Raw genomic sequence first — 56607 nt, 5'->3', positions numbered from 1 at the left:
AGTTGTCATTCGTAAACGGATACACAAGCTGCCCGCCGATCAGATGCTCCTGCATCAGCGTTCCCATCGTGTTCACCACCCGAAATCCGTTCTCGGGCGGCAGCGCGCCTCCGGCGGCCAGTGCGATATACCAGCCCATCGAGTTCCCGGTGACAGCAACAACCTCGATATCATCCGCCAAGGTTTGAGCATCGGCCAGCGACGCAGCATAGATCAGGGGCGAGGCCACATCGCCACGCGAATACTTGCTGACAGTATAGCGACTTGCAGCGTCCAGAGCCGTGACGACCTCTTGTCCGAACTCGGCGCGGATGGCGTCGAAACTGTGGAACATCTGCATCCGGTCCGCATGGTGGCGGTGTAGATACCCCAGCTCGGACTTGTTATAGGTGCCCCGGCCCGGGCAGATCACAACGGCGGTACGGGTCATGCGGCGCCTCCGGCCAGTTTGAGCGCGGCGGCGACAATGCCGTCTTTCGATGGCAGCGGCGCGGCATAGGCCGGGCCGGTTGCGATGAAACAATCCTCGGCCACCACGCGGGCGGTCGGGGTGGCGGGACTTTCTTCGTCGAAGAAAGTCATCAGCGCCTCGGACTGGCTGCCGGTGCGGCGGCATTCGTCGACAATCAAAACATGCGCGCATGTTTTGGTGGCTTCGCGCAGGGCCTCGACCGGCATCGGGGCCAGCCAGCGCAGGTCGATGATCCGCATCTTCAGCCCCGCGGCCTGCAACTCGGGCAGCGCCTGTTGTGACAGGTAATGCCCGTTGCCATAGGTCACGATGGCCAGATCGGTGCCGTCCCCATGCACGCCGACCTCGCCCAACGTAATGCGCTGATCCGGTGAAGGATAGCGGGTCATCCACCCCGCATCCTGCGACGCGTGCAGATCGCGCATGGGATAGAGCGCGATGGGTTCCAGAAACACCACGACCCGCTGCTCCTCACGCGCCAGCCGCGCACATTCGCGCAACATCTGCGCCGCATCCGATCCGGTAGACGGGCAGGCAATGATCACGCCGGGAATGTCCCGCAGGACGGCCAGAGAATTGTCGTTGTGGAAATGTCCGCCAAAGCCCTTCTGATATCCCAGCCCCGCGATCCGCAGCACCATCGGGTTGGTGAACTGGCCGTTCGAGAAGAAGGGTAAGGTCGCCGCTTCGCCCCGGATCTGGTCTTCGGCATTGTGCAGATAGGCGAGGAACTGGATCTCGGGGATCGGAATGAAGCCGTTATGACCCATTCCGATGGCAAGGCCGAGAATGGATTGCTCGTCCAGCAGGGTATCGATCACCCGGTCCGGGCCAAAGCGCTGTTGCAACTTCTGCGTCACGCCGTAGACGCCACCCTTACGTCCCACATCCTCGCCCATGCAGACGATCTCGCCATGTTCCAGCATCAGATCGGTCAGCGCCCAGTTGATCAGGCGGCTCATGGGCTGCGGCTCGTCCATCGCGCGCATATCGCCGCCAAAGGCTTTGGCCCGCGCCTCGGCGCTGGGGCCGTTGGTCGGGCGGCAGGCGCGTTTGGGCGGGATCAGGCTGGCCATAACCTCGGTCGCATTGGCCAAATGCGGGCGCGAGGCCGCCTCAGCCGCCACACGGTCGGTCCGCGCACAGGTTTCTTCGTAGATTTTCAACGCCTGATCCGGAGCCAGCGCCCCGGCCTGATCCAGCAGGCGCACGGAATGCAACAGGGGATCGTTGGCCTCATCCGCCTCGACCTCGGATTTCGGCAGATAGGTCGTGGGCACATCCGCCCCCGCATGCCCATAAAGGCGAACGGTTTTCAGATGCAGAAAGGCCGGTTTGCGGCGCGTGCGGACGTAATCGGCAGCCTGCTGCGCCACGGCAAACGTCTCATAGATATCCAGACCATTGGCCTGAAAATACTTGATCCCGGGCCGATGCTCCATCGAGGCCTGGATCCACCCTTTCGGCGTCTTGACCGAAATCCCGATCCCGTTGTCTTCGCAGACAAACAGCAGCGGCAGCGGCGTCGACTGCACGCTGGTCCAACCCGCCGTGTTGATCGCCCCCTGCGCGGTCGAATGGTTGGCCGAGGCGTCGCCGAAGGAACACATCGCGATTCCGTCCTCGGGCAATTCGCGATGTTCCGGATCATGCCGCCGCGCCGCGCCCAGACTATAGGCCGCGCCCACCGCCTTGGGCAGATGGCTGGCAATGGTCGAGGTTTGCGGCGGGATCATCAGCGCCTTTGAGCCCAGAACCTTGTGTCGCCCGCCCGAGGTCGGGTCCTCTTTCGAACAGGCAAAACTCAGCAGCATGTCCCAGGCGATCTGCTGGCCCGGCACCTGTTCCGCGCGGGCGATCTGGAACGCTGCATCGCGGTAATGCAGAAACGCGATATCCGTCGGGCGCAGCGCATGGGCAACAGCCGCCATCCCTTCATGCCCCGAGGAGCCAATCGTATAGAACCCCTGCCCCGCCTTCTGCATGGCGCGGCTGGTCCTGTCCAAGGCCCGGCTCAGCACCTGCGAGCGAAACAGCGACACCGCATCCGTATCGCTCAGCCCCGGACGCGGCGGCGCACCTTCGGGCAGGTCGCGGCGCGCTACGCGGGTCAGGAAGTTCTCATGTACGATCTGGGCGCGGTCCATGGGTCTTGCCTTATGTGGTCAGAGTCATTGGCCAATGACGGATTTGTCACGTGCCCCGCCGCGGATTTCAAGGTCGCCAGAGGCACGGGCACAGGGGCCATCTTGCACTCATGTCTCTGGTCGCTTGGAAAAACCAGTGCTATTGCATGTAAAAGGTATGAGGATTTGTTATATGATTGCGCCACGCCGCTTCCTGCCCTCGATCTCATCCTTGCTGGCGCTTGAAGCGGTGGACAGGCTCGGCAGCGCCTCGGCTGCGGCGGAGGAATTGTCTTTGACGCAAAGCGCAATCAGCCGCCAGCTGAAAACCATGGAGGATCAGCTCGGCGTACAGCTGATCGAGCGCAGCCAGATGCGGTTGCACCTGACACCGGCGGCCAAGGACTATGTGCAAATCGCAAGGTCTGCGGTGCAGGATCTTGCGCAGGCGGCGCTGAAGCTCAAGGCAAACCCGGCGGGTGGCTCGCTTGATTTGTCGATCCTGCCCGCCTTCGGGATGCACTGGCTGGCCCCCCGGCTGCAGGATTTCGCGCGCCGCCATCCCGAGGTCACGGTCAATCTGGGCACCCGGTTGAAACCATTCGATTTCGCGACGGAACCCTTCGATGCGGCTATCCACTTCGGCCAGAAAGACTGGGCCGGCGTCCACTACCTGCCGATCATGCGAGAACAGGTTCTGCCGGTTTGTGCGCCGGGGCTGAAAGAGGCCGTGCATGAAACGCTGGACACCTTGCGTGCCGCCCCCCTGCTGCATCTCGACTCGCGCCCGGACGCTTGGGAGAGATGGTTTGAAATGCAGGGCGCGCAGGTCTCGGGCCTGCGAGGAATGCTGTTTGACCAGTTTTCCACCATGATACAGGCGACCATCCACGGGCTGGGCGTGAGTTTGCTACCCTCGTATCTGGTGCTCGATGATCTGGAAACGGGGCGCCTGGTGACCGCCTGGCAGGGGCCGCTCGTCAGTCTGGGTGATTATTATCTGGTCTGGCCCACCGACCGTGCCATGCCCGAGCCGCTGAAATCCTTCAAAGATTGGCTGCAGGACCAACTGGCATCGGGATAGGTCAGAATTTCCCATTGTCGTTTTTCCAATCCTCGCGCGGGGCAATGGTCTCGACCGTGTCCCAATGCTCGACGACCTTGCCGTCCGCGACGCGGAACAGATCATAGAATGCGCTGTGCTTGCCCCGAAACGCGCCTTCGCAGACGGTTAAGACAAAATCACCCTCGGCCAGCACACGATGCAGACGCTGGTAGTTCACCGTATTGGCATCGGACAATGCGGCACGCAGGGTGCTGACGTCATCGGACAGGCGCGGGTTATGCTCGACATAGGTCTCCGCATCGATGCAGGCCGCGATCTGATCCAGATCACCCGCGATCAGAGCCGTTTCGACAAACGACCGCACGAAGGCGCGGTTTTGCTCGGTCAGGGCGAGGTCGCCCGCCTCCGTCACGCCATCAACCATGCTGTGGCCTGCGGCATTGGGGCCTTGGCGTGGCTGAATATTGTCCCAATGCTCCACCGCCTGCCCATCTTCGAACCGGAACACTTCAAACCCGATGTTGCGGCGCGAGAAGTCATACTCGGTATGGGCAAAGACAAAGGCGCCGTCTTCGAACGCCCGGACAATACTCACGCGCGGAGAGGTCTCGGACAGGCGTTTGAACAGCGCCGCCAAGCCTTCGCTGCCTTCATGGGTCTGTGGGTTATGCTGGATATACCGCGCCTCGTTTACCACCGAGACAGGGCCGGGATCACCAGTTTCAATGCTTTTGAGCAGCGCGCATATACGGGATTTGTTTGACGCAGCCATGAGCGGGGGCCTTTCTGCCGAACCAACCTGTCGCGATCATGGCAGGCGGATCACGCATCGGCAATATCAGCGCAGGTCAAAGACTGCCCGGCCCAACGGGAGGAGACGTTCCGCAAGGAATGTCGACGACGGGCGGGAGCGCTTTGCCTCAGACGTCCAGCGAACGGGCGATGAGCTCTTTCATCACCTCGTTGGTGCCGCCATAGATCATCTGCACCCGCGCATCCGCATAGAGACGTGCGATTGGGTATTCCATCATGAACCCATAGCCGCCAAAAAGCTGCAGACACTCGTGCATGATCTCATTCTGCACCTCGGACCCCCAGTATTTGACCATCGAGGCAGTGGCGGCATCCAACTCACCGGCCTCCAGCTTGCCGATGCAATCATTGACAAAGCTGCGCAGAACCTCGGCCTTGGTCTTGCATTCGGCCAGCTTGAACCGCGTGTTCTGGAAATCCATCACCCGCTGCCCGAAGGCCTTACGCTCCTGCACATATTTCACAGTCTCGGCGATGGCGAAGTCAATCGCGCCCAGCGCCATGATGCCGATGGTCAGCCTCTCCCACGGCAGTTGCTTCATCAGCTGATAGAACCCCTGCCCCTCGTCCGAACCCAGAAGGTTGGTCATCGGCACTTTGACGTCTTCAAAGAACAGCTCGGCTGTGTCGTTGGCCTTCATCCCCAGCTTGTCCAGATTGCGCCCGCGCCGGAACCCCTCGGCGCCTTCGGTCTCGACCGCGATCAGCGAGACGCCTTTGGCACCCAGCGATTTGTCGGTCTTGGCCGCAACGATCACCAGATCGGCGGACTGGCCGTTGGTGATGAATATCTTGGACCCGTTCAGCCGATAGGAATTGCCGTCCTTCTCGGCGCTTGTCTTGACCGCCTGCACATCCGATCCGGTCCCCGGCTCGGTCATGGCCAGCGCCCCGATCATCTCTCCCGAGGCAAGTTTCGGCAGCCAGCGTGCCTTTTGGTCTTCGCTGCCATAGGTGGTGATGTAGTGGGTCACGATGGACTGGATGCCATAGCCCCAACCGGCATCCCCGCGCGCAGTCTGTTCATACAGGGTCACGGAATCGAACCCCATGCCGCCGCCGACACCGCCATATTCCTCGGCAATCGAACCCGCCATCAGCCCCGCCTGCCCGGCCTGCAGCCAGAACGCGCGGTCCACGACGCCGTTTTCCGCCCAGGTTTCGGTATTGGGCACAAGCGCATCGTCCAGAAACCGGCCTGCCATCTCGGCAAACATGCGGTGTTCATCCGTAACCCAAGCGGCGGTGCTGGTAAAAAGCGACATCAAAAGCTCTCCAGATCAAGTGTTTGCCCAAGGCTAGCTGCGCAAACGCGCCCTGCCAATCCATGTGACGTGGCGTCTGCCGGTTGCGCTACGCCACGTCCCGGCCGGTTTGGGATCACATCTGCGTTGGGTGAGGTGACAGGCACGGCGACAGCGGCTTGTATCTCGGGGATTCTTTGCTGAAAGGACATCCAATGCCCCGCGCCTTTTCCGAGCTGACCTTCACGCCCACCGTTCGCGCCCATCAGGAACGTATGGGATCGGCCGAGACCTATGCGAAATTCATCGAATCCGGGCCGCAACAGGGCCATTTGATCGGCCCCTCCGAAAAGGCGTTCATCGAGGCGCGGGACGGGTTCTATCAGGCCACCACCTCGGAAACCGGCTGGCCTTACGTGCAGTTTCGCGGCGGGCCGGCGGGGTTTCTCCGGGTGCTGGACGAACGCACCATCGGATATGCGGATTTCTCAGGCAACCGGCAGTATATCTCGCGCGGGAATCTGGACGGCAATGACCGGGTTGCGCTGATCCTGATGGATTACGCGAACAGTCGACGCCTGAAGATACTCGGGCGGATGGCGTTCACCGAAGGGGCCGAGGCCGCCGCCGACCTGTTCCCCGACGGGGCCGAGGCCGCGGCTGAACGTGCGGCGATCCTGCATGTCGAGGCGCTGGACTGGAACTGCCCCCGCCACATCACCCCGCGCTTCACCGAGGCCGAGCTGCGCCCGCATCTGAACAAGCTGGGGCAGGAACTGGCGGTGCTGCAGGCAGAAAACGAGCGGCTGCAGCAGGAACTGGCCGCGCTGAAATCCGGTGCAAGCTAACCCGCGCCAAACCGACGCGGGGTCGGGAAAAACGCGGCTTTCTCCTTGACCTTCCCGTGACTGGAACCCCTATGTCAGGGGTGCAATTCACAACCGGGACGACTCGGATGGCCGAACCACAGCACATTCAGATCAAAGTTACAGGCATGGGCTGCGCCTCTTGCGTGGGCCGGGTCGAGGCGGCGCTGCGCGCGCTGCCCGGCATCCACGAGGCTGCGGTCAATTTCGCGACCGGAACGGCGGATGTGACCCATGACGCGGCCCTGCCCAACATCCTGGGCGCGCTGGATGCGGCAGGATACCCGGCGGCAACCGGTCAAGCGGCTTTGCAGATCGAGGGGATAAGCTGCGCCTCCTGCGTGGGTCGGATCGAACGGACCTTGCGCGCCGCGCCCGGTGTAACAGAGGCCGCGGTCAACCTCGCCACCGGCAGCGCGACGGTGACATATGTCGAGGGCGCGACCGATCCGGCGCTGCTGGCCCGGGCCGTGACCACGGCGGGATACCCCGCGCGGCCCTCGGCCCCGGATGTCGACGATCGGGACCGCAAGGCCGAAGACCTTGCCAAGCTGCGCCGTGCGACGTTGATCGCGGCGGCGCTGGCCTTGCCCGTCTTCGTGCTTGAAATGGGCGGGCACATGATCCCGGCCTTTCATCATTGGGTGATGGCGACGCTTGGCACGCAAACCAGCCATCTGATCCAGTTTGCCCTGACCTCGGTGCTTCTGATCGGGCCCGGGCGGGTGTTTTATGCCAAGGGCCTCCCCGCCCTGCTGCGCGGTGCGCCGGATATGAACGCGCTGGTGGCTCTGGGAACCGGCGCGGCCTATCTGTATTCAGTCCTCGCGACCTTTGCGCCGGGGCTGCTGCCGCAGGGCACCGCCAATGTCTATTTCGAGGCGGCCGCTGTGATCGTCGTTCTGATCCTGCTGGGCCGCCTGATGGAGGCCCGCGCCAAGGGCCGGACCGGGGCGGCCATCCGCAAACTGGTGGGCCTGCAGCCCAAAACCGCGCGGGTCGAGGACAATGGCACGCTGATCGACCGCCCCATCGCCGAGATCATGGTCGGCGACATCATACAAATCCGCCCCGGAGAGCGCGTGCCCGTGGATGGCGAAGTGCTGGATGGCAGCTCTTATGTCGACGAAAGCATGATCACGGGTGAGCCGGTGCCCGTCGGCAAGGCCATCGGCACGGCGGTGGTCGGCGGCACGGTGAACGGCACCGGGGCGCTGCGCATCAAGGCAACCCATGTGGGTGCCGATACGGTGCTGGCGCAGGTCATTGGCATGGTCGAACAGGCACAGGGGGCAAAGCTGCCCATTCAGGGACTTGTTGACCGCATCACCTATTATTTTGTCCCCGCGGTGATGGCGGTGGCTGTCCTGACGGTTGCCATATGGCTGATATTCGGCCCCGTCCCGGCTTTGCCACTGGCTCTGGTCGCGGGCGTGTCGGTGCTGATCATTGCCTGCCCCTGCGCCATGGGCCTGGCCACGCCGACCTCGATCATGGTCGGTACAGGCCGCGCGGCAGAGCTGGGCGTTCTGTTCCGCAAGGGCGATGCGCTGCAGCAGCTGCAGCAGGCCAAGGTCATCGCGCTGGACAAGACCGGCACACTGACTCTTGGACGGCCCGAACTGGACGAGGTCATCACCACAAACGGCTTTGACCGCGCCGAGGTGCTGCGCCTTGCCGCCGCCGCCGAGGCCCGATCCGAACACCCGATTGCCACCGCAATCACCCGCGCCGGGCCCGAGGTTCTGCCCGAGGTTGCGGCATTCGAGTCGCTGACAGGTCTTGGCCTGCGCGCAACAATTGAGGGGCGCGCCGTGCTGGTGGGCGCGGATCGGCTGATGGCGCAGAACGGAATTGACCTGAGCGATCTGCGCCCCGAGGCGCAGAAACGCGCCGCCGAAGGGGCGACACCGATCTATGTCGCGGTCGACGGTCGGGCTGCGGCGGCGCTCACGGTGTCTGACCCGATCAAACCCGGCACGCCCGAGGCTCTGGCCCGCTTGCATGATATGGGTGTGACGCTGGCGATGATCACAGGCGACAACGCGCGGACGGCGCAGGCCTTGGCCGACCGTCTGGGCATCGACCATGTCACAGCCGAGGTGTTACCCGATGGCAAGGTCGCCGCGATCTCGGCCCTGCAGCAGCAATTCGGTACGCTCGCCTTTGTGGGCGATGGGATCAACGACGCCCCGGCGCTGGCCACGGCGGATATTGGGGTCGCGATTGGTACCGGCACCGATGTCGCGATTGAAACCGCCGATGTGGTGCTGATGTCCGGTGATCTGCGCGGCGTGGCCAACGCTGTCGAGATCAGTCGCCGTACCATGCGCAACATCCGGCAGAACCTCGGCTGGGCGTTTGGCTATAATACGTTGCTGATCCCGGTTGCGGCGGGTGTACTCTATCCGTTTGGCGGACATCTTCTGTCGCCGGCTCTGGCCGCCGGAGCGATGGCGCTGTCCAGCGTCTTTGTCGTTTCAAACGCGCTGCGCCTGCGCCGCGTGCGCGCCAGCCTGCCAGAGGTGCAAACCAACACAACCCAGCAAGAGGTAGCGGCATGAATATCGGCGATGTCTCGACCCGCACCGGCCTGCCCGCCAAGACCATCCGGTATTACGAGGATATCAACCTGATCAAACCGCTGCGCGATGACAACGGATATCGGCGCTTTCGCGATCAGGACATTCACAAGCTGAACTTTCTGGGCCGTGCCCGTGCGCTGGGGTTCACGATCGAGGACTGCCGCACCCTGATGGCGCTTTACGAGGACGAATCCCGCGCCAGCGCCGATGTGAAACGCGTGGCGCGCGATCATCTGGCGCAGATCGACGCCAAGATCGCTGACCTGAAGGGGATGCGAGATACGCTGAGCCATCTTGTCGAAGCTTGCGCCGGGGATGACCGCCCGGATTGCCCGATACTAAAAGACCTCGGCAGCAAAGCGTGACACGGGGTTGCCCTTTGGGCTCAGCTTTGCTTTGTCTTCGCTGAACATTCCGGCGCGCTCTGCGCAGCCGGTCAGCGGAGGGGATTTCGGAAAATGGCAAAAGTCGCGTTTCTTGGCCTGGGCGTCATGGGCTATCCGATGGCGGGGCATCTGCAGGCCGCCGGGCATGAGGTGACGGTTTACAACCGCACCAGCGCCAAGGCCGAGGCTTGGGTTGCGCAACATGGCGGTGCCATGGCGGCAACCCCGCGCGCGGCGGCAGAGGGCGCGGATTTCGTGATGGCCTGCGTGGGCAATGACGATGATCTGCGCATGGTTTGTACCGGGGACGATGGTGCTTTTCACGGTATGGCCGAGGGTGCCGTTTTTGTGGATCACACCACCGTCTCGGCCAAGGTGACGCGCGAGTTGTACGAAGCGGGCGGGGCACGGGGTATTGCCTTCGTCGATGCTCCGATATCGGGCGGTCAGGCGGGGGCTGAGAACGGCGTGCTGTCGATTATGTGCGGCGGGGATCAGGCGGCGTATGATAGGGCCGAGCCCGTGATGCAGGTCTATTCGAAAATCTGCCGCCGCATTGGCGAGAGTGGTGCGGGTCAGATGACCAAGATGTGCAACCAGATCGCCATCGCCGGGCTGGTTCAGGGTCTCAGCGAGGCGTTGCATTTTGCCGAGACAGCCGGGCTGGATGGCCGCGCGGTGGTCGAGGTGATCAGCCAGGGCGCTGCGGGCAGCTGGCAGATGGCCAACCGCTATGAGACCATGCTGGACGATCATTTCGAGCATGGGTTCGCCGTGGACTGGATGCGTAAGGATCTGGGGATTTGTCTGGCGACGGCGGATGAAACCGGGGCCTCCCTGCCGGTGACGGCTTTGGTGGATCAGTTCTATAAGGACGTGCAGAAGCTGGGTGGCGGGCGTTGGGATACGTCCTCTCTGATCAAGCGGTTGCGCGCGTTGGGGTGAGCGCAAGGGGGGCTGTCTGCCCCCCATCGCGCCTGCGGGCGCGATTCCCCCCGAGGATATTTTTGGCCAGATGAAGAAGATCCCTTTTTTAGGGAGAGCTATGGGGTGTCGCATGGGCGATTTGAACGCGTATTGGGCTGGGAAGCTGCGTCAGCGCTGGGGGCAGGAGGCGCGGTTGACGCGGTTGGATGGGGAGTATGACCTCAACTTTCTGGTGCGGGCGACCAACGGTCAGGACTATGTGCTGAAGGTGATGCGGGCGGGGTGCTCGCCGGGGCTGGTCGATTTGCAGATCAGGGCACTGGAGCATATTGCCTCAGCCGCGCCCGGGCTGCCGTTTCCGAAGATCTTTGCTGATCTGTCGGGGGCGATGTTGCCCGTGATCCAGGATGATGATGGTGCCGAGCGGCTGGTCTGGTTGCTGGAGCGGTTGCCGGGAGAATGCTATGCCCGCAGCGCGCCCAAGACCGAGGATCTGATCCTGAAACTGGGCCGCGTGCTGGGCGCGACGGATCGGGCGTTGGAGGGGTTTGAGCATCCCGGTCTGCACCGTGAAGGGTTCAAATGGGACCTGATGCAGGCGGGTTGGATCGCCGATCATTTGGGCGTGATCGAGGACCCTGCGCGGCGGGCGCTGTTGCAGGAGGTTGTGACGGGGTTTGATGCCATTCGCAGTCCGTTGGATGATCTCCCCCAGCAGGCGATCCACAATGACGTCAACGACTATAACATTCTGGTCGAGGGTCAGCTGAGCGACCGCCGCAGCGTCTCGGGCCTGATCGATCTGGGCGATATGTGCGCCGCGCCGCGGATTTGTGATCTGGCAATTGCCGGGGCTTATGTGGTGCTGGACCACCCCAAGCCGGAACGGGCGCTGACAGCGCTGGTGTGCGGGTACCATGCGGCCAACCGGTTGCGGGCGGAAGAGGTCGATTTGATCTGGCCTCTGCTGCGGATGCGGTTGGCGGTGTCCGTGGTGAACTCGACCCTGATGGCGGCGGAGAATCCGGATGATCCGTATGTGACGATCAGTCAGGCCCCCGCGTGGCGGTTTCTTGAGAACGCCTCGGTCAATGGCGAGCTGATGGCGGCGCGGCTGCGCGCGGCCTGCAGTCTGCCGGTGGTCGATGGGGCGGAGCGTATCCACACCTATCTGGCTGATCATCGCGGGCAGTTCGCCCAGATGTTCGGGCAGGATCTGAGCGACGCACCGATGGGCTCGCTGTCAGTTGAAAACTCGACCTGGCCGCAGAACCCGTTTCATATGCCGCTGGACGAGGCCGCGCGGGTGGGTGAGGAATTCGGGGAAGGCCTTTGGTTAGGATATTACAACGAGCCCCGCCTGATCTATGCCGAACCGGGCTTCCGCAAAGGGCCGTGGAAGGCCTCGGACCGGCGGACAGTGCATCTGGCGGTGGATGTGTTTGCGCCTGCCGGGACAGTGTTGCACGCTCCACTCAGCGGTCGGGTCGAGGCGGTTGAGAACCGAGATGCGCATCTGGACTATGGTGGCATCGTGATCTTGCACCACGAGACGCCCGAGGGTGATGCGTTCTATACGCTTTATGGCCATCTTGACCCCGAGGTTTGCGACCGTCTGAAACCCGGTGATCCGGTGGCGCAGGGGGCGGCATTTGCGCGGCTGGGGGATGCGACGCAGAATGGTGGTTGGGTGCCGCATGTGCATTTCCAACTTGCGCTGACCACGCAAGGCATGCAGGCCGACTGGCCCGGCGTAGCTGATCCGGATGAGTTGGAATTGTGGAATGCCGTCTGCCCCAACCCCGCGGCCTTGCTGAACCTGCCGGATGACAAGGTGGCGTATCGGCCGACGGACAAGCAGGCGATTCTGCAGGGGCGGCGCGATCACTTTGGGGGCAACCTCAGCCTGACGTACGATGATCCGGTCATGCTGGTGCGGGGGTGGAAACACCACCTGTTCGACGAATGGGGCCGCCCCTATCTGGACGCTTATAACAACGTGCCTCATGTGGGCCACGCGCATCCGCGCATTCAGGCGGTTGCGGCGGATCAGTTGAAGCGGATGAATTCGAACACCCGCTATCTGCACCCGGCGCAGACGGCCTTTGCCGAGAAGGTTTTGTCGAAACTGCCCGATCATTTCGAGGTCTGCTTCTTCGTGAATTCCGGCACCGAGGCCAACGAGCTGGCGCTGCGTCTGGCGCGCGCGCATACCGGGGCGAAGGGGATCGTGACGCCGGATCACGGGTATCACGGCAACACCAACGCGGCGGTGGCGATTTCGGCCTATAAGTTCAACAAGCCGGGCGGTATCGGCAAGGCGGATTGGGTCGAGTTGGTTGAGGTCGCAGACGACTATCGCGGGTCGTTCAAGCGCGATGATCCCGACCGCGCCACAAAATTCGCGGATTTTGCGGATCCCGCGATTGCCGCTTTGCAGGACCGTGGCCATGGGGTTGCGGGGTTCATCGCCGAAACCTTCCCCTCGGTCGGGGGGCAAATCATCCCGCCCAAAGGCTATCTGCCGGCGGTTTATGAGAAAATCCGTGCTGCCGGCGGTGTTTGCATTGCTGATGAGGTGCAGACCGGGCTTGGTCGTCTGGGTGAGTACTATTTCGGCTTTGAGCATCAGGGAGCGCTGCCCGATATCGTAGTGATGGGCAAGCCGATCGGCAACGGGCATCCTCTGGGCGTGCTGGTCACCACCAAAGAGATCGCGCAGAGTTTCGACAACGGGATCGAATTCTTCTCGACCTTCGGCGGGTCCACGCTATCCTGCCGCATCGGCAAAGAGGTGCTGGATATCGTCGATCACGAAGGCCTACAGGACAATGCGCGGCTCATGGGTGCGCGCCTGATGGACGGGTTGCGGCGGATCGAGGCCGATTTCCCTCAGGTCGGAGATGTGCGGGGCATGGGGCTGTTTCTGGGGGTCGAGCTGATCAATCCCGATGGGTCCGAGGGCACCGAGATTTGCAACTATGTCAAAAACCGAATGCGAGATCATCGCATCCTGATCGGCAGCGAGGGGCCGAAGGACAACACTCTGAAAATCCGCCCGCCGCTGACGATTGAGGCCGAGGATGTGGATATGATCCTCTGGGCCCTGCGCGATGTGTTGTCCGAGGTGGGTGATTATGCCCCCGAACCCACCTGCGATCATCATCACACAGGCTGCGGCTGCTGCTGAGAAAACAAAACCCCGGCAAAATGGCCGGGGTTTTGCGTTTGCCGATCAGTGCAGCACCGAAGATGGGGGTTGGTGCCCGGTCGTCGGCAGGGGGATTGTTGCGGTCATACGGCGCAAGGCCAGCCCAAGTTCTTCTGACAATGATGCCAGCGCAGGGGCAAAATCGGGCCGCACGATCAGTGAGGCCATCATCATCGCATCCTCGCGCGCACCCTCAGAGGCGGCTGCGATCATCTGGGCAAAGCAGTTCTCATCCGCGCCCAGACAGGCGCAGCCAAGCCCGTGCCGCACCAGAGGCCGCCGGCCGTGATGCGCACAGAGTGAGCACAAACGATCCAGCGTCATCATCGCAGCGCGACCGTGATCCGCGCCCAACGCGATATCGAAATCGCTGGCCGCATTGGCTCGGCCACCGGCACCATCGCCCCAGAGACGCAGATACATCACTGCGCCCGCCTCAATCGGGGTCAGGTCGGACAGACGTCCGACTGCGGCACCGCCGCGCGATGCAGGCGCGCTCATTTCGTCAGGATCAATTTGCCCGCGCGGGTGATGCGCAGGGTATACAGCTGATCGCCCAGCTCGATATGGGCCAGGTTTCCGCCTGCGGTCAGGTCTTCGGCCTTGTGGGCGGGCAGCATCGAGACAGCATAGCTTTGGGTCGGGTGGGGGGTCTGCGCGTTCATCGGGGCATCTCCAGAGCGGTTTTGGCACATGGCCTTATCTGTTCGTGGTTCGCTTGATCTGGCTGACCCGGAATCGGGTTGGCTAAGTGTTCCTGAGCTTTAATCTGATAAAAATAGTAAGATATGTCAACCCTCGGTTTTTCCCTCCTAACTGTTGCGCGGATTGCAGTAGCGGCTTACGCCTTGGGCGACATAAAACACGGGTGGATTCGGGTATGGTTGCAGTTGTTGTCTTTGATCTGGACGGAACTTTGGTGGACAGCATTGCCGACATCGCAAATGCAGCGAACCGGATGCTGGAGGGTCAGGAGATCAGCCCCCTGCCCCATGACACCATCCGGCAATTTGTTGGCAACGGCCTGCCCAAACTGGTCGAGCGAGTGATGAGCCATTGCGGGATCGCCCCGGATCGCCATTCTGAACTGAGCCAGATCACGTTGACCTACTACAACGCTGCCGCCAGCGATCAAACCACCGCCTATCCCGGCGTGCCCGAGGCGCTCGATCAACTGCGCGCCATGGGCTGCGCCCTCGGCGTGTGCACCAACAAGCCGGAAGAGCCCGCGCGCCATGTGCTGGACGCACTGAACCTGTCACAGCATTTCGACATCGTCCTTGGCGGGGACACGCTGACCACCCGCAAACCCGACCCCGCGCATCTGTACGCCAGCTTTGACGCTCTGCCCGATACAGGCCCGCGGATCTTCGTCGGCGACAGCGAGGTGGATGCCGAGACCGCGCAACGGGCGCAGGTGCCGTTCCTGTTGTTCACCGAAGGCTATCGCAAATCCCCGGTGGCCCAGATGCACCATACACTCAGCTATAGCGACAGTCGGGACCTGCCCGGTCTGGTGCGGCAAATCCTGCAGGATACCGCGCCGCGATCCTGATACCCATAAAAAGGGGTTGAGGGGCCGGCCAAGGGGGTAAAGAGCCAGCCCCTCATCGGGGGAAATTTGTGAAAGTGGTATGGGCGCATCGGCCCGGTGGTTAATCAATAGTTAACGCAGACCTGCCGGGATCGAAATTGGGGGTTTCCCGTAGAAATGCACTTTTTCGCCAAAACCCCAGCAAAGTAAGGCCAAAACATGGCAATCAGGCCGACAGCTCTGCCGCTGACTGGGCGATCACAAGTTCTTCGTTGGTCGGCAGGACCATCACCCGCACGGCGGACGCATCGGTCGAAATCACGCGCGCGTTGCCGTCGTTGGCCTGCGTGTCCAGATCCACCCCCAACCACCCCATATCAGCGCAGATCTGCGCGCGCACCAAGCCCGAGTTCTCTCCGATCCCGCCGGTGAACACGATGGCATCCAGCCCCCCCAGCACAGCCGCAAGCGCGCCCAGCTCGCGGCGGGCGCGGAAGGTGAAATATTCAATGGCGCGGCGGGCGTCGGGTGTGTCAGACTGTTCAAGTGTCCGCATGTCGTTCGACAGTCCCGACAGCCCCAGCAAGCCCGATTTGCGATAGAGCAGGTCCGAGATTTCCCCGGCCCCCATGCCCTTCTGCTCCATCAGATACAGCATCACACCCGGATCAAGCTGACCACAGCGCGTGCCCATGGCCAGCCCGTCCAGCGCCGAAAAGCCCATGGTCGAACCCACCGACTGGCCGCCACGCATGGCACACATGGACGCGCCGTTGCCCAGATGGGCAACGATGACGCGCCCCGCATGGACCTCGGGCATGGTCCCGGCCAGATGTCCCGCGATATAGTCATAGCTGAGCCCGTGAAAGCCATAACGGCGGACGCCCATGTCGTAATACTCGGTGGGCAGCGCGAATGTGTCATTGACCCACGGGTGATGGCGGTGAAACGCGGTGTCGAAACAAGCGACCTGCGTGGCCTTGGGGAACCGGGCCATCGCGGCGCGCGCGCCCGCCAAATTGTATGGCTGGTGCAGCGGTGCGAAGGGTTCAAGCGCTTCAAGGCTACGCAGAACCTCGGGACTGATGACGACAGGGCGGTCGTTATCCGGCCCGCCATGTACGATCCGGTGCCCGACCGCAGCAATCCGGGCCGCCGGAAACCGGGCTTGCAGCAGGCCCAGAACCCGGTCCAGCGCGCTGTCATGATCGTGGATTGTGTCCGAGACCTCATCGGACAGTTTAACGCCATCCGCGCCGCGCAGGCTGACCGAGGCCCCGGCGCTGCCGATCCGGTCGACCAAGCCAGTGCAGACCGGGCTGGGCTCGGGCCCCTCAAGGGCGAACAGACCAAATTTCAGCGAGGAAGACCCGGCATTCAGCGTAACGATATGATCCATCAGACCTTTCCAGACAGCCGCGCCGCATGCAGCGCCGCAACGGCGCAAGAGGCAAGACGCGCCTTGTCATCATCCGCCCGGCTGTTCAGGATGATCGGCACCCGCGCCCCCAACACCACTCCGGCACCTTCGGCATGGGCAATATAGGTCAGCTGTTTGGCCAGCATATTGCCAGCGTCCAGATTGGGTACGACCAGAATATCAGCCCGCCCCGCGACTTCGGACACGATCCCCTTGGTCCGCGCCGCCGCCAGACTGACCGCGTTGTCCATGGCCAGAGGGCCATCGACCAGACCGCCCTTGATCTGACCACGCTCGGCCATTTTCGACAAAAGCGCCGCGTCGATGGACGAGCGGATTGCGGGGTTGACCGTTTCGACCGCCGACAGAACGCCCACCTTCGGCGCGCCGATCCCGATCGAGATCGCCAGATCGATGGCGTTCTGGGTGATGTCGATCTTGGTTTCCAGATTTGGCTCGATATTAATGGCCGCATCGGTGACCAGCAGCGGATGGGGCTGGCCCGGCACATCCATGACAAACACATGCGTAAAGCGCCGCCCGACCTTCAGGCCGCGATCCCGCCGCAGGGCTGCGCGCAGCAGATCGTCAGTGTGCAGGTGACCTTTCATCAGCGCCTCGGCATGGCCTTCGACAACCAGATCGACGGCTTTATTGGCAGCGTCAAAATGGCCCTCAACCGGAATGATCTCGGCATCCCCAAGGGAGATACCCGCCTCTTGCGCGGTGGCTGCAATCTTGTCCGGGTCGCCGATCAGGATCGGCCGGATGATGGTTTCGCGCGCCGCCAGCATGGCCCCGCCCAACGAGTTGGGGTCTTCCGGCGCAACAACGGCCGTGGGGATAGGCGGCAGGGGCCGCGACCGGGCAAGTAGCGCGTCGAAATGCCGGTGCCGCTGCACCACAAGGCCGGGAACCTCGATCTCGTGGAACGACAGCTCTTTTTCCGGCGCGATCACCACCGCCGTGCCCGACACGATCAGCGCATCATCAGCAGGCCGGGTCACCTGGGTTTCCAGCAACACCTCGCGGTTCTCGCGTTTTTCGATCACCGTAACCCGCGCCATCAGCTCCTCGCCGGCATGGGCACGATCACAGAATTCAAAGCTCTGCGATTTATAAAGCGTCCCCGCGCCGGGCAGGATGTTCCCCAGCACCGCCGAGATCAGCGCGCCGACAAACATCGCGGGCGCGATCGCCTCGTTGACGCTGTCGCCATCGCCGTCCTCGGTGGACAGATGCAGGGGATTGTGATTGCCCGAATTCGATGCGAAGGCAAAGAAATCATCCTCGGTACAAATCCGTGTCAGCTCGGCCGTATCGCCGACCTGAAGCTGATCATAGGTTTTGTTGTGATACTGCATGGGACCTCTCGGCGGCTGCTTTGGGCCGAGCCTTATGGGATTTGAGGTGAATATCCAATGCCGCCTGCGGGACTTTTCTAAGGTTTGAAATCCTCGGGCACACCAAAGGGCGGCGTGTCGAGCGTTGTGCCCGTCAGCGCGCCCATGAAGGCCACGAGATCCGCGATCTGGTCATCCGTCAGGTCCAGCGGTTGGATGTCGAGCTTGCGACGCTGGCGCGCCATCTCGAACCGGTCCTGCCAGACGATGAAATCCGCCTTTGCCAGCCACGGCACCTCCGGCAGCGCGGCCATATCGGGCGTCCACGCAGCAAGGCTTTGCGAGGGGTTCAGGTGGTGGCGGATGATGCTTTCGAGGTCGGGAAAGGCGCCGTTGTGACCATAGGGGGCCGTCTCGGTCACATTGCGCAGCATCGGGGTGCGAAAGCGATAGGCGTCCTCAAGCCGGTCGCTCTCGCCCATGCGGCCCACGTCGCGGGCGTAGGGGTCCCATTGGCGGGTCTTGCCGGGGCCAAAGGGCGGCAGGCCCAGCGCGTGGAATTTCTGATCCGACAGCAACGGACCGGAATGGCAGTTTGCGCATCCCCCATCCCCGAAGAACAGCGTCATGCCGTCTTTCTGTTGCGATGTCAGAGCCGCGTGATCGCCGGTCAAATACTGGTCGAACGGGCTGTCGGTACTGCGCCATTCCAGCGCCATGAACGCGGCCAGAGCGTTGGCAATCTGGGTGATCGTGATGTCCTCGGTCGTGTCGATGTCATCGAACGCCTGAACCATCGCGGGGCCATAGTGCGGATCGGTACGCACCCGCTTAGCGAGGATCGGCCAGCCCTTGTCGATCCGGTCATGCACCGCGCCGGTCACTTGATTTTCGGCCACATTCCCGGCCATTTCGAACTGCGAGGTCAGCGGGAACAGCGCCTGCGCCGCCAGCAGCGAGTTCAGACCTTCGGGCAGCCATTCCTGCGCAGGAGAGTTGAAGCCATTGCCATAGACGTCCGAAATACTCAGGCGGCCATCATGGAAAACAGTATGGATATCCTTGGCCCCAAGGTTCCAAAGCCCCGGAGAATTGCGGGGAATGCGCTTACGGATCATGTCCGCCCCGACCCCCGGCGTGCGGTCCGGCCCCAGCCCCTGCCCGCCCTCTCCGATGCCCAGCGACAGCCCGTCCGAGGTGCCAAAATCCGGGTGGTGGCAATGGGCGCAGGCGATGTTTTGGTTGCCCGACAGGATCGGGTCGTAAAACAGTTGATGACCGATGGCGGCCTGTTCCATATCAAAGGGGATAAAGTCATCATCGGTCAGCGGGCGCGGCAGGTCCTGCGCCGCCGCTGCGCTGACGAAAAGGAAGAAAAACCCATGCGCCAGCTTGTATTTGCCCTTTGTCTGCTTGCCACCCCGGCGCTGGCCGAACTGGAACAAGCGCGCGATCTGATGGAGGCCGGAGAGTTTGAGGCTGCGCGAGAGGAGCTGTTGCCAGCGGCACGATCCGGCAACGCCGAGGCCGAGGAATTGATCGGAGTGATGTACGGGCTGGGTCTTGGGGTCGAGCAAGACTATGAGCGCGCGTTCGAATGGTACCTGCGCGCCTCGTTGAAGGGGCATCCGGGGGCGCAATCCGGTATCGGCTGGTACTACGAGCTGGGTCTGGGCATGCCCGCGCCGGATCTGGTTCGGGCCTATATGTGGTACACGCTCAGCGCGATTGGCGGCGATCCCGACGCGGCGATCAGCCTTGAGGAAGTGGTCAAGAAGATGACGCCGGAGCAGATCGATAGGGCGCATGTTCTGGTCAACGACTACAAAGGGTGGATGTACCCGTTTCGGTAAGGGCCGGACCCGACGCCCGGCCCTGTTCGCTTAGTTCAGGTCCGCATCACGCGACGCGTTCACGTCTGCCTCTGCTGCGGCAACGGCCTCGGTCAGAGCGGTAAACACTTCGTCCCCGCGCGCCACGTTGGACTGGAACCAGTCATAGACCGGGGTTGCGGCCTCTTTGAAGGCAGCCTTCTGGTCAGGCGTGGGCACATAGAGATCACCGCCACCGGCGACGAAATCCTCATAAGCCTGGATCGATTTGCGCTTGGGTGAGGCAAAGGTGGCCTGCTGCAGCGCATAGAACCCGTCGACCACGACGCGGCGCATATCCTCGGGCATCTCCTGGAACTTGGCGTTGTTCATCCACCATAGCGCGCCCATATAGGCGTGACCGTCCAGCGTGACATATTGCAGACCGGCATCGGGGAATTTCATGCCCATGATGTCGGTGATGCCGTTCTTGGACCCTTCAACAACACCGGTCTGGAAGCTGGTGAACAGTTCCGGCCACGGGATCGGGGTCGGCGAGGCACCCAGCGCCTTGACCAGTTCCTGCGGAAGGTCGGCGACGACGGTACGGATTTTCAAGCCTTCCATATCTGCAGGCTCGGCCACCCGGCGCTGCGTGTTGGCAAAGTTGCGCCAGCCGCCGGTGTTGCCGATGGTCATCAGACGGATCGCGCCGCCGGAATCCTCCAGCGCCATGTCGCGCACCTTGCGGGTGAAATCACCCGACAGAACATGCTCGGCAATCCGGTCGTCTGCCATCAGGTAAGGCAGGTCCAGAACCTGCACGTAAGGAAAGATGCCCGAGGCCCCACCCGAGGTCGAGATATAGATGTCGATGGTGCCATCGGCCACGCCCTGCAGGCACTCGGCACCGTTCGAGCACAGCTGGGTGCCGATGAACAATTCGACCTCAATCGCGCCGTTCGATGCGGCCTCGACATAGTTCTTGAAGACGATCAGACCATCATAGTCTTCGTCGTTTTCGTTCGAGTTAGCGGTTGCGCGCAATATGTAATCGGCAGCCGTTGCGGCAATCGCGGACGCGGCCACCAGCGATGTCGCCACCGCTGCGGTTTTGATGAAGTCTCTGAGCATGCGTTTCCTCCCTGTGATACTCAGTTGGCAAATCCCGTTATCCTCGGGATCGTCATGGATAGTGCGGGGACATAGGTGATCAGAAAGATCACGATGATTTCGACCGCCAGAAACGGCAGGATTGCCTTGGCGATGGTTTCGACCCGTTCCCGCGACACGGCGGCGGCCACGAACAGCACCAGCCCCATAGGCGGGGTGGCCAGACCGACGGTCAGGTTGACGCTCATGATAATGGCAAAATGGATCGGGTCCACGCCGAGGCTGGTAAAGATGGGGCCAAGGATCGGGCCGAGGATAATGATCGCGGGGCCCGCGTCCAGAAACATGCCCACGATGAACAGCAGCAGGTTGATCAGGAACAACAGGATCAGCGGGTTTTCCGACAGGCTGAGGATCAGCGAGGCCAGTTGTTCAGGCGCATGGCTCAGACTGACCACGGTCTTGAACGCCATCGCCGCCCCGACCAGCAGCAGCACCACTGCCGAGGTCATGCCCGCATTGCTGAGGATCTCGGGCACCTCTTTCAGCGTCAGCGTGCGCAGGACGAAGAACCCGATGATGAAAGCGTACCCCACGGCCACCGCAGCGGCCTCGGTCGGGGTGAAGATGCCGCCCAGAATGCCGCCCAGAATGATCACTGGCGTCATCAGCGGGAAGAAGGCCTTAAGGCTGGCCTGACGACGCTCGCCCCATGTGTATTTGCGGCTGGCGACGGGAAAATCGTATTTGTCGGCCATGACCTTAATCATCAGCATCAGCCCGACGCCCACCATCACACCCGGCACGATGCCCGCAAGAAACAGGGCGGCGACGCTTTCGCCCATCACATAGGCATAGATGATCATGATGCCCGAGGGCGGAATGATCGGCCCGATCACCGAGCTGGCCGCCGTAATCGCAGCGGCGAATTTGCGGGTATAGCCCTGCTTCTCCATCGCCGGGATCAGCATCGACCCAAGCGCCGAGGTATCCGCCACAGCGGACCCCGACAGCCCGGCGAACAGGATGGAGCTCAGCACATTCACATGCGCGAGGCCGCCCCGCAGGTGGCCCATCAAGGCCTGGCTGAACTCGACAAGGCGGATGGTGATGCCGCCGCGGTTCATCAGCTCGCCCGCCAGCATGAAGAAGGGGATCGCCATCAGCGGGAAGCTGTCCATGCCGTTATAGACATTGCGATAGAGCAGCGTGATGTCGTTGGTCTGACCGCTGAGCCACAGCAGAATGCCCGGCGCCGCCAGCAGCGCGAAAAAGACCGGCAGGCCGATCAGCAGGAACACAAGGAATGTGGGCAAGAACCAGATCAGCATCTATTCAGCCCCCATCGCCGCGTCCGGGATGACGGGCAGCAGGTGCCCTCCGCCCATCAGGGTGACGACCGACCGCAGGATCAGTTCGATATTGACCGAGATCAGCAGGATGATCCCCACCAGCAGCGACGCCATCATCCAACTGCGCGGAATACGGTACCATTCGTCAAACCCGAAAGAGGTCGGCAGATACAGCGCCGCGGTGGCGAACCGACCGCCAAAGCCCGTGACCTCGGACCAGCCGATATTGACCGCAACCAGCAGCACGATCAGCGAGATCAGCAACAGAACCAAATAAAGCGCCTGTCCGACAATGCGTGGCAGCAGGCGTTGCAGCATGTCGATAGCCACGAACCCGCCGCGCCGGAAGGCGGTTGGGGCCATCAGGCCGGTCATCCACAACATGCAGAACCGGGCGGCCTCGTCCGGCCAGGGCAGCGCGTTGTCCAGAACATAGCGGAAGAACACCTGAATCAGGATCGCGACCACCATGAACGCAATCGCAACGACACCAACCGCGCGGCCCAATCGCAGCGCGGTTTCGTTCACGAATGCAATCGGCGCAAGCACCGATGCCAGTCCGCCCATGCGGATCCTCCCTTGTTCAGCCGCAGGTTTGCCCTGCGATCATGATAGCGCGCTTAAGACTGCGCGAATTGGCCGAGTTTTCCGGCATAAAAGGTCAGCGCGTCTCCGTCCGCCATGCTGGCCTTCAGGACTTTGCCCACCATGATCACGTGATCGCCTGCATCATGATAGGCGTGCTGCTCGCATTCAAACCGGGCAAGACTGCCCGGCAGCAAAGGGGTGCCGTTTTCACAACGGTCATGTTCGATGTCCCGCAATGCATGGGCGTCTTTTGAACAGCCAAAGCACAGCTCGGCCTGTTCGGCAGACAGGACATGCACGCTGAAATGGCGCGCTGCGTGGAAATAGCGGAACCGGCGCGAGTTGCGATCCCCCGCCCACATCACCAGCGGCGGGTCCAGCGACAGGGACGAAAAACTGTTGGCGGTGATGCAGATCGGCCCATCCTCGCTGTCGCAGGTCACGACGGTGACGCCGGTTGCAAAGCGGCCAAACGCATCGCGCAGGGTGCGGGTGTCGTCTTTGTGCGGCACAAAAGTATGGGTCATGTCACGTGAGATTGCATTCATCATGGCACCTCATGTCCCAGCGCCGCCTCATACAGGCGGAACCAGCTTTCACGATCCAGTTTGACCTTGAACGCGTCCGAGGCGCGCTTGATCCGATCCAGATTGTTTGTCCCCAGAACCGGCAGGATATGCGTCGGGTGCGCGAGCAGGAAAGCCACCGCAACTGCGGCACGGTCGACACCGAACTCTGCGGCAATCTCATCGGCGACCGCCCCCACCGGAGGGTTCCCGGCCATCAGCAACCCTCCTCCCAGAGGTGACCACGCCATCAAGGGGTGCCCATGCTGCTGATGAAAGGCCAGATCACCATTGGTGAAGGGGCTGATTTCGCCCAGAGAAATCTCGATCTGGTTGGTGACCAGTTGCGTTTTCATAGCCGATTGTAGCAGCGACCAGTCCCACGGGCGAAAGTTCGACACGCCCACCGCACCAACCTTGCCGCTGGCCACGACCTCATCCAGCGCCGCGCCGGTTTCATGGTGATCCATGAAGGGATCGGGGCGGTGGATCAGCAGCAGGTCGATATGGTCAATTGCCATCTCGGCCAGCGAGGTCTCGACCGATTTCAGGATATGCGCGCGCGAGGTGTCGTAGTATTTGACCTTGGCATGTGAATACCTGCCGCATGGCGCGACGATATCGCATTTGGTGACGATCTCCATCTTCTGGCGCAACGCAGGATTTTCGCGCAGCGCCGCGCCCAGAACGGCCTCGGCATTGTAATCGCCATAGATATCCGCCTGATCGAAGGTGGTGATGCCCTGATCCAGACAGGCCTGTATCTTGGCCTCAACATGCGCTGCCGAAGTATCGCTGTCGTCGCCCAACCGCCACATGCCATAGACAAGGCGGCTCATTTCCAGCGTGTCGGACAGTTTCACACGTTCCATCAGCGACGAACTCCGTTGCCCAGCGGGGTCGCCGGGGTGGTTGCGGGCAAGCGCCCATAGGCTTCGGGCAGCGAGCAGGTTTTCAGGTTGGGCAACACGCGCGCGCCAAAATGGCGGGCCTCGTCCATGTGCGGGTAGCCCGAGAAGATGAAGGCGCGGATGCCCATCTTCTGATATTCCTCGATCTTGGTCATCACCTGATCGGTAGACCCGACCAGTGCCGCACCACAGCCCGACCGCGCGCGGCCAACGCCGGTCCACAGACCCGGTTCGACATAGCCATATTCATCCGCCAGATCGCGGTTCTTGGCCTGATGCGCCACCCCCAGCGAGGTCGCATCCAGCGCCCGCTCGCGGATCGCGCGGCCATATTCATCATCCAGTTTCGAGACGATGTAATCCGCGTATTCCTGCGCCTCGGCCTCGGTATCGCGCACGATCATGTGGACGCGCAGGCCGTAATCCAGCGTGCGGTTGTAGTTCTCGGCCACCGCGTGGACGGCCTTCATCCGTTCAGCCAGCTGGTCCTTGGTTTCGGGCCACATGAGGTAGACATCGCAATGCTCGCCGCACAGTTCCAAAGCAGATGGGGAATAGCCACCGAAATAGAGCAGCGGGCCACCGGTCTGATAGGGTCGGGCCGGATCGGTGGTCAGGCCCGAGAAGGTATAGACCTCACCCGCATGATTGATCTCGTCCTGGGTCCAGGCCTGTTTGAGTATCTCCACCACTTCGCGGGAACGCTGATACCGGTAGGCACTGTCGGCTTTCTCACCCGGGAAGTCGGACGAGATGATGTTGACCGTCAGCCGCCCCTTCAGCATGTGATCCAGCGTCGCAATGGTGCGGGCCAGCATGATGGGCTGCATCTCGCCACAGCGCACGGCCGCCAGTAGGTTGATCTTTTCTGTGATCGGTGCGCAACCGGCGACAAAGCTTAGCGTGTCCTGACCGACCTGATACGAGGACGGGCACAGGATGTTGCGGAACCCCTGCGCCTCGGCCTCTTTGACGATGCCGGAACAGTGATCCCAACTGGACCGAAGATCGCCATCGGGCACACCAAGGAACTGATAATCGTCCGAGCAAAGTGCGGCAAACCACGAAACCTCAGCCGCATCCAGATCAGGGGATGTGATGGGGACCATGGTCATTTGATTCGCGCTCCGTACATCTTTTACTTTTCTCTTGCGTAGCAACCACATTGATGTAGATCAATAGTGTATCAATTTTTCCTGCGACCGAATGAAGCGCGCGACAGTGACCCCAAACAGCCGCAATCCCAACGCCCTGCCGATCTATGTGCAGATATCCGAGCTGCTGATCCGCGACATCGCGGCGGGCCGCTTGATGGATGGCGAGCGTCTGCCGCCCGAACGCGAGATGGCCGCCAACCTGAATGTCTCGGTTGGGACTTTGCGAAAATCGCTCGCAGAGCTTGAGAAAAAAGGCATGTTGGAGCGTATTCAGGGCTCGGGCAATTACATCCGCGAGACCGGGACGCAGAACAGCGTCTATGCGATGTTCCGGCTGGAACTGCCCGAGGGCGGTGGCCTGCCGCGCGCCGATATCCTTTCGGTCGATCATCTGGAGAAGCCATCCGACCTGCCCGATTTCGGCCAATCCAAGCACGGATCGCGGGTGCGGCGGATGCGCTATCTGAATGACACAATCATCGCTGTCGAAGAAATCTGGCTGGACGAATCGGCCGGAATAGTTGACCAGAGCCTGCTGTCAGACTCGCTCTATCGCTACTACCAGCAACAGCTTGGCTTCTGGATCACTCGGGCCGAGGATCGCGTTTCGGTCGGCACCCTGCCCGATTGGACGCCCGAAGGTTTCACCAAACCCGCTGGCCAGGTCGCGGGCTATATCGAACGGTTCAGCTGGTCCGAAAAGGCGGACCCTGTCGAGTTTTCAAAAACATGGTTCGATCCGGATCGGGCCACCTATGTCCAACGCCTGAAGTAAAAGGAACTGCGCATGACCCCGACCATTCACTACGGGCTGATCGGATGCGGCATGATGGGGCAGGAACATCTGCACAATATCGCGCTGCTTGAGGGCACGCGCGCCGCGGCCATTTTCGAACCCGACCCAGAGATGGCGCAAAAGGCGCAAACCATCGCGCCGGATGCGCAGATGGTCGCCTCCATCCAGGACCTGCTGGCGATCGGTGATCTGGACTGCCTCGTGATCGCCAGCCCGAACCACCTGCATGTCGAACAGCTGATCGAGATCGCGCAGACCCGCCCCCTGCCCCTGCTGGTGGAAAAACCGCTGTTCACCGATCCCACTGATCTGGACCGGCTTGAGCAGTTAGAACGCGACTACCCACACCCGATCTGGGTGGCGATGGAGTATCGCTATATGCCGCCCATTGCGGCACTGATTGATGAGGCGCAGACGACTGGTGGCATCAAGATGCTGTCGATCCGGGAACACCGCTTTCCGTTCCTTGAGAAGGTCGGCAACTGGAACCGGTTCAACCGCAATACCGGTGGGACTTTTGTCGAAAAATGCTGCCATTTCTTCGATCTGATGCGCCTGATCCTGCAATCAGACCCGGTACGCGTCTCGGCCAGCGGTGGTCAGTCGGTGAACCATTTGGATGAGACCTATGCAGGCGAGACCCCGGACATTCTGGACAATGGCTATGTCATCGTCGACTTCGCCTCGGGCGCGCGCGCGATGTTGGAATTGTGCATGTTCGCCGAAGGGTCCCGCTATCAGGAAGAGATCTGCGCCATCGGCCCCGCCGCCAAGCTTGAGGCCCTGATCCCCGGACCGGGGCGGTTCTGGCCAGACCATCTGGGCGAGCCCCCGGTGCCTCAATTGATCGTAAGTCCGCGCGCGCCCAAAGGCCCGGTCACCCGCGACATTCCGGTTGATCCCGAATTGCTGGCCGCAGGGGATCACAACGGATCAACCTATTATCAGCATAGGGGCTTTCTGGAGCTGCTGCGCGGGGACCGCGCGACCCCGGATGTTTCCCTGCAAGATGGCATTTGGGCTGTACGCATCGGGCTTGCTGCGCAACAGGCGGCGGAACAGGGCCGGACGGTTGTCCTTTCAGACTAGCGCCACAAACCTCTCAAAACGCCGCAAATACGGCCAGGCGCTGCCCGATTTCCAACCTGCTGGATCCGGTAACGAGACTTCCAGAAGAGATCAGGCTCCACCCTGTGCCACCAATGCAACTCCGACGCGCGACGACGCCGCAAAGCCAAGATTGTAATCACGCGGGCAATACCGGTTCATACTGTTTTGAGGGATTTTACTGTGGAACGTCATTGATTCCTGACTCAATCGACTTCCAAAACCTCAACAAATGGGCAAATCGTGTCATTCAATTCTGACCCAACCGTTAAGCATTTCTGACCCAAAACAATCAACGACATTGACCGACGCTGCAACCAAGGTCTCAAGGAAGCCCAATACGCCGTTACTGCGTCTCACATAAACCGCAAGGGAAACACAGAAAGCTGACATTGGAACGGCAAGAACGGCCCAAAGCGGACTTCAATTGGAGACAAGAGCGGTGCTGAGCAACTATTCCAAACCCAGACGTTGGAAGAATTCGTGTATCTCGGCCAGCGCTCAACACCTCGTCCGCTGACATCGCCACCATAAATTTGCTACGACAAGCTGGCAACCGCACCGACAAATTCGGTCCACCGTTCGCGGTCCACAAACCCATAATGTCCTGCGCCCGCCCACTCTTGCGCTGTGCAGTTGGGAAGTTCAGAGCAAAGGTGCCGAGGCATTTCAGGCGAGATGATATCGTCTGCAGTACCGTAAAACATCTCCACCGGTTGCCGGATCGCCTTTGGCGAAAATCCCCAATCCCAAAGAGCCATGGTCATTTCGAATACACCTTCCTCGTGTTGTTGATAACCGAGACGAAAGTTCTCTTCGAACAAGGCCTGCTGCTCTGGATTGCGGAGTATTGTTTTGGCTTCGTTGGGCATTTGGTCAACGACAGACTCCACGTATGAAGGGATGTCTTTCAGAGCACTATTAGCGCCCACACGCTCTGCCCAGCGGATCAAGAAGGCCAGATGCCGCAGTTTCGCAATAGTCTTCAGGTCCTTCAATACCAGCATTTTGGTGACGCCGGGCTCATCGAATGGCGCCACAGGAGAAGCGAGCGCAACTTTGCGCACACGTTCCGGCATGTGATATGCCACCGCCAAAGCGTGAGGACCGCCCCCGGAATGGCCCGCGACGTTGAAGGTATCGAGGCCAAGATGGTCAGCCAGGTCCTCCATATCAGCGCCCCAATCGACCATTTTCCGATCCCTCTTCGGACTCGATCCTCCGACACCGGGCTGATCTGCTGCAATCCATCGCACTCCGAGCGAAGCAGTTAGGCTGTCGTCGGGTTGACGAATGACGTGAGAGTCTGAAAACCCGTGGCTGAAAATCACAGGTGTTCCGTTTGGGTCGCCGTAGCTGCTGAACGCGAGCGTTCTACCATCTCTGAGAGTTATGTGTTCGGTCAATTTGTTCTCCTAAAACGAAATTTCATTGGGTCGTGGAGTTATCAGAATGCCAGCAAAGATTTGGTACGAAGATACGAGGCGTTCTCACTTCTAGGCACCATAACTAATGGTCCGCATAATGAAACGCAGACGTCCGATCGAGCTCGCGCCGGACAGAGCAGTCTGATTGGCGACAACCAGATCAAGTGCTTATGGAAAGCCCCAAATTATCGGAGCTTTCGCCGTTACGTATGGAGCCCCACCTAGTCGGCGAATGTATATTCACCCAGGTCGCATAGGTTCAGATCATAGTCTTCGGCTTCGGAACCGTCGGCAAAGACGCCGCGAATATCATAAACACAGGTTGTCAGCCCGTCTGCGATATCCGCGCCGATTTCATACCCAGGCCGCACTCGGGGCTCGGGAACCTGACGCCAAGGGAATTTGCAGAGAAAATGAACATGGACAAACTGCCCGCGCAACGCCATCAAATCAAACCCAAGGACTCTCCGTGAGATGGAGGAAACTTGGGACTCAGGTCGGGTGGACGCTAGTACTAAAAAGAGCTGTGAGAGACATATTCGGCTAGAACTGCTCTGCTCCCATTTTTCCAGATCTCGTTTAGCCACCGGGCGAAGGCTGCGACAAACCGAGTACTATGGTCAAAATCGCCACAATACATGTCCTGCTTGAGCCAAAGTTCGGGATCAGTTTTGGCTGCCAGCGCCGTTTTTCTCAGATGTTCCCAAACGGGGTCATTGGGGGCGATTTCTGAGCCATCCTCGCGAACCCCCGCGCACATTCTGCACCAAAAAGCTTCTGCTAGAGCAAGTCCGTTTATGGAAGAGTCTGAAGCAATTGCATTGCGTGCCGAGGGCAGAATAAACTCAGGGTGTCGCGCCGATCCGTCAAACGCGACCCGGCGCGTTGTGTCGTGAATTGCGGTGTTTTCAAATCGACGTTCAACCAGCCCAAGGTACTCTTGCGGGGTCGTTCCGGGAACAGCATCGACATGAGGTAGAATTTCTTCGATTTGAACCTTCTTGAAAAACGCCAGTATGTCGGGATCTTGCATACAGGCTGAAATCGTCGGGACATTTAGTATCTCTCCGACATTCGCGAGCAATTGATGGCCTCCGTTCAATATGCGCAGCTTCTGTGCCTCATATCCGTGAACGTCCTTGGTCAAGGTGGCTCCAACCTGTTCAAATGATGGCCGTCCGGCACAGAAGCTATCCTCGATGACCCATTGACGAAAGTTCTCGTGTGAAACCGGAGCGCGGTCATCAATACCAAGCGCATGGCATTGAGATATCACTTGATCTGTTGTCGCTGGCACGATGCAGTCGACCATCGAGTTGGGAAATGCGCCGTTCCGGTCGATCCAATCGGCAAGATCAGGGTCCGACAGGCGCGCTAAGCCAACGATACAGTTTCGAAGGATAGTGCCGTTGCCCTGAAGGTTATCACAGCTCAGCGCGGTGAATGGGGTCAAGCCATTTGCGCGACGTATCCCGAGCGCTGCAACAATGGCGCCGAAAGCGGTGCGAGGGTGATTTGGGTTTGCCGCATCGTGGAGAATATCATCGTGATCCGTGTCGAAAGCTCCGGTATTGGCATCCAGAAAATAGCCGCCCTCAGTTACAGTTAAGGATACAATTCGGATAGACGGATCAGCCATCCCGCGGATCAGTGCAGCGTTGCCTGTTTCAATCGGCAGATAGTCGATCATCGGGCCTATGACTTCTGCGGATATTCCTTGTGGATCCAGATCAATCAACGTGGTCAGGCAATCCTGCGCCAGCAACTTCTGATGCATCCCGGCGTCATAGCTGCGTACTCCTGCTCCGATAATGGCCCAATCGCGGGCCTGGCCCTGCTGCATAAGCTTGTGAATGTACCAAGCCTGATGGGCGCGGTGGAAATTTCCAACGCCGATATGAACGATACCGGGCGTCAAGTCCGAGGGTCGATAAGCAGGGGTTCCGACAGTTGTTGGCAAGTCTGCCAGCCTGTCTCGCCGTAGCGGGATCGGAGGTGTTGCGTGTGCCACAGGGTTCATCAGCTCATCCAATTTCCGCCATCGACGTTGTAGGTTTGTGCAACGATGTATTTTGCCTCGTCTGAGGCGAGAAACACGGCCATCCCGGTCAGGTCTTCGGCCCGACCCATTCGGCCATAGGGAACGGCAGCCGCCACTTCTCGTTTCTTCTGCCCCAGGGATTTTCCTTCGTGTTTTGCGAAGAACGCATCTACGCCGTCCCAGTGTTCGCCATCCACCACACCAGGAGCTATGGCGTTCACATTTATCCCGTGTGAGATCAGGTTTTGGCCCGCAGATTGAGTCAGGGAAATGATCGCGGCCTTGCTGGCGCAATAAACGGCGACCAGAGGTTCACCACGCCGTCCGGCTTGAGACGCCATATTGATGATCCGACCTTTAGTGCCATGCGCAATCATATGGCGTGCGACAGCTTGCATGGTGAACAAGGCACCGGCGACGTTGATATCAAAGACACGTTCATAGTCGGCGCGTTCAATCTCGACAATCGGGGCGGCGGTGAAGATCGCGGCGTTGTTAATCAATATGTCGATCGGGCCGAAATGCGATGCGGTGCGGGCGATGGCGTCGTCGATACTCTGCTGGTTTGTCACGTCCATTTCGACGGCTATGGCAGATGCGCCGATCTCGGCTGCGGCCTGTTGAGCGCGTTCGATGTCGATATCCGCGATGGCAACGCGTGCGCCTTCCGCGACATAGGATTTGGCAAAGGCCAGCCCGATGCCGCGCGCTGCACCGGTGATCAGAGCGATTTTGCCATTCAGACGGGTCATTCGATCCGCAGTCCTTTTTCATCGAAGCGGTGGATGACGTCGGCCCGCGGCGTCAGGTGAACACGATCCCCGTGGCGGAAGCCGACCTCTCCATCGGCGCGAACCGTGATCGTCTCGGCCAGTCCAGTGTCGTGGACATGGAAGAAGGTGTCCGAACCCAGATGCTCCGAGACGCTGACAACCCCAGACCATTGGCCTTCGGTTTCGGAAACAGCAATATGTTCCGGGCGTATGCCGATGGTTTTCGCGCTGTGTTTTGCGGCCTCTTCACCCTCAATGAAGTTCATCTTGGGGGAACCGATGAAGCCCGCAACAAACAGGTTCCGCGGTGTGCGATACAGCTCCAGCGGGCTGCCGACCTGTTCGATCACCCCGGCCTGAAGGACGACGATCTTGTCGGCCATGGTCATGGCTTCGACCTGATCGTGGGTCACGTAGATCATGGTGGTGGCCAGTCGCTCGTGCAACTCGCTGATCTCTAGCCGCATACCAACGCGCAGCGCCGCGTCGAGGTTCGACAGAGGTTCGTCGAACAGAAACGCCGCCGGTTCGCGCACGATGGCGCGGCCAATGGCAACCCGCTGGCGTTGACCGCCGGATAGCTGTCCGGGACGGCGGTCCAGGTAGTCTGTCAGGTTCAGGACGCTGGCCGCGCCTTCGACCCGCTTGTCGATCTCGGCCTGATCCAGTTTCGCCATCCGAAGGGGAAAGGCGATGTTCTTGCGCACGGACATATGCGGGTACAGCGCATAGGACTGAAACACCATCGCCAATCCGCGCTTGGCAGGTGGCACGTCGGTTGCGTCCGTCCCGTCGATCTCAATATGACCGCTGGTGATATCTTCAAGCCCTGCGATCAGGCGCAGCAGGGTGGATTTACCGCAGCCCGAGGGGCCGACGAAGACGGTGAACTCGCCATCTTCGATGGTCAGATCCAGCGGCGGGATGACCTGCACGTCGCCGAAGCTTTTGGTCACGGACTTGAGTTGAATGCGTCCCATGTGTCGTGTTCCTTATTTCACAGCGCCGAAGGTCAGGCCGCGGACAAGTTGTTTCTGGCTGAACCAGCCAAGGATCAGGATCGGTGCAATCGCCATGGTCGAGGCCGCGCTGAGCTTGGCAAAGAACAGGCCCTCGGGGCTGGAATAGCTGGCGATGAAGGCGGTCAGCGGGGCGGCGTCGACCGCTGTCAGGTTGAGGGTCCAGAACGCCTCGTTCCACGCCAGTATGAAGTTCAGCAAAACGGTCGAAGCGATGCCGGGGATGGCCATTGGGGTTAGAACGTAGAGGATTTCCTCTTTCAACGTCGCTCCGTCCATCCGCGCGGCTTCCAGAATTTCACCCGGGATCTCGCGGAAATAGGTGTAGAGCATCCAGACGATGATCGGCAGGTTGATCAGCATCAGGACGACGACCAGTCCTCCGCGCGTATCCAGCAGGCCCAACTGAATGAAAAGCAGGTAGATCGGGTACAGCACGCCAACCGCAGGCAACATCTTGGTGGACAGCATCCACAACAGGATGTCCTTGGTCCGCTTGGATGGGACAAAGGCCATGGCCCAAGCTGCAGGGACTGCGATGATCACGCCCAACAGGGTGGAGCCGCCTGCTATGATGACCGAATTCCAAAGAAAGCGCATGTAATCCGAGCGTTCCTGCACGATGGCATAGTTTTCCAGCGTCCAGTCGAAGTTCAGAAAAATCGGTGGGCTGGCAATCGCCTGTGCTTCGGTTTTGAAGCTGGTCAGGATGGTCCAAAGGATCGGGAAAAAGATCAGCAATCCTACAGCCCAGGCGAGGGCGGTGTTCAGCGATTTGCGGCGGGTTGTGACAGCGCGGGCCATGGTCGTTCCTCCTCACGCGTCCAGGTTCTTGCCGACGATGCGCATCAGGAAGATCGCAACGATGTTGGCAAGGATGATTGCGTAGACACCTCCGGCTGATCCAAGGCCGACATTCTGGCTTTCCAGCACGCGCTGGAAGATCAGGTAGGTGAGTGTACGGGTGCCGAAGGCGCCGCCGGTGGTCACGAAAATCTCGGCGAAGATCGACAACAGAAAGATCGTCTGGATCAGGATCACGATGGTGATCGCGCGGTTCAGATGCGGCAGGATGATGTGGTAAAAGCGTTTCAGCACAGGCGCGCCGTCCATCTCAGCGGCTTCCAACTGTTCGCTGTCCAGCGACTGAATCGCAGTCAGCAGGATCAGCGTCGCAAAAGGCAGCCATTGCCACGACACGATCATGATGATCGAGGTCATGGAGGCCTCGGACAGCCATGAGATCGGCTCGGCCCCGAAAAAGCGCCACAGATGCGCCAGCAGGCCGTTCACCGGGTCCATGAACATGTTCTTCCAGACCAGTGCGGATACGGTCGGCATCACGAAGAACGGGGCGATGACAAGGATACGGACAACGCCTTGCCCCCACATCGGCTGGTCCAGCAGCATGGCCAGCAGGATGCCGAGAACCACCGTGATCACCAGCACGCCGCCCACGATCATCAGCGTCGCCTGAACCGCAGGCCAGAACGAACTGGACGAGACAAACCGGACGTAATTGTCAAACCCGACCCAGCCCAGATCACCGCCACGCAGGGGCAGATACTTCTTGAAGGAAAAGTACAGCGTCATCGTCAGCGGCACGAGCATCCAGCCCAGAAGCAGTACAACTGCAGGTGCCATCATCAGGCGCGCAACGGATCGGGAATGTTGAGTAGCCATGAGACAAGACCTCTCTGTTCAGGCACATACAAGCCTGCGAGAAAAATGCGCGTTGTGGAAGTGGGGAGCGGGGGACAGAAACCTGTCCACCCGCGTGGGAGGATGCCTCAGTACCCTGCGGCTTCCATCTCTTCCGCGGTGAAGGCCTGCGCTTTTTCCAGCGCCTCTTCCACCGTTTGCTGTCCGGCGTAGACCGCCGAGAACTCTTGGCTCACTTGCGTGGCGATACCTGCAAATTCCGGGATCGCGACGAACTGGATGCCAACATAGGGCGTCGGTTGTGCGCAGCAGTTATCCGGATCGGCTGCTAGGATCGAATCCAGCGTTTTCTGGGCGAACGGAACCTTCTGGTATTCGGGGTTCTCATACAGCGATGTCCGCGCACCCGGCGGCACATTGGCCCAACCTTCGTTTTCAGCCACCAGTTCGATGTAATCCTTGGACGTGGCCCATTCGATGAACTGCTTAGCGGCATCCTCTTGCTGCGTGCCTGCCGGGATGGCGAGCGCCCATGCCCAAAGCCAATTGGCGCGCTTGTCTACACTTTCGGAGTTTGGTGCGAGGGCAAAGCCAACCTGATCGGCCACGGTCGAGTCATCAGGGTTTGTCACAAAAGACGCTGCAACAGTGGCGTCGATCCACATGCCGCACTTGCCCTGCTGGAACAGCGACAGGTTTTCGTTGAAGCCGTTGGTCGCATATCCCGCCGGGCCAGACTCATTCATCATATCGACAAAGAAGGTCAGCGCCTCTTTCCACTGGGGTTGATCGAACTGTGGCTTCCAGTCTTCATCGAACCAGCGCGCGCCGAAGGAATTGCCGGTCACGGTGATGAAAGCACCGCCCTCACCCCACCCAGCCTTGCCGCGCAGGCAGATGCCGTTGATATCATTGTCGCGATCCGTCATGGCTGCCGCTGCTTCGCGGATGAATTGCCAGGTCGGGGCCTCGGGCATTTCCAGACCGGCCTTTTCCATCAGATCGGTGCGGTACATGATCATCGAGCTTTCGCCATAGAACGGGGCCGCGTAAAGCGTCCCGTCATGGCTCAACCCGTTGCGCATCGCGGGCAGAATGTCGTCCACATCATATTCGGCGGACATGCCTTCTAGCGGCACCAGCCAGCCATTCGCGCCCCAGATCGGCGTTTCGTACATGCCGATGGTCATGATGTCGAACTGACCGCCCTTGGTGGTGATGTCAGTGGTCACGCGCTGGCGCAGTACGTTTTCTTCCAACGTCACCCATTCGACATCAATGCCGGTCGCTTCGGTGAATTTATCCGTATAGCCCTGCATCCGGATCATGTCGCCGTTGTTTACGGTGGCGATCGTTATGGATTGTGCGTGGGCTGCTGCCGTCGCGACGAAAGTCAGCGCAGTCGCCGCACGAAGTGCGTGTTTCAAGTACATCCCTGTCCTCCCTGAGCTTGGATGTCGTGCAGGGAAGGTAGGTCAAAAATTATCGCGCCGTCAATAAAAACTTTACGCGCGCTAATTTTAAGCGCTATGCGGATTCCCTCAAAACCAGTCGCGCCGGGAAGAGAGTTTCTGTCCGGCGCTCAAATTCCCCACCGTTTTCAACAAGTTCAAAAAGTGTTTCGACACTTCGAGCTGCCACGTTGTCATAGTCATGCGCGGCGGTAGTCAGTGACGGGCATGTGAATTTTGCAAAGGGGTGATCATCGTTAGAGGCCACCCGCAGCGCACAATCGTCTTTCCGCCCAACGCGAATCCCCTGTTCAAAACACGCTGCCAGAAAGCCGATTGCCAATCGGTCATTGCTGCACAGAACTGAATCCGTACGCAGCTTGCGTTCATCCAGAACCTTGAGCGCACCCTTTCGGCCGATCTCTTCAAAGGCCCAACCCGTGCCTTCGATTTTGATCACATGAGGCTCAAAACCCAGGCGCTCCATGACGTCGACATAAGCCTTGCGCCGCTTGTTGGCATTGGGGTTCGCAGGTGTCCGCATTTCGAAGAACGAAGGCGGTTCGCCGGTGCGGGTCATGTATTCCACGGTCTGAGACACAAAGCTGAAATTGTCGGACCCGATAAACGCCGCGCCCAAACCGTCGAGATTGCTGTCGAACAGAACCGTCGGCACACTGGCGCAGAATTTCTCGATCGCGGATTTGTCAGAGATACGTCCCAAAGGCGCCAACAAAACGCCAGCAGGTTTCAAAGATTGCAGCCCATCTAGGATTTCGTTTTCCAGTTTTTGTTCGCCATGAGAACTGAACAGAAACGGGCGATACCCTGCCGCGATACAGCTTTGTTCTAGATACCGCGCGATTTCAGCGAAAAACGGATCGGCCAGGTAAGGCACGACGATGCCGATATTCTTGGTCAGCTTACGGTTCTGGTTCACAGCATAGATGTTCGGGCGATAGTCAAACTGTTCCAGCGCTTCCTCTATGCGAGCCCTCGTCGTTGGGCGAACACTGTCTGGGTCGTGGAAGTATTTAGACACTGTGGGTCGCGAGATCCCGCTGAGGGCTGCGAACTCTTCCATATTCTTTATCTTGGTCATGCCAGTCTGCCTGCGGATCTCAGCCGCCTTGATCTTATCCTATTTTTACATATTCTTTGCGCGCGCTAAAAGATCAATAGAAAGACAAGTTTCGGACTTTTGTGCAGGCAAGAGGTTTGAATGTATCTCGGGATCGATATCGGAACGTCGGCGGTCAAACTAGTCTGCGCTGATTCCAGTCGAATTCTGGCAACGTCCTCAGTGAGGGTAAAGACCTCTTCTCCGAAACCCGGTTGGTCAGAGCAGCACCCGGATCTTTGGTGGCAGGCGACACGCGACGCCTTGGGCCAGCTTTCTAAGCAAACCAAACTGTCAGAGGTGAAGGCCATCGGGTTGTCAGGTCAGATGCACGGGGCCGTAGTGCTGAACCGTGATCTGCGCCCAATCCGCCCGGTCATCCTGTGGAATGACAGCCGAGCAGCGCGAGAGTGCGATGAACTGCGAACGACCTTGCCGGAGATCGGTCAAATCGCTGGCGTCCTTCCTTTGCCGGGCTTCACCGCACCCAAGATTACATGGCTGAAGCAGCATGAACCGGGGCACTATGCCCAACTGGCCCACATCCTGCTGCCAAAGGACTACATTGGGTTACGGATGCATGGCGAATTGGGAACTGATACGTCCGATGCCGCCGGGACAATGTGGCTTGATCAGACGTCGCGCGGTTGGCACACCGGTATAGCCGAAGCCACGGATGTAGCATGGGATTGGCTGCCGAAGGTATTCGATGGTCATAGCGTCGTTGGGGCCGTGACACCGCAAGCTGCGGCTGAGACCGGCTTGAGACCCGGCACGCCGGTCGTTGCCGGAGGCGGAGATGCAGCAACAGGGGCGGTGTCTTTGGGCGCCACCGAACCGGGCCGGGGGTTCATTTCTTTGGGGACTTCGGGCCAGCTGTTTGTGGCGGATCGAAGCTACAAGCCAAACCCAGAACGCTATGTGCATGCTTTTGCGCACACGCTTCCTGACCGATGGTACCAAATGGCAGCGATGCTGAACGGCGCGCGACCAATTTCCTGGATAGGTGGCCAGTTGGGGCTTTCTGAACCCGAAGTTATCGCGCTTGCCGAAACGGTCAGCGGGGACCGTGTGCCAATTTTTCTGCCTTATCTGACAGGAGAACGCAGCCCTCACGGCGACCCGCATATCCGAGCATGTTTCTTTGGCCTGGAGGATTCTACAACACGCGCAGACATCTGCCGTTCCGTGGTAGAGGCGATTGCTTTCTGCTTTGCCGATGCGGCGCAGAGTTTCGGTGACACTATAGAGGAATTGCCGGAGCTCGCAGCGATAGGAGGAGGCAGCAAATCAGATTTGCTGTTGAGACTGATCGCGACGGTGACCGGAAAGCCAATTGTGAGGTCGGCCGGGGCAGATTCCGGTCCGGCTTATGGTGCGGCTCGGCTGGCTGCTTGTGGTGATGGGGCCTTAAACAGGGCTGATCTTGCACTTCAACCACCAACAACGGACAGGTTCGAGCCCGCAGACTTGGCGCCATTGTTCGAGCGGTTGGCGCGGTTTCGGAAGCTTTATAAAGCAGTCAGCTTGACCGAATAATTGCCCTGCACTTTCAACTAAAACTAGGCTGTCTGCCTTCGCCACTGCAGGCTCGTTGCGATCTCAACGAACAAGAAACTCATAAATGCGCAGGTAGCTGATGTTCAGATTGGCAAAGCGCACCGCAGCAATATCCGCAAACCGCGAGTCCGACTAGCTTCGAATATCGCTCGCGCGGCGAATGTCGGAAATGCAGGCTGCGACTGCAGCATCGTGACCAGTCGTTGAATGAGTGGCTTGGGCCGCCCGCGAAGGCGACCCGAAATCTCTAGATTTCGATGGCCACGGCGATTGCCAGCGAGTCCTCAAGCTCGACGCCCAGGTATCGGGCTGTGCTGTCCATCTTGGTGTGCCCAAGCAGAATCTGAACCGCCCGCGAGTTGCCGGTCTTCCTGTAGATCTGGGTCACCTTTGTTCGCCTCATCGAATGCGTGCCATATGCGCTCGCCTCCAGACCGATTGATGTCACCCAATCTCGCACGATCCGCGCATACCGGCGTGTCGGGATGTGAAGACGCTCATGGAAGCGACCCGGCCAAAGGTACTCAGAGCCGACCATGAGTTCATCCTCCATCCACTTCTCGACCGAGGCTCTGGTGCCTTCGAATACTTCAAAGCGGCACCGGTTTTTGCGTTTTGCTTTGCAACACGGAAGCCCGTTCTTTGATCTAGCCAGATGCCACAATGTCTACGACTTTCATCTTCACCAAGTCACAGCCGTGCAGCTTGCTGTCGGTCGCCATGTTGAACAGTGCGAGGTCGCGATGGTTTTCTGCCAATTCAAGTCGGACACGGATTGCCCAGACATGCTTTGGCTTCAGCGGCCGTTTTTGACCGACGATGCGGCCCTTGTTCCATGCAGGACGAAGTGCGCGAATGGCTGGTAGATTTGGTGTTTCCGTGACTGATCCTGCGATCCGCCATGCCCTCCACAGCGACAACCGGACGTTGACGAGGTACCATATCATGGGATCGCCGGGGCTTCCCTTGAGGTTTGTAGCGAGCCCCAAAGTACTTGATACTGTGGTCAGCACGAACGTCGGCTTACTAAAGGTTGGGGCACAGCACCCGGTTTTGTCCACTTGGTTTCAAAACAGAGGTGTGAGCCCTTTTTGATGCAAAATAACCTTACCATCTTAGTACAGCACAAGGTTCGGTGTAATTTTGAAGACTCTTGTTTGGTTCGGCTATCCCAAAGCCTCGTGCGCCGCGAAGGTATCCGCATAATCGGGATGCCAGCGTGAAAGAGCCGGGCGGTTGTTGATAATGTCGCCCAAGGCCCATTCGATCCGTTTGCGGTCGCGCTCTTCGGACACATCATTGTCCGGGCAAAGAATATAGAAATCTCCGTCCGACATACGTTTCAGTAGATAGTCAATTGTCTCTTCGCTTGTCCAAGCGGCGGCAGGTTTTTCAGGCATGAACTTCGCGATCATACCAGTATAGGTAAATCCCGGCACAAACAGATGGGCGGTGATATCCACCCCAGCCTGACGCAAATCATGCGCCAACATCTCTGTCATGACTTTCACAGCGGCTTTGCTGGTGTTGTAAGCAGGGTTTCCAGGTGGTGTGGTAATGCCCTGTTTTGACCCGGTGTTGATCACCACGGCCGGGCGCGCCGCTTTGATCATGCGCGGCAGGAAAGCATGCACGCCGTTCATGACGCCAAACAGATTGATCTCTAGCAGTTTGCGCCAGTTTTCGGCGTTTTCCCAACTGCCAGACGGCACCGCGACACCGGCATTGTTCATCAGGACAGCCACCTCGCCGAGCGCAAAGACCTGATCCGCCAAGGCATTCACTGCAGTGACGTCGGTAACATCCGTCGGAATCGCCTGAACAACTGCGGACGCCCCGGCCTGATCTCGCAATTCCGCCTCAGCCTTGTCCAAGGCCTCACCGGCCAGATCGACCAGTACAACCCCCAGACCGTCTTGAACAAAGCGTTGGGCCGCAGCCTTGCCGACACCGTTCGCTGCCCCAGTTACAACGGCCAAACCACCTTTGTCGATTGTTTCGCGGTACATGGATCATCCTCTTATTTTAACGGGCTGAGCCGCCCCTCAGGGCGCCATCTTTTGCTTAAGACCACCGATGAACGTTTCGTCATCCTGTTGTTTGCGCGCATCAAGCAGTTCTTCAGCATCAGGCCCTGCCCGAAAACGCAGGCGGTTGCCGGTCTCGTTGGCCGCATCCCAAATGACCTGAGCGACAGTTTCTGGTTCAGAAGGGTTCGCGGCCAGCTTGCCAAACAGGCGTCCCATGGCTTCGGCCATTGGCGCGTAATCAGGAAGGTTCTGATCTATCGCGAGATCGAAAGAACTACCGCCAAAGTTGGTCCGTATCATTCCAGGCTGGACAATACGGACCCGAATACCAAGCGGCTCCAACTCGTAGTGCAGCGCCTCAGAAAGCCCTTCTACCGCGAACTTGGTGCCATGATAGAGCGCACCGAGCGGAAACGTGATCTGTCCTCCGATTGACGAGATATTAATGACCGTGCCCGACCGGTTCTGACGGAAATGGGGCAAAACCGCTTTGGTCACCTCCATCAACCCGAGCACGTTGGTGTCAAACTGACGCCGGATGCGATCCATCGAAAAGGCCTCTAACGCACCATAGGCACCGTAGCCCGCATTGTTCAGCAAAACATCAATCTGCCCAAACCGTTCGATGCCTTCGCCCACAGCCGTTGCGATTGAGCCCGCATCCGTCACATCCAGGTGAGCCAGATGTACGTTGTCCAAAGCCCCGAAATCCGCGCTGCCTGCGGGGTTGCGCATCGTGGCAATGACGTTCCAACCATTCGCTTGAAAATATCGGGCAGTTGCCGCGCCAATACCGGATGACGCCCCGGTGATCAGAATGGTCTTCATGTTTTTTGCTCCACAAGTTTATAAGAACATAATAATCGTCAAAACAGGATGTATCTCTCAAAATTCTCCATTTTTCTTGCACAATCCTCTGCAGGTAGACGTTTTCAGCAATAGCGCTCGTTGGTTGCGTGCTAACGATGGGGGCAACACAGGAGGCATTCATGGGACCTCGGACTCTATTGGACTATATTCGGACACTGCTTGACCAAGCAGGCGTCGCGCAGGGTGTCCTGACACATAAGGAAAGCGGGGCGGTTTTTCTCACCCATCCGTCGACCACCCAACACGACGCAAATGTCTATCGCCCGCTGCTATGCGCGGTCTTGCAAGGCGCCAAAGAGGTAGGAACCAGCACCAGAACACTCACCGTGCGGGCCGGGCAGTCGCTGATCGTCAGCAACGCGCTGCCGGTTGTCTCAAGGATTACCGAGGCCACCCCCGAACACCCCTACGTCGCGCTCGTGTTCCCCCTTGATCTGGATCTCTTGCGCGCCCTGGCCGCGTCACTGCCGCAGTCATCCACCCATCGAGCGACTGATCCATTTTCGATCTGCCTCGCGGAAACCGATGACGAAACAAAAAGCGCCCTGTTGCGGTATTTTCAGCAATGCGAAACCGAAGAGACGCGTCACATGCTGGCGCCGATCACGGCGCGGGAAATCCATGCCCGCCTTCTGATCGGACAACATGGCGGCACGCTGCAAAAGCTGGTGTGGCACGACAATACGGCCAGCCGGATTTTCGCGGCGACGCACGAAATCCGGTCAGATTTGGCTAATCCTCTTGTCGTCGGAGACCTTGCCCGGCGCGTGGGTATGAGCAGTTCGGCCTTCTTTGAACAGTTCAAAGCCGTCACGGGAACCTCGCCGCTGCAATACCAGAAAGACTTGCGCCTGCTTCATGCCCGGAGCGAGATTCAAACCACCGGCTCGAAGATATCAGAGATTGCCTATGGGGTCGGATATGAAAGCCCGGCTCAATTTTCACGAGAATATGCTCGCAAATTCGGGCAGTCTCCAAGACAGGACCGCGTTTCCCAAACTGTCTAACAAGGTTGAAGTGATCAAACTCAACCGTCGCAGTACAGCCACGAGCCAAGGCTTTCGAGTTGATCAATTTCTGAAAGCGACAACTGGCGCAGATGCGGAGAACTTGTAATTTGTCCCGCAGTTTTCCGGTTCGCCAACTTCTGGATTACGCAGCCACGGCGAATGTCGGGTTTCGGAATTTGGCAAAAGGTGTACCTTAATATTATCCCTCCAAACAATTAGAACCGCATCTCTGTGCAAACACAGGTAATCAGCAAGCGCATGCCTTGGATTCTTGCCTTGGGAATGTTCGTTATTGGCACGACGTCGCTAAGCATATTGGGCTTGGGACCGGCGCTGACGCGCGACCTGGCCACGGACCCAGCAGACGCAGGGTGGCTCGTGACAGCATTCGCCGCGACCTTTGCCCTGACCGCACCCCTCGCGCAATTCACCCTGGGGCGACGTCTTATACCTCGAGCGCTTATCCTTACGGGCGCGAGTATTCTCGCAGTTTCCCTAATCTGGTCGGCGCTGGCGGCGTCGTTTCAAGCGCTTCTCGTTGCACGTATCGCGTCTGCCTTTGGCGGTGCGCTCATCGCGCCCACCAGCGCAGCACTTGCGATTTCTTTGGTTCCTGTGGACCGGCGCGGTGCGGTCTTGGCCACAGTCTTTGCCGGGTTCACCCTTGCAACCGTCGGTGGCGTGCCGATTGCGACGTGGCTGGCACTTTTGCTTGGATGGCGTGGGGCCATTGCCGCCATAGGTCTGGCCGCTCTTCTCTTTGTTGCGTTAGCAGCGATCTATATACCGCGCGACACAGACACAGCACGTGCACCGCTGAAACAGCCCTCAGAAGGCCTGCGTCTCCTCGCTCCAGCGCTCCTGCTAATGGGGACGGTGGGTATGCTATCGACGCAGTTTGTTACCTATGCACTGATGGGGGAGTTGCTGGGTCAGCGGTTCGGTGTCAGCGCAGGCGGGCTTCCAATCGCAATCCTTCTGTTCGGCATTCTAGGTGTTGCCGGGAATGCCGTCGCAGGCGCTCTTTCGGATCGCATTGGATCTGGCCCTTTGGTTTGGGCGAGTTTCGTTGGTCTCGCTGCGTTTCTTTCTCTGATGCTTCTCGATCTGGGGCCATACTTGGGTGCGATGGTTCTTGCTGGATGCGCGTTTATGGGCACCCTGTTCGCAACGCCTCAGCAAAGCCGTCTTGTGGGTTTAGTGGCCGGGGAACACCACGGTTTTATCCTCGCACTTAACTCGTCAGCAAGCTACCTCGGCATAGCGTTGGGAACAGCACTGGCAAGCGCGTTAGGCATCAATATCGGGCTTTGGGCGCTACCCGTTGGTGCATTGGTTCTGTTGGCCCTGACGGCTGCGGTGACGGTTGCGTTCGGTTCTATCAGTAGATGAGAGCGTGTCGCAGTCGAGTGGGAAAGCTGATCTTATCGTGGCCGCCGCGAAAGGTCACTAAGTCCGCATTTCGCGAGTTCAGTCAGCCTTTGATTCTGGGCTCGCAGCGAACGGCAGGTTCGACGGGCCGCGCCGCAGCATGGAGACTATGGGGTGAAGGTCCGGAAAGGGCTGACTTCGCTCAGCCGTTATCGGGTAGGACCGGTCAACTAGTTGTCTTCGGCAGGCTTGCAGGAGACGTCTAGTTTCGTAAGTTAAGCGTGGCATCAGAGAGGGCATGGAATGAGCTGGACCGAATATCTCGACACACACCAATCGCGCTTTGTCGAAGAGCTGTGCGACTTCATTCGTATTCCATCGGTTTCAGCCAAACCTGAGAACGCGGGCGATGTTCGAAAAGCCGGGCAATGGGTCGTTGATCGGTTGGCTGCGGCGGGAATGGAAAACATCCAGATGATGGACACCGCAGGCCATCCGGTGGTCTGTGCCGATTGGCTGCATGCCGGAGCCGATGCGCCCACGATCCTGATCTATGGCCATTTCGATGTGCAACCGGCCGAACCTTTTGATCTCTGGTCTTCGCCTCCGTTCGAGCCGACGATCCGCGGAGACCGGATTTACGGGCGCGGGGCGACGGATGACAAAGGTGCCATGCTCATCCCCATCCTTGCGGCCGAGGCGCTGCTGGCAGAGACTGGCAAACTGCCAGTCAACGTTCGGTTTTTCTTTGAGGGTCAGGAAGAGATCGGATCTCCCGACCTCCCACCTTTTATCGAGGCAAACCTCGACCGGCTTCAGGCCGATATGATCTTTTCCGCAGACGGAAGCCAGTGGGACACCGAAACGCCGCAGTTGGTTCTGGGTCTGAAAGGTCTTACTTCACTTGAGATCTTTGTACAGGGCGCAAAGTCCGATCTACATTCCGGTATGCATGGCGGGGGTGTCGCGAACCCGGCGATGGCATTGGCCCAATTGTTGGCCAGCATGAAGTCAACCGACGGGCGGATCACTGTCGATGGGTTTTATGATGATGTCGTCGAGTTGACCGACGAAGATCGCTCGGCGATTGCGCGGGTGCCATGGGATGAGGCGGCGTATCTGTCCCAGACCGGTGCCCCTGCGACGCTGGGTGAACCGGGATACACAACACGCGAAAACCTGTGGGCGCGCCCGACGCTTGAGGTCAACGGGCTGACCAGCGGTTGGCAAGGTGAAGGTACAAAGACCGTCTTGCCCGCGGTTGCCTCGGCCAAGATCACCTGCCGCCTGGTTGCAAACCAGAACCCGGAAAAGATCTTTGAGTTGATCGCCGCCCATGTCGAGGTTTTTTGTCCCCCGGGTGTCACCGCTCAGGTCTCGCGCAACCCCGGGCGAGCGGACCCGTTTCTTGTGCCCGCAGGGCACAATGCCACTGCCGTCGCGGGGCAGGTTCTCGAAGAAGTATATGGGAAACCCGCTTACAAAACCCGCGTTGGAGGCTCGATTCCGGTGATGTCGACATTGCTGGATGAGTTGGGGTTACATGCCGTCATGTTTGCGTTCGGACACGAGGACGAAAACCAACACGCGCCGGACGAGTTCTTCCGCCTGCCAACTTTCAGACGCGGCCAGACAGCCTACGCTCGGCTGATGGAACGGCTGGGCGAATAGCCAACCCGGCGTAGGCGGATCATGGAATTCCAAGATGATGCGTTGCAGTCCAGTTCCGGAAGGCGCCCAAAGCGCCGGATGCTGCGCCATGGAGGGATGGCCGCTTCGAGATGGGGTCAAAGAAGGCAGGTCGTGGGGATGTCATTTTGCTTACAACACGAACTGCACGACCATCCGTTTGAGCCTTGGTAAACGGCTACGATCGGGAATTGGAACGACGAAAAGCCGACCTTCAATGAGGGCGCACAAAGGTCGTCTTACACCAACCCGGTGCGATTGCTCGGAGAGCGAGCGTATTCTCGCAATGGTCTCAACTCATTCGCTGTTTTGCGTACACTGACCATGATCTTCGAGGTTTTCTGATCCATGTGCGGACAGTTCATACTTCATCGTGGGGAAGTGTAGAGCAAGCGTCCAGACTTCGTTTTCTTTGATATGGATAAAGGTTACACCATCAAGGCCATGCGCGATCGTCGCAGACCCTTTGATGTCGTGAAACACTATTTGCGCGTCTGCGCCTTCTTCGGGTTGTGAAATTCTGATCTCGTCGCTTGTTACATCTGATAAGCAGTGAAACTCCATTCCGCTTGCAACGGCACTCGAAGCACAGGCTACGCCGCTCATCAGAACCAGTTTTCCCAGCATAATACACCTCGTTTCAGGTTTTCTTATTACGACCATCGAACACGTCGTTTTCTATAGTGCTCACTTCGGGTTTGCCGAAGCTGACGCTAATCCTCAGCCCAGGATCGTTGTTATTGGCTGAAATCTTAGCGCCATGTCGTAGAGCGACGGCTTTGACCAGCGCCAGACCCAGGCCGTTTCCGCTTTCCTTACGATGCCCATCGACGCGGTAAAACGCGTCAAATATCTTATCAAGAAGCGGGCCGGGCACGCCAAAGCCATTATCTGAGACCTCCAGCACCACCGAGTCGTTGCTGGCCACAAGCGAGACCCGTATCCAGGCTTGGGGCGGGCAGTATTTGATCGCATTGTTGATCAGGTTGACCAGAAGTTGCTTCAGCATCTGCTCATCACCCCGGACCAGTATGGTATCGGCGTTAAAATCCGCTGTGATGTTCATCTGCTGGTCTTCGGCCACGGGCAGAAAGGTCTCGACCGCATCAGCGACTAGGGCGCTCAAATTAACGGTCGAGAACGGCCGTCTATAAGTACCGGCTTCGATCCGCGATATCCTGAGAATGGTGTCGAACACGGCGCTGAGCCGTTTGAGCTCTTGTTCCAGTTCAAATAGTTTTGGCCGTGGGTCGCCGCCATAGTCCAGTTCCGCAAAAACCTGCTGCAGTGCCAGAAACCCGTGGGATAGAGGAGTCTTTAGATCGTGGGCGATGGTGACGGCAGTGGTCTGCGTGCTGATTATCAAACTGGACAACCGATCCAGATGACGGTTCATAAGGCGTGACACCCGATCAATCTGATCGTTAAGGCTTGAAACCGGAAGGCGGGCCTCAGTATTCCCTTTGGAAACCATGTCGAGTGTCTTTTCAATGCGCCTGAGCTTGCCGTAGCTGTAATAGCTTACCCAATAGCCAAGCCCGAGAACGACGATGGTGGTTGCAATGGTGAGGAGCACCAGGCTTTCCCATAGAGTGGTTAATGCCTGGTTCATCGATGCCATGCTGCGTGCGACTACGGTGCGATACCCGAGGTAGTCGGATGCTCTGAGCAGATAAACAGGGCTGCCGCCCCCGATTTCAACAAAATCAGGGTCAACTTCGTGCCAGCCATTTGTTTCGGGTATCTTGGCCACAGTGCCTGCAAGGGCAGAGTTATGCTTGTCGAACAGCGCAATTATATGCAGTCTGGTTCGGTTCGGGCTGTTCAGGTGGTCGACCGCGCGCTGGAGCGCGTCTGTGCCGCCATCCAGCAGGATTTCATGTAGCAGCAGTTCCTCTTCCAGAATTTGTTGCTCGAGATTGGCCCGGAGCGTGTCTTTCAGTGCGACATAGGCAGCGTATCCAAATACCGCCGTGATGACCCAGACAACAAGCGCCGCATAGCACGCGGTTCTAAACGGCGCCCCCGAGAAAATACTAGCGCGGTCCATGGAGGCTGTACCCGACATTTCGAACTGTATGCAAAAGCGCGACCTCGAACGGTTTGTCGATTTTGGTTCTGAGACGGCTGATATAGGTCTCGATCACCGTCGAGTTCGGATCGAAGTTGTAATCCCAAACTTGTTCGAGGATCATGTTTCTGGTCACGATCCTGCCCGAGTTGCGCATGAGAAGTTCCAACAGCGCGAACTCTCGTGGTTTCAGATCGATCGTTTGATCCTGTCGGCGAACCAGACGTTTCAGTAGATTCATCGACAAATCCAGAACGCGCAATTCCGTCGCCTCGACCCTGTCGGTGCGCCGTTTCAGCACGCTCTGCAGACGGGCCAGAAGCTCTGAGAAGTGAAAGGGCTTGACCAGATAATCATCCGCCCCTTCGGTCAGACCTTCGACGCGATCACTCACGTCGCTAATTGAGGTCAGAAACAACACCGGCGTTTGATTTTGCGCCGCGCGCAGCGCTTTCAATATCGACATGCCGTCCATGCCGGGCAGCACCCGGTCAAGGATCACCGCATCGCATTGGTTGTACAGGCAGTATGACAGAGCATCGCGCCCATCCTCGAACCACTCAACCGTAAACCCGCTGGAGCGGAGCCCTGAGATCACGAACTCCGCGGTTTTGACATCGTCTTCGGCGACTAGAATTTTCATGGTTCCGGCTTTCAATCACATTGCAGAAAGCAACGCTGACGCAATAAGCCCTCGTACGGGTGGTTCAGGCACACTACTGCGCCTGAACCGTTGGCGCGAGGGGGTCATCTATAAACTCAACGTCTCTTCGACGGCTTTCACCTGAAGACGGGCCAGCCCCAGATTGGCGGTCTTCTTGTCCAGAGCGACGTAGACGAAGATATTCGGGTTCTTTTCCAGGGGTCTGATCAGATGGAACTGCTTGCCCAGCGTGATGAGAATATCCTCGATCACGTCATTCAGCTTCAACGCATCGATTGCCTGCAGCTTGGCGCGCACAACTTCCACATTCGCCGCGCCTGCGGTTTCAAGGTCGAACTTAGCTCCGCCTTCGGTTGCAAGGGTCAGGCCGGTGTCACTGTCAACCAGACAAGCACCAATCAGGCCTTTGATTTCACTGAGTTTTGATATGTCCAAAGACATCATCTTCTCCTTCGTTAGGTTAAAACCGGCAGCTCTTTTTCTGTCAGAGGTGCCATTTCGCGGCTCAGATTCTTCATTCGCAGGGCCAGTGCCTGGGATCTTGATCTTGTATGTCCGGACCAGCCCAAACCGTTCGCCAAACCGCGTGGCGGCCGATAGAGAGCTTTGTTTGTTTTTTTCCATCGTCTTCACTCATTGGTTCTGGGTGGAAAGTTGTTTCCGGGGTATGAAAGCAGCATCGTTTAGAACATCACTGACGTGGTCCGCGGCCTCGCGCCCGGAGTCATCACGCTGTTTGTATGGCGCAGCAACGTGTCTATGAGTTGCTCGTCGATCTGCGGAAGCGCTCTTGGCGCGGCGGCACGCCGACGCGGCAAGGCGAGCGTGTTGGCATGCAACCGAAACGGCGGCGCAGGTTGTATCGGCATAATATCAGCCGTCTGCCACAATAGCCGTGCGGCACTCAGCACCGACCAATACCCAAACGGTGTCTGACACGCGAGTAGCGGAGAGATCGCATCGCCTTTGTCACCTGCAAGGACGCACCACAGGTTGGTGCACTCAAAGCTGACATATGCGATCGCGCAGATGATGATGCTTAACATGCTTGCCCACGACTCATACAAACCGACAGATGAGTGTAGAGGCGATATTCAGTTTAACTGAATTATTCAGAATCTTTAAAAATATGTAAGATTGGCCTGTGCAGGTCCGCTTGTCGGTCAGGTCGCTTTCAAGGTTCCTAAATTATCATTTAATATCAATTATTAAAGAGATTTTTCCTATATATTTCAGCGCAAATCCCTGACGTTACGTAATGATGTCCAGAACTGTGCCCTACAGAATGCAGCGTGCCCTCCCACAATAAATTTGGTTCTACAAAATATAAGATTTGACAATCTAAGGCTAACACTCACTGCTTTCAGAAGTCCGCCAGATCAAAAAAATAGGCGACCTCCTCCACTGCGCCGAAACACCTGGAGAAAGCCGCCGCGAGGATTGGCGGGGTTCTTGGAGTGAGTGGCATCGCCAGATGCCGGTGTGCCCCGGTTTGGGCGGGCTGTGGATCCACCAACCCTCGAAGTTCTGCTAATCAATCCACCCATGCATCATGTGTTTGCTTTCTTGCAGTTACTTTTCACCAAGATCAAAATCATGACAGATTTGCAGGTTCTGGTCCCGCCCGTCACTTCTTGCGCTGCTCCAATACCGCACTCAGCCCATCCGATATCCAACGTTTCTGAGCGTCACGATCCGCTGGCCTTCGGCCCCGATCTTGCGGCGCAAGCGGCCAACATAGACGTCGACTACATTTGTCAACGGGTCCTCATGCACCCCCCAGACAGAATTCAGGATGCGTTCGCGCGACAGCACACGGCCTGTGTTGGTAAGAAAGAGCAGCAGCAGATCACGCTCTTTCTTTGACAGCTTGATTTCTTGCCCTGCTACCGAAACCTGAAGCGATGTCCGATCAAACTTCAGATCTCCGCAGATGATCTCGGTCTCGCTGAGATTGCTTGCATACCCGTTGGCGCGGCGGTGCAGTGCCTCGACCCGCGCGATCAGCTCGTCGAAATCGAACGGCTTGGGCAGGTAGTCGTCCGCGCCGATCTTCAGCCCTTCGACCCTTTCTTCCGGACTATCTAGAGCGGTCAACATCAGGATCGGTGTCTTCGATTTGCGGGCGCGAAGCTTGCGGCACACGTCCTGCCCCTGAATGCCGGGCAGCATCAGGTCCAGAAGAATGACGTCATAGGTATTTGTCGCGGCAAGCTCCAAGGCATGTTCACCATCCGGAGCGTGATCCACCGCCCAGCCCTCGGCGGATAAACCGCGCCGTATGAAATCGGCAACGCGGGCCTCATCTTCGACAAGCAAGATATTCATGACGTGCCTCAACTCTTTCGCTGTTCGAAACTGCGCCGACAAAATCAGGTTAGCCCTGATGTCCGCGCATCAACCCCTTTTTTGCATCGTGCCGGTTTGAACAACTTTCATCCGGGCAACCTTTGGCAGGGTTATGACGATCCGCAACCCGCCCTCGGGCCGATCCTGAAGATCGACAGTTCCACCATGCGCCTCGACGATGGATTTTACCACCGGCAGCCCCAGGCCGCTGCCTTCGATACCTTGCCCCGACGCGTTCGAGCCCCGGAAGAAACGATCAAAGGCCTGGGATTTCTCTGCCGCGCTTAACCCCGGCCCGTCATCCTCGATGGCTATCGTGCACGAAGCAATCCCCTCGTCCAGTTTGATCCCGATCGTCGGCCCCCCATAGCGGCGCGCATTCTGCAGCAGGGCCAGCACGGATTGGCGGAGACGCACCTCATCGACCGATGCCATCACTTTGATGTCGGGGCTATCGAACCGAACCGGGTCGGGGAACATTGCGACAGCATCATGAACGATCTTGCGCAGGTCGGTTTGCCTGCGATCCAGCCTCAACTGGCCGGCCTCAAATCGCGCAACGGTCAGCATGTCGTCTACGATCTGATTGGTATGCTTTGCTGAATCCCGAATACGCGCCAGCGAATCCGAGGCCTCGTCGGGCAGGGAATTCGACGTCCGCAGGGTAACATCAGCCTCGCCCAGAATGATGGCCAGTGGGGTGCGCAGCTCATGGCTTATATCCGCCATCAACCGCTTGCGGTTTTCCTCGCCGGTCTCCAGCTTATCGATAAGCTGCTGCAGCTCGGCCGTTCTGGCGGCAACGGTATCTTCAAGCCGCCGCTTCTGTTCGGCGCGGCTGGCCTCACGCGCGGCGAGGCCCTCGGCCATGCCGTTCAGCACGGTGCCCAGTTCGCGAAACTCCAGACTGCCACCAAGATGGACCGGCTCGGAATAGTCGGCCCTGCGCAGGCGACCGATGCCATCGGCCAACCGTGTCAGCGGCTTTCTGATCTGCCGGTTGAACGATACAAGCCCCACCAGCAGGACCGCGATTGCGGCCAGAACAATCATATAGACCAACCGCTCGTTCCATTGCCGAAACGCGATTGCCTCGGCCAGAACATCCTCGACCTCTTCAACCTCTTCATCCAGCGCGGCCTGAATCTTTTGATCAAGCGCGTCATCGATATCTCCATCAAGCAGACCCGCCAGGCGTTCTATCTGAACAAAGGTCTCAATCGGGTTGCCTTCGGCTGAGAGGCTTGCGATGGCCGCGTTGACGGATTCGATATCATCCTCAATCTCATCAAGCAGTTCCAGTTCCTCGATCTCTTCGTCGCCCACCATCTGAATCTCACGCGCGATGGTCTTACGGATCGCTTCCAGAGTCTGGGCGATCTTTGCCCGCAGTTCGACTTCACTCACCCCGTCGTCCCGATCCCCGATCAGCAGCGCATCGCCGTGCTGCTTGAACAGGCGGTAGAGGTCCGCTTCCAGCCGCAGATGCAGCCCATAGGATTCCTGCGCCAACTGTATCCGCGCATCCCACCACCGGGTTTTTTCGAGGCTGTATAAGGTCAGGCCCGCCAGCCCGCCAAGAAAACCGACAAGAACCATAGCATAGATACCAAACAGGGTAGATGAGCGCATGTCAGACGGCCTTTGAGTTCTCTTCCAGATTAAGAGGGATGGTTTCTTCGACCAATATGATCGTAGCGCTGGACAGAGCCTGCAGCGTCGCAAGCAAGTCAGCCTGATGGGATTTGCACAATTCCCACCGCACCGAGGCGATGACAATGACATCCGCCCTGCCAAGAACAGCGCGTGCCAGGTCCAGCGGCAATGTTTGATGCGGTAGCAGGCCGTTGCCGTTTTCTGCCAGGCGCTGATCAAGACCGCGCGGCGCAGACAGCAGATCAGACAAGCCAAAGCGCCGCATGATCTCCGATATCTTCCTGTCGCCAGGCCGTCTCCTGCACATCAAGCTTGCGGAACGGCGCAAACTGCCCTGAAGGCCGATATGTTCATCACCGACAAAGGCCACTTTCGGGGTCTTGTCCTGCCTGCTGAAGCGCACGTTGATGTCCGCGCGCCGGTCGAGCCCCGCGATACACCGCGCGATGGTCATCGCGTGTTTACCTGTCAGAGTCGAGACAGCGCTATGTCCCGCCATGAACGCGATGGGCGTCTGATCAACTTCTCCGGTGATTTCGATTGCAATGGGGCCGGTGCAGGGCGTCGCTTTCCGCAGCACCTCGGGTTCCGACAGCAGCCTCTCGGCCTTTTCGCGCGCCACACGCCACGCGCAATACTGGTCCCATGCCCCGGCGAGCCTCTGCAGCGGATGGGCGACCAGCGCAATGACCGAAAGACAGGCAGCAACCGTGGCTGGCGCTATGCCGGTTTGGCTGGCTTGCCAGAGCATCAGAAGACCGGCAAGGGCCACCCCCATCTGCAGCGTTGCCTGAAGACTGGCGGTTCGCCCCCTGCGCGCCAGAGCATCGCTGCGAAGCGATGCGCCTTGAGCGTTCAACCTGCGCAGCTCTCGACCGGTGCGGCCCATCAGGTCCAGTTCCGGCGCAATCGCGATCCGTTCAATCATGGAAATTGCGATATTTGCCCGGCGGCTGCGCAGGTTCCGATGCCGACGTCCCAGATGCCACGCCAAGGCCGCCATCACCACAACAGAGAACCCCAACGCAGATACGCCGCTGATCGCAAGCGCCGGGCTCAGCACATAAAGAATGGCGCCCGCGCCCGGAATCACCACGGCAGCGGACCACACATCAGGCAGGCCCCGGCCAAACCAGAGGCGAGCCGCCGAAAGATCCCCCACGAAACGCAAGGACAAAGCCCCCAGCCGACGTTCTTCGTGGCGGGATTTCGGAAGGCGCGCGATCTTTCGATACAGAACCTGACGCAGCGAGATCGCGTAGCTCTGGCCCAACGCCTCGGCGCGGTATTGCGATATCAGCAGACACAGCGCCGCGACAACTCCTGCCAGTGCCAGTTGCGCGACGGTTTCCACGGCCAGGACATTGCCCGCGTGCAGCGCTGCGAACGCATCCCGAGTGGCAAAGGCGGCAACGGCCAATGCGCCCGCCTGCAGGATGCTGCTGGACACCACCAGGACCGCATCAATGATGCGGTCCCTTGTGGCCAATCCGGGGAGGAGTTTCATGCGGCCACATCTTCAGGTGTGCGTCGCATCAGCGGCACGACATGTTGGGTGATGACCTCGGGCGACCATAGGTCTTCGCGCGACAGGATCGGGCGGCCCGTGACCTCGGTGGCTTCGGCAGCGGCCAGAGGCGAGCAACTGACCATCCCCGAAATCGCAAAGGGGCTGAGACCCGCCTGATCCAAAACGGTCACACCGCCAAGCGCGCTCAGCGCATCCGGGGCAGCGAATAGGATTCCATCCAGACGGTCGCGAATGCGCGATGATTGCAGGATGGCCCGGGTTTCCTGTTGGAACACACCATCGGCAATCTCAACCACCACCACCTCGGCCCCGCGCTCGGCCGCGGTGGCAACCAGCGTTTCAAAGCCCGCTTCGATCTGCGTCAGTGGCATCCGGTAGGTGGTAGCCATCCCCACATCCGTGAAATCCAGAGCCGGAGCGCCGCCGTCCTCGAAGCTATTGAAGTCACCAAAGGCGCCGGTGCCGGTGGCCTTGATCCCAGCCACGGCAAAGCCCGACCGCATCAGGCCGTGCCCAAGGCTCGACGCGGCGGTTGTTTTGCCAGAGTTCATAGATGCGCCAAAAACACCGATGACAGTGACCTGATCATTGGATGGCAGGCCGGGCAGAGCATAATCTGCCACGTTGATCACCCGCCCCTCCGCAGTCGTCAGCAAACCGAGAGGTTTCAGCCGGGTGGGGTCTTCCATACGGACATGGGCCGCGTCCACCCGCCCGGCGACGCCGCCGCCTGCCACCAGATCAATCAGATCGTCATCAATGATTGCACTGGCCAGAAACTGATCCGGCGCATAGCGATCCCCCAGGCAAAGGACTACGAAATCGCCCGGATAACTGGCTGAAGCGCGGCGCTCGGCCAATTGAATTTTCTTGTGGTGCCCGATCTCAGCAATCTCGCACAGGATCAGATCACCCGCCTTTGCGGCGTCCATCCGCGTGGAAAGTCCGCGCACGTCGGATCGATCGACCCTGCGGGTAGTAAAGGCCCATTTTGCAATGTCGCAGGCAAAAGGAGTAGTTTGGGGAAACTGTGTCATGCTTAACTCCGTGACTGGCTGTTCGATGCTTTCGTTTTGCCAGCGCCATGTGAGAAAAATCGCAAAACCGGATGAAACTACGGCATGTGATCAGATGAATGACAGATGAACGCGACGGGTCTAGATCAATCGTCATCCTTGTCATCATCGCCGCCGTCATCGCGGTCATCACCGTCATCTCTATCGCGCTCACCGTCGTCGCCGTCTTCGTTTTCCCGCTCGCCCCGATTACCCGCGTCGGTCTCACGCGTGCCTCGGTTGTCTTGTCTGTCCTTCCCGTTGTCCCGTCCACCACGCAGTTCCATAATCGTGATGCGATTGTCTGTGTTGCGATCTATATCCTGAAGCAGTTTTCTTGCCCCCGCCGTCCCAAAGGCAGCCACAAGCTCATCAAAACTCAGAACACCATCCGCGTTCGTATCCACCGAGCGAAAGCTTGCGGTTTGCGCCTCGGCCGTGCCGACGTGCCCCAACCCGACGCATAGAATACAAGTCAGAAATATAACGCAGACGGCGTGACAGATTGCCCCCGGCCAGCGCTTGGTCCTACATCCATTCCCCGACACAAATGTTCCTTTGCCCATCGGCCCTTCGCGGGAACCAGTGTTTTCTTAACTCCAGTAGGACAATATGGCGTGTGCAAATGAAGCGCGCATATTCAGAAAATGAACAGAAAATGAACGTGCGAGGGGAATTTCAGAAAACGCATTGATGCAATGTCGGTTGGAAAACCTGTTAATAAGGCATCGGCGGCGCAACTTCGCGCCACCGTGAAACTTGGCTTGCCTCGGTCGTTAGCTCGATCAAGGACGAGTCTAAGTCAGGTCAGGTCTTCGATCCGCGCATCAGGGGCGTTGCGCTTGACGGATTCGATGCCGTTGTCGCGTCCGGATGCACTTGTATAGCTTTCGCTGGTTCCGATAATCTGGCCATTGCTGGCTTTCAGGTTGAACATATGGCCACCGGATTTGGTTTCCTTTCGCTCATACCTATCGTCGTTCGGAGCGTTTGTTTTTACCGATGCGACGCCGTTTTCGGCGCTGGCCTTTTGGACATACCCTTCACTGGCCAGAATGATCTCTCCATTTCCCGCCTTTAGCCGGAAACGGTATTCTCCGGCTTTGTCTTCGTAAATTTCAAATTTTCCTGCCATGTAAGCCACCTCATTGATGTAGAACCCAAACGCGCCACGACGTTGCGTTTTTTGCCAGACAGTCACAAGAAGAAATTTGTGTTGTGGAACTCCAGCTTAAGGGGCGACCACAGAGTCTGACAAACAAAGGACCTGTTGGTTCCGCGCTGACCCGGGTCATCTACGCATTCAAGGATTTCCGCCTGTTGTTGATGGAATACAATGACACACTGTAAGATCACCCGCGTTCACATATAGTATGAAATTATTCTCAGACGGAACGCGCACTTCAATTGTCCTAATTCAAAACAAGCAGTCCTACCCCAAAATCAGAACTATGCCACAGATCGTGAAGTCGCTTGGGACCTCCTCAAAAAACATAAAGCCCCAAAACGCTACGAAGGTCTCATATGCATCGCCAAATGCGGCAATAAACTGAGGTTGTGGCAACTGATCGCTGCAGGCAAGCCCAAGTGCCACACCAATGATTAACACGCCATATTTATTGGAACGGTCAGGATGATGGCGCTGGTGAGTTTTCGGATGACGGGTTTGTCCAGCGATCTGTGAATTCAAGATTGCCCAGATTGTGCTCACGTAACGAGCTTCGGCAAAGCGGGCTGCGGCTGCAGCATTTGATGGCCCCGCTCAAGGTCGGCTAACCATGTGTTGATTGGTGTTACAGCGCGCGTCCCTTCATTATTATGCGACGCAAAAGGTTCAGTTGGGCGACGAGTGCGGCAAATAAAG

At 59.0% G+C, this 56607-nt stretch carries 52 protein-coding genes and 1 pseudogene (1 of these 53 only partly in view); 14 read left to right on the top strand and 39 right to left on the bottom strand.

All coding sequences use genetic code 11. The annotated features are described in order from the left end of the window. A protein-coding gene (locus tag ACR1XV_RS00265) for an ACP S-malonyltransferase (protein ID WP_480528260.1) crosses the window boundary here: on the bottom strand, positions 1 to 430 show its 5' end (the start). 605 nt of this gene lie to the left of the window's left edge; only the first 430 of its 1035 coding nucleotides appear in the window; the start codon lies at positions 428 to 430; the stop codon falls past the left edge of the window. Beyond that, complete coding sequence (locus tag ACR1XV_RS00260) at positions 427 to 2619, bottom strand: dehydrogenase E1 component subunit alpha/beta (protein WP_480528259.1); 2193 nt, start codon at positions 2617 to 2619, stop codon at positions 427 to 429. Before ACR1XV_RS00260 ends, ACR1XV_RS00265 begins: the two co-directional genes overlap by 4 nt. Before the next feature lie 172 nt (positions 2620 to 2791). Here ACR1XV_RS00260 and ACR1XV_RS00255 point away from each other — a divergent pair, with 172 nt between their 5' ends. Further along, on the top strand, positions 2792 to 3682 hold the full coding sequence (locus ACR1XV_RS00255) for a LysR substrate-binding domain-containing protein (protein ID WP_480528258.1): 891 nt from the start codon (positions 2792 to 2794) through the stop codon (positions 3680 to 3682). A gap of 1 nt (position 3683) precedes the next feature. Here the strand turns inward: ACR1XV_RS00255 and ACR1XV_RS00250 are convergent, their stop codons facing one another. Then, a complete protein-coding gene (locus ACR1XV_RS00250; protein ID WP_480528257.1) occupies positions 3684 to 4436 on the bottom strand; it encodes a nuclear transport factor 2 family protein in 753 nt (250 codons plus the stop codon). Between the two features lie 148 nt (positions 4437 to 4584). After that, on the bottom strand, positions 4585 to 5742 hold the full coding sequence (locus ACR1XV_RS00245; RefSeq protein ID WP_480528256.1) for an acyl-CoA dehydrogenase family protein: 1158 nt from the start codon (positions 5740 to 5742) through the stop codon (positions 4585 to 4587). 194 nt (positions 5743 to 5936) lie between these two features. On the opposite strand from ACR1XV_RS00245, the gene ACR1XV_RS00240 reads away from it, so the two are divergent. The 5 genes from ACR1XV_RS00240 (at position 5937) to ACR1XV_RS00220 (ending at position 13675) form a co-directional block, all read left to right on the top strand. Beyond that, positions 5937 to 6569 (top strand): pyridoxamine 5'-phosphate oxidase family protein, encoded by a 633-nt coding sequence (locus ACR1XV_RS00240; protein WP_480528255.1) that lies wholly within the window; start codon positions 5937 to 5939, stop codon positions 6567 to 6569. Between the two features lie 107 nt (positions 6570 to 6676). Further along, positions 6677 to 9151, top strand: coding sequence for a heavy metal translocating P-type ATPase (locus ACR1XV_RS00235; protein WP_480528254.1), 2475 nt, complete (start codon positions 6677 to 6679; stop codon positions 9149 to 9151). Then, on the top strand, positions 9148 to 9537 hold the full coding sequence (gene cueR, locus ACR1XV_RS00230; RefSeq protein WP_480528253.1) for a Cu(I)-responsive transcriptional regulator: 390 nt from the start codon (positions 9148 to 9150) through the stop codon (positions 9535 to 9537). The genes ACR1XV_RS00235 and cueR overlap by 4 nt, the downstream gene beginning before the upstream one ends. Before the next feature lie 93 nt (positions 9538 to 9630). Further along, a complete protein-coding gene (locus tag ACR1XV_RS00225; RefSeq protein ID WP_480528252.1) occupies positions 9631 to 10503 on the top strand; it encodes an NAD(P)-dependent oxidoreductase in 873 nt (290 codons plus the stop codon). A gap of 112 nt (positions 10504 to 10615) precedes the next feature. After that, positions 10616 to 13675 carry an aminotransferase class III-fold pyridoxal phosphate-dependent enzyme gene (locus ACR1XV_RS00220; protein ID WP_480528251.1) on the top strand — a complete coding sequence of 1020 codons (3060 nt, stop codon included), beginning with the start codon at positions 10616 to 10618 and terminating at the stop codon, positions 13673 to 13675. Positions 13676 to 13720: 45 nt separating this feature from the next. On the opposite strand, the gene ACR1XV_RS00215 is transcribed toward ACR1XV_RS00220, so the two are convergent. Then, positions 13721 to 14197 carry a hypothetical protein gene (locus tag ACR1XV_RS00215; protein WP_480528250.1) on the bottom strand — a complete coding sequence of 159 codons (477 nt, stop codon included), beginning with the start codon at positions 14195 to 14197 and terminating at the stop codon, positions 13721 to 13723. After that, positions 14194 to 14361, bottom strand: a complete 168-nt coding sequence (gene hemP, locus ACR1XV_RS00210; protein ID WP_480528249.1) for a hemin uptake protein HemP — start codon at positions 14359 to 14361, stop codon at positions 14194 to 14196. The genes ACR1XV_RS00215 and hemP overlap by 4 nt, the downstream gene beginning before the upstream one ends. 215 nt (positions 14362 to 14576) lie before the next feature. On the opposite strand from hemP, the gene gph reads away from it, so the two are divergent. Then, complete coding sequence (gene gph, locus ACR1XV_RS00205; RefSeq protein ID WP_480528248.1) at positions 14577 to 15251, top strand: phosphoglycolate phosphatase; 675 nt, start codon at positions 14577 to 14579, stop codon at positions 15249 to 15251. A gap of 205 nt (positions 15252 to 15456) precedes the next feature. Here gph and ACR1XV_RS00200 read toward each other — a convergent pair whose 3' ends face one another. From ACR1XV_RS00200 to ACR1XV_RS00190, 3 genes are all read right to left on the bottom strand, one after another. Further along, positions 15457 to 16629 carry an acetate/propionate family kinase gene (locus ACR1XV_RS00200; RefSeq protein WP_480528247.1) on the bottom strand — a complete coding sequence of 391 codons (1173 nt, stop codon included), beginning with the start codon at positions 16627 to 16629 and terminating at the stop codon, positions 15457 to 15459. Beyond that, complete coding sequence (locus ACR1XV_RS00195) at positions 16629 to 18014, bottom strand: bifunctional enoyl-CoA hydratase/phosphate acetyltransferase (RefSeq protein WP_480528246.1); 1386 nt, start codon at positions 18012 to 18014, stop codon at positions 16629 to 16631. Before ACR1XV_RS00195 ends, ACR1XV_RS00200 begins: the two co-directional genes overlap by 1 nt. 77 nt (positions 18015 to 18091) lie before the next feature. Then, positions 18092 to 19438, bottom strand: a complete 1347-nt coding sequence (locus ACR1XV_RS00190) for a cytochrome-c peroxidase (protein ID WP_480528245.1) — start codon at positions 19436 to 19438, stop codon at positions 18092 to 18094. Here ACR1XV_RS00190 and ACR1XV_RS00185 point away from each other — a divergent pair. Beyond that, positions 19376 to 19846, top strand: coding sequence for a tetratricopeptide repeat protein (locus tag ACR1XV_RS00185; protein WP_480528244.1), 471 nt, complete (start codon positions 19376 to 19378; stop codon positions 19844 to 19846). The two genes, ACR1XV_RS00190 and ACR1XV_RS00185, sit on opposite strands and share 63 nt — an antisense overlap. Before the next feature lie 30 nt (positions 19847 to 19876). On the opposite strand, the gene ACR1XV_RS00180 is transcribed toward ACR1XV_RS00185, so the two are convergent. Genes ACR1XV_RS00180 through ACR1XV_RS00155 form a run of 6 tightly spaced genes read right to left on the bottom strand, consistent with a single transcriptional unit; the run spans position 19877 to position 25449 of the window. After that, entirely contained in the window at positions 19877 to 20938 is a 1062-nt protein-coding gene (locus ACR1XV_RS00180; RefSeq protein WP_480528243.1) for a TRAP transporter substrate-binding protein, read from the bottom strand. Between the two features lie 20 nt (positions 20939 to 20958). After that, entirely contained in the window at positions 20959 to 22248 is a 1290-nt protein-coding gene (locus ACR1XV_RS00175; RefSeq protein WP_480528242.1) for a TRAP transporter large permease, read from the bottom strand. Beyond that, a complete protein-coding gene (locus ACR1XV_RS00170; protein WP_480528241.1) occupies positions 22249 to 22836 on the bottom strand; it encodes a TRAP transporter small permease in 588 nt (195 codons plus the stop codon). It abuts the gene before it with no gap. 53 nt (positions 22837 to 22889) lie between these two features. Continuing rightward, entirely contained in the window at positions 22890 to 23405 is a 516-nt protein-coding gene (locus ACR1XV_RS00165; RefSeq protein WP_480529264.1) for a flavin reductase family protein, read from the bottom strand. Continuing rightward, positions 23405 to 24295 carry an aldo/keto reductase gene (locus ACR1XV_RS00160; protein WP_480528240.1) on the bottom strand — a complete coding sequence of 297 codons (891 nt, stop codon included), beginning with the start codon at positions 24293 to 24295 and terminating at the stop codon, positions 23405 to 23407. The genes ACR1XV_RS00165 and ACR1XV_RS00160 overlap by 1 nt, the downstream gene beginning before the upstream one ends. Continuing rightward, positions 24295 to 25449 carry an LLM class flavin-dependent oxidoreductase gene (locus ACR1XV_RS00155; RefSeq protein ID WP_480528239.1) on the bottom strand — a complete coding sequence of 385 codons (1155 nt, stop codon included), beginning with the start codon at positions 25447 to 25449 and terminating at the stop codon, positions 24295 to 24297. The genes ACR1XV_RS00160 and ACR1XV_RS00155 overlap by 1 nt, the downstream gene beginning before the upstream one ends. Positions 25450 to 25540: 91 nt before the next feature. Here ACR1XV_RS00155 and ACR1XV_RS00150 point away from each other — a divergent pair, with 91 nt between their 5' ends. Both ACR1XV_RS00150 and ACR1XV_RS00145 read left to right on the top strand, forming a co-directional pair. Further along, complete coding sequence (locus tag ACR1XV_RS00150) at positions 25541 to 26266, top strand: GntR family transcriptional regulator (RefSeq protein WP_480528238.1); 726 nt, start codon at positions 25541 to 25543, stop codon at positions 26264 to 26266. Positions 26267 to 26278: 12 nt separating this feature from the next. Then, the gene (locus ACR1XV_RS00145; RefSeq protein ID WP_480528237.1) at positions 26279 to 27376 is read left to right on the top strand and encodes a Gfo/Idh/MocA family protein; all 1098 of its coding nucleotides are present in this window, start codon (positions 26279 to 26281) and stop codon (positions 27374 to 27376) included. Between the two features lie 557 nt (positions 27377 to 27933). Here the strand turns inward: ACR1XV_RS00145 and ACR1XV_RS00140 are convergent. From ACR1XV_RS00140 to ACR1XV_RS00100, 9 genes are all read right to left on the bottom strand, one after another. Further along, positions 27934 to 28800 carry an alpha/beta fold hydrolase gene (locus ACR1XV_RS00140; protein ID WP_480528236.1) on the bottom strand — a complete coding sequence of 289 codons (867 nt, stop codon included), beginning with the start codon at positions 28798 to 28800 and terminating at the stop codon, positions 27934 to 27936. 242 nt (positions 28801 to 29042) lie between these two features. Continuing rightward, positions 29043 to 29192, bottom strand: a complete 150-nt coding sequence (locus ACR1XV_RS00135; RefSeq protein WP_480528235.1) for a hypothetical protein — start codon at positions 29190 to 29192, stop codon at positions 29043 to 29045. A gap of 143 nt (positions 29193 to 29335) precedes the next feature. After that, a complete protein-coding gene (locus ACR1XV_RS00130; protein ID WP_480528234.1) occupies positions 29336 to 30841 on the bottom strand; it encodes a mannitol dehydrogenase family protein in 1506 nt (501 codons plus the stop codon). Further along, the gene (locus ACR1XV_RS00125) at positions 30841 to 31614 is read right to left on the bottom strand and encodes an L-iditol 2-dehydrogenase (RefSeq protein ID WP_480528233.1); all 774 of its coding nucleotides are present in this window, start codon (positions 31612 to 31614) and stop codon (positions 30841 to 30843) included. The genes ACR1XV_RS00130 and ACR1XV_RS00125 overlap by 1 nt, the downstream gene beginning before the upstream one ends. Continuing rightward, entirely contained in the window at positions 31611 to 32615 is a 1005-nt protein-coding gene (locus tag ACR1XV_RS00120; RefSeq protein WP_480528232.1) for an ABC transporter ATP-binding protein, read from the bottom strand. The genes ACR1XV_RS00125 and ACR1XV_RS00120 overlap by 4 nt, the downstream gene beginning before the upstream one ends. A gap of 12 nt (positions 32616 to 32627) precedes the next feature. Next, positions 32628 to 33458 (bottom strand): carbohydrate ABC transporter permease, encoded by an 831-nt coding sequence (locus tag ACR1XV_RS00115; RefSeq protein WP_480528231.1) that lies wholly within the window; start codon positions 33456 to 33458, stop codon positions 32628 to 32630. Positions 33459 to 33470: 12 nt separating this feature from the next. Then, complete coding sequence (locus ACR1XV_RS00110) at positions 33471 to 34337, bottom strand: carbohydrate ABC transporter permease (RefSeq protein WP_480528230.1); 867 nt, start codon at positions 34335 to 34337, stop codon at positions 33471 to 33473. A 107-nt stretch (positions 34338 to 34444) separates the two neighbouring features. After that, positions 34445 to 35749 (bottom strand): ABC transporter substrate-binding protein, encoded by a 1305-nt coding sequence (locus ACR1XV_RS00105; RefSeq protein WP_480528229.1) that lies wholly within the window; start codon positions 35747 to 35749, stop codon positions 34445 to 34447. A 94-nt stretch (positions 35750 to 35843) separates the two neighbouring features. Continuing rightward, complete coding sequence (locus tag ACR1XV_RS00100; RefSeq protein ID WP_480528228.1) at positions 35844 to 36869, bottom strand: LacI family DNA-binding transcriptional regulator; 1026 nt, start codon at positions 36867 to 36869, stop codon at positions 35844 to 35846. A gap of 120 nt (positions 36870 to 36989) precedes the next feature. Between ACR1XV_RS00100 and xylB the strand changes: the two genes are divergently transcribed. Then, complete coding sequence (gene xylB, locus ACR1XV_RS00095) at positions 36990 to 38426, top strand: xylulokinase (protein ID WP_480528227.1); 1437 nt, start codon at positions 36990 to 36992, stop codon at positions 38424 to 38426. 268 nt (positions 38427 to 38694) lie between these two features. On the opposite strand, the pseudogene ACR1XV_RS00090 reads toward xylB, so the two are convergent. The 3 genes and pseudogenes from ACR1XV_RS00090 to ACR1XV_RS00080 form a co-directional block, all read right to left on the bottom strand. After that, a pseudogene (locus ACR1XV_RS00090) lies at positions 38695 to 39247 on the bottom strand (tyrosine-type recombinase/integrase). A 366-nt stretch (positions 39248 to 39613) separates the two neighbouring features. Beyond that, entirely contained in the window at positions 39614 to 40456 is an 843-nt protein-coding gene (locus tag ACR1XV_RS00085; RefSeq protein ID WP_480528226.1) for an SDR family NAD(P)-dependent oxidoreductase, read from the bottom strand. A gap of 36 nt (positions 40457 to 40492) precedes the next feature. Continuing rightward, on the bottom strand, positions 40493 to 41305 hold the full coding sequence (locus ACR1XV_RS00080; RefSeq protein WP_480528225.1) for an SDR family oxidoreductase: 813 nt from the start codon (positions 41303 to 41305) through the stop codon (positions 40493 to 40495). A gap of 161 nt (positions 41306 to 41466) precedes the next feature. Between ACR1XV_RS00080 and ACR1XV_RS00075 the strand changes: the two genes are divergently transcribed. The 3 genes from ACR1XV_RS00075 (at position 41467) to ACR1XV_RS00065 (ending at position 45399) form a co-directional block, all read left to right on the top strand. Further along, complete coding sequence (locus ACR1XV_RS00075; protein ID WP_480528224.1) at positions 41467 to 42354, top strand: AraC family transcriptional regulator; 888 nt, start codon at positions 41467 to 41469, stop codon at positions 42352 to 42354. 261 nt (positions 42355 to 42615) lie between these two features. Then, positions 42616 to 43749 (top strand): MFS transporter, encoded by a 1134-nt coding sequence (locus ACR1XV_RS00070; RefSeq protein WP_480528223.1) that lies wholly within the window; start codon positions 42616 to 42618, stop codon positions 43747 to 43749. Positions 43750 to 44031: 282 nt separating this feature from the next. Beyond that, on the top strand, positions 44032 to 45399 hold the full coding sequence (locus ACR1XV_RS00065) for a dipeptidase (protein WP_480528222.1): 1368 nt from the start codon (positions 44032 to 44034) through the stop codon (positions 45397 to 45399). 315 nt (positions 45400 to 45714) lie between these two features. On the opposite strand, the gene ACR1XV_RS00060 is transcribed toward ACR1XV_RS00065, so the two are convergent. The 12 genes from ACR1XV_RS00060 to ACR1XV_RS00005 all read right to left on the bottom strand — a co-directional run bounded on the left by ACR1XV_RS00060 (position 45715) and on the right by ACR1XV_RS00005 (position 56454). Beyond that, positions 45715 to 46044, bottom strand: coding sequence for a hypothetical protein (locus ACR1XV_RS00060; RefSeq protein ID WP_480528221.1), 330 nt, complete (start codon positions 46042 to 46044; stop codon positions 45715 to 45717). 13 nt (positions 46045 to 46057) lie between these two features. Then, positions 46058 to 47467, bottom strand: a complete 1410-nt coding sequence (locus ACR1XV_RS00055; protein ID WP_480528220.1) for a HAMP domain-containing sensor histidine kinase — start codon at positions 47465 to 47467, stop codon at positions 46058 to 46060. Further along, positions 47454 to 48131 (bottom strand): response regulator, encoded by a 678-nt coding sequence (locus tag ACR1XV_RS00050; RefSeq protein WP_480528219.1) that lies wholly within the window; start codon positions 48129 to 48131, stop codon positions 47454 to 47456. The genes ACR1XV_RS00055 and ACR1XV_RS00050 overlap by 14 nt, the downstream gene beginning before the upstream one ends. A gap of 108 nt (positions 48132 to 48239) precedes the next feature. Next, positions 48240 to 48776, bottom strand: a complete 537-nt coding sequence (locus ACR1XV_RS00045) for a roadblock/LC7 domain-containing protein (protein ID WP_480529263.1) — start codon at positions 48774 to 48776, stop codon at positions 48240 to 48242. 59 nt (positions 48777 to 48835) lie between these two features. Further along, complete coding sequence (locus ACR1XV_RS00040) at positions 48836 to 49198, bottom strand: hypothetical protein (protein ID WP_480528218.1); 363 nt, start codon at positions 49196 to 49198, stop codon at positions 48836 to 48838. A 610-nt stretch (positions 49199 to 49808) separates the two neighbouring features. Then, positions 49809 to 50480: a response regulator transcription factor gene (locus ACR1XV_RS00035; RefSeq protein ID WP_480528217.1), complete on the bottom strand. Its 672-nt coding sequence runs from the start codon at positions 50478 to 50480 to the stop codon at positions 49809 to 49811. 69 nt (positions 50481 to 50549) lie between these two features. Continuing rightward, on the bottom strand, positions 50550 to 52133 hold the full coding sequence (locus ACR1XV_RS00030) for a sensor histidine kinase (RefSeq protein ID WP_480528216.1): 1584 nt from the start codon (positions 52131 to 52133) through the stop codon (positions 50550 to 50552). 1 nt (position 52134) lies between these two features. After that, positions 52135 to 53664 carry an ABC transporter transmembrane domain-containing protein gene (locus tag ACR1XV_RS00025; RefSeq protein WP_480528215.1) on the bottom strand — a complete coding sequence of 510 codons (1530 nt, stop codon included), beginning with the start codon at positions 53662 to 53664 and terminating at the stop codon, positions 52135 to 52137. After that, positions 53661 to 54725, bottom strand: a complete 1065-nt coding sequence (locus ACR1XV_RS00020; RefSeq protein WP_480528214.1) for a hypothetical protein — start codon at positions 54723 to 54725, stop codon at positions 53661 to 53663. The genes ACR1XV_RS00025 and ACR1XV_RS00020 overlap by 4 nt, the downstream gene beginning before the upstream one ends. Before the next feature lie 125 nt (positions 54726 to 54850). Beyond that, positions 54851 to 55309 (bottom strand): EF-hand domain-containing protein, encoded by a 459-nt coding sequence (locus tag ACR1XV_RS00015; RefSeq protein WP_480528213.1) that lies wholly within the window; start codon positions 55307 to 55309, stop codon positions 54851 to 54853. Between the two features lie 236 nt (positions 55310 to 55545). Then, complete coding sequence (locus ACR1XV_RS00010; RefSeq protein ID WP_480528212.1) at positions 55546 to 55878, bottom strand: YegP family protein; 333 nt, start codon at positions 55876 to 55878, stop codon at positions 55546 to 55548. A 297-nt stretch (positions 55879 to 56175) separates the two neighbouring features. Next, entirely contained in the window at positions 56176 to 56454 is a 279-nt protein-coding gene (locus ACR1XV_RS00005) for a hypothetical protein (protein WP_480528211.1), read from the bottom strand. Positions 56455 to 56607 lie beyond the last annotated feature (153 nt).

It is taken from the genome of Ruegeria sp. AD2(2025) (assembly GCF_056542385.1).
Note: the sequence above shows the minus strand (reverse complement) of the source record. Positions and strands in the feature narration are given on the sequence as shown.

What these genes read in the sequence shown, in the direction of transcription:
- ACR1XV_RS00200 (WP_480528247.1), bottom strand. Translation starts at nt 16,629, where the DNA reads ATGGATCATATCGTTACGCTGAATGCCGGGTCTTCCTCGCTGAAATTT.
- ACR1XV_RS00175 (WP_480528242.1), bottom strand. Translation starts at nt 22,248, where the DNA reads ATGCTGATCTGGTTCTTGCCCACATTCCTTGTGTTCCTGCTGATCGGC.
- ACR1XV_RS00045 (WP_480529263.1), bottom strand. Translation starts at nt 48,776, where the DNA reads ATGGAAAAAAACAAACAAAGCTCTCTATCGGCCGCCACGCGGTTTGGC.
- ACR1XV_RS00050 (WP_480528219.1), bottom strand. Translation starts at nt 48,131, where the DNA reads ATGAAAATTCTAGTCGCCGAAGACGATGTCAAAACCGCGGAGTTCGTG.
- ACR1XV_RS00085 (WP_480528226.1), bottom strand. Translation starts at nt 40,456, where the DNA reads ATGTACCGCGAAACAATCGACAAAGGTGGTTTGGCCGTTGTAACTGGG.
- gph (WP_480528248.1), top strand. Translation starts at nt 14,577, where the DNA reads ATGGTTGCAGTTGTTGTCTTTGATCTGGACGGAACTTTGGTGGACAGC.
- ACR1XV_RS00030 (WP_480528216.1), bottom strand. Translation starts at nt 52,133, where the DNA reads ATGCGCTCATCTACCCTGTTTGGTATCTATGCTATGGTTCTTGTCGGT.
- ACR1XV_RS00220 (WP_480528251.1), top strand. Translation starts at nt 10,616, where the DNA reads ATGGGCGATTTGAACGCGTATTGGGCTGGGAAGCTGCGTCAGCGCTGG.
- ACR1XV_RS00055 (WP_480528220.1), bottom strand. Translation starts at nt 47,467, where the DNA reads ATGGACCGCGCTAGTATTTTCTCGGGGGCGCCGTTTAGAACCGCGTGC.
- ACR1XV_RS00070 (WP_480528223.1), top strand. Translation starts at nt 42,616, where the DNA reads ATGCCTTGGATTCTTGCCTTGGGAATGTTCGTTATTGGCACGACGTCG.
- ACR1XV_RS00010 (WP_480528212.1), bottom strand. Translation starts at nt 55,878, where the DNA reads ATGGCAGGAAAATTTGAAATTTACGAAGACAAAGCCGGAGAATACCGT.
- ACR1XV_RS00025 (WP_480528215.1), bottom strand. Translation starts at nt 53,664, where the DNA reads ATGAAACTCCTCCCCGGATTGGCCACAAGGGACCGCATCATTGATGCG.
- ACR1XV_RS00195 (WP_480528246.1), bottom strand. Translation starts at nt 18,014, where the DNA reads ATGCAGTATCACAACAAAACCTATGATCAGCTTCAGGTCGGCGATACG.
- ACR1XV_RS00180 (WP_480528243.1), bottom strand. Translation starts at nt 20,938, where the DNA reads ATGCTCAGAGACTTCATCAAAACCGCAGCGGTGGCGACATCGCTGGTG.
- hemP (WP_480528249.1), bottom strand. Translation starts at nt 14,361, where the DNA reads ATGAACGCGCAGACCCCCCACCCGACCCAAAGCTATGCTGTCTCGATG.
- ACR1XV_RS00065 (WP_480528222.1), top strand. Translation starts at nt 44,032, where the DNA reads ATGAGCTGGACCGAATATCTCGACACACACCAATCGCGCTTTGTCGAA.
- ACR1XV_RS00245 (WP_480528256.1), bottom strand. Translation starts at nt 5,742, where the DNA reads ATGTCGCTTTTTACCAGCACCGCCGCTTGGGTTACGGATGAACACCGC.
- cueR (WP_480528253.1), top strand. Translation starts at nt 9,148, where the DNA reads ATGAATATCGGCGATGTCTCGACCCGCACCGGCCTGCCCGCCAAGACC.
- ACR1XV_RS00125 (WP_480528233.1), bottom strand. Translation starts at nt 31,614, where the DNA reads ATGACCCGTCTGAATGGCAAAATCGCTCTGATCACCGGTGCAGCGCGC.
- ACR1XV_RS00145 (WP_480528237.1), top strand. Translation starts at nt 26,279, where the DNA reads ATGACCCCGACCATTCACTACGGGCTGATCGGATGCGGCATGATGGGG.
- ACR1XV_RS00080 (WP_480528225.1), bottom strand. Translation starts at nt 41,305, where the DNA reads ATGAAGACCATTCTGATCACCGGGGCGTCATCCGGTATTGGCGCGGCA.
- ACR1XV_RS00040 (WP_480528218.1), bottom strand. Translation starts at nt 49,198, where the DNA reads ATGTTAAGCATCATCATCTGCGCGATCGCATATGTCAGCTTTGAGTGC.
- ACR1XV_RS00170 (WP_480528241.1), bottom strand. Translation starts at nt 22,836, where the DNA reads ATGGGCGGACTGGCATCGGTGCTTGCGCCGATTGCATTCGTGAACGAA.
- ACR1XV_RS00160 (WP_480528240.1), bottom strand. Translation starts at nt 24,295, where the DNA reads ATGGAACGTGTGAAACTGTCCGACACGCTGGAAATGAGCCGCCTTGTC.
- ACR1XV_RS00035 (WP_480528217.1), bottom strand. Translation starts at nt 50,480, where the DNA reads ATGAATATCTTGCTTGTCGAAGATGAGGCCCGCGTTGCCGATTTCATA.
- xylB (WP_480528227.1), top strand. Translation starts at nt 36,990, where the DNA reads ATGTATCTCGGGATCGATATCGGAACGTCGGCGGTCAAACTAGTCTGC.
- ACR1XV_RS00130 (WP_480528234.1), bottom strand. Translation starts at nt 30,841, where the DNA reads ATGAACCCTGTGGCACACGCAACACCTCCGATCCCGCTACGGCGAGAC.
- ACR1XV_RS00255 (WP_480528258.1), top strand. Translation starts at nt 2,792, where the DNA reads ATGATTGCGCCACGCCGCTTCCTGCCCTCGATCTCATCCTTGCTGGCG.
- ACR1XV_RS00165 (WP_480529264.1), bottom strand. Translation starts at nt 23,405, where the DNA reads ATGAATGCAATCTCACGTGACATGACCCATACTTTTGTGCCGCACAAA.
- ACR1XV_RS00150 (WP_480528238.1), top strand. Translation starts at nt 25,541, where the DNA reads ATGAAGCGCGCGACAGTGACCCCAAACAGCCGCAATCCCAACGCCCTG.
- ACR1XV_RS00015 (WP_480528213.1), bottom strand. Translation starts at nt 55,309, where the DNA reads ATGGGCAAAGGAACATTTGTGTCGGGGAATGGATGTAGGACCAAGCGC.
- ACR1XV_RS00100 (WP_480528228.1), bottom strand. Translation starts at nt 36,869, where the DNA reads ATGACCAAGATAAAGAATATGGAAGAGTTCGCAGCCCTCAGCGGGATC.
- ACR1XV_RS00215 (WP_480528250.1), bottom strand. Translation starts at nt 14,197, where the DNA reads ATGAGCGCGCCTGCATCGCGCGGCGGTGCCGCAGTCGGACGTCTGTCC.
- ACR1XV_RS00250 (WP_480528257.1), bottom strand. Translation starts at nt 4,436, where the DNA reads ATGGCTGCGTCAAACAAATCCCGTATATGCGCGCTGCTCAAAAGCATT.
- ACR1XV_RS00185 (WP_480528244.1), top strand. Translation starts at nt 19,376, where the DNA reads ATGCGCCAGCTTGTATTTGCCCTTTGTCTGCTTGCCACCCCGGCGCTG.
- ACR1XV_RS00225 (WP_480528252.1), top strand. Translation starts at nt 9,631, where the DNA reads ATGGCAAAAGTCGCGTTTCTTGGCCTGGGCGTCATGGGCTATCCGATG.
- ACR1XV_RS00115 (WP_480528231.1), bottom strand. Translation starts at nt 33,458, where the DNA reads ATGGCCCGCGCTGTCACAACCCGCCGCAAATCGCTGAACACCGCCCTC.
- ACR1XV_RS00060 (WP_480528221.1), bottom strand. Translation starts at nt 46,044, where the DNA reads ATGCTGGGAAAACTGGTTCTGATGAGCGGCGTAGCCTGTGCTTCGAGT.
- ACR1XV_RS00240 (WP_480528255.1), top strand. Translation starts at nt 5,937, where the DNA reads ATGCCCCGCGCCTTTTCCGAGCTGACCTTCACGCCCACCGTTCGCGCC.
- ACR1XV_RS00020 (WP_480528214.1), bottom strand. Translation starts at nt 54,725, where the DNA reads ATGACACAGTTTCCCCAAACTACTCCTTTTGCCTGCGACATTGCAAAA.
- ACR1XV_RS00105 (WP_480528229.1), bottom strand. Translation starts at nt 35,749, where the DNA reads ATGTACTTGAAACACGCACTTCGTGCGGCGACTGCGCTGACTTTCGTC.
- ACR1XV_RS00260 (WP_480528259.1), bottom strand. Translation starts at nt 2,619, where the DNA reads ATGGACCGCGCCCAGATCGTACATGAGAACTTCCTGACCCGCGTAGCG.
- ACR1XV_RS00155 (WP_480528239.1), bottom strand. Translation starts at nt 25,449, where the DNA reads ATGACCATGGTCCCCATCACATCCCCTGATCTGGATGCGGCTGAGGTT.
- ACR1XV_RS00235 (WP_480528254.1), top strand. Translation starts at nt 6,677, where the DNA reads ATGGCCGAACCACAGCACATTCAGATCAAAGTTACAGGCATGGGCTGC.
- ACR1XV_RS00075 (WP_480528224.1), top strand. Translation starts at nt 41,467, where the DNA reads ATGGGACCTCGGACTCTATTGGACTATATTCGGACACTGCTTGACCAA.
- ACR1XV_RS00110 (WP_480528230.1), bottom strand. Translation starts at nt 34,337, where the DNA reads ATGGCTACTCAACATTCCCGATCCGTTGCGCGCCTGATGATGGCACCT.
- ACR1XV_RS00120 (WP_480528232.1), bottom strand. Translation starts at nt 32,615, where the DNA reads ATGGGACGCATTCAACTCAAGTCCGTGACCAAAAGCTTCGGCGACGTG.